The sequence below is a fragment of the Streptomyces echinoruber genome (assembly GCF_014651135.1).
Taxonomy (GTDB): domain Bacteria; phylum Actinomycetota; class Actinomycetes; order Streptomycetales; family Streptomycetaceae; genus Streptomyces; species Streptomyces echinoruber.
Genome location: NZ_BMWH01000021.1, coordinates 1 through 57671, shown reverse-complemented (window position 1 = coordinate 57671; position 57671 = coordinate 1). Strand labels below are relative to the sequence as shown.

Here is a 57671-nt window from a genome sequence, read left to right as displayed (position 1 = left end):
GTCCGGGGCGCCTTCAGCCTCGTCTTCATGGACGAGCACACCCTGTACGCCGCCCGCGACCCGCAGGGCATCCGCCCGCTGGTGCTGGGCCGCCTGGAGCGCGGCTGGGTGGTCGCCTCCGAGACCGCCGCGCTCGACATCATCGGCGCGAGCTTCGTGCGGGAGATCGAGCCGGGCGAGTTCCTCGCCATCGACGAGAACGGCGTACGCACCTCGCGATTCGCGGATGCGAAGCCTCGCGGCTGTGTCTTCGAGTACGTCTACCTCGCCCGCCCCGACACCGACATCGCCGGCCGGAACGTCTACCTCTCCCGCGTGGAGATGGGCCGCCGGCTCGCCAAGGAGGCCCCCGTCGAGGCCGACCTGGTGATAGCGACCCCGGAGTCGGGCACCCCCGCCGCCATCGGCTACGCCGAGGCCTCCGGCATCCCCTACGGCAACGGACTGGTGAAGAACGCCTACGTCGGCCGCACCTTCATCCAGCCCTCCCAGACCATCCGGCAGCTCGGCATCCGCCTGAAGCTGAACCCGCTGAAGGAAGTCATCAAGGGCAAGCGCCTGGTCGTCGTCGACGACTCCATCGTGCGCGGCAACACCCAGCGGGCCCTGGTGCGCATGCTGCGCGAGGCCGGCGCCGCCGAGGTGCACATCCGCATCTCCTCGCCGCCGGTGAAGTGGCCCTGCTTCTTCGGCATCGACTTCGCCACCCGCGCCGAGCTCATCGCCAACGGCATGACGGTCGAGGAGATCGGCCGCTCGCTGGGGGCCGACTCCCTGGCGTACATCTCCCTCGACGGCATGATCGAGGCGACCACCCTCGCCAAGCCGAACCTGTGCCGCGCCTGCTTCGACGGCGAGTACCCGATGGAACTGCCCGACCCCGAACTCCTCGGCAAGCAGCTCCTGGAGACCGAGCTGGCCGCCGGTCCGGCCGCCACGGCCGCCACCGACGCCCTGCGCCGCCCGTAGCGGCCCCGCAAGACCCCTGCCGTACGACACGAAGGCTTCCATCGTCATGTCTGAGACAACCGGGACCACCGGGGCGTCCTACGCAGCCGCGGGCGTCGACATCGAGGCGGGCGACCGCGCCGTCGAGCTGATGAAGGAGTGGGTGAAGAAGACCCGGCGCCCGGAGGTCCTGGGCGGCCTGGGCGGCTTCGCCGGCCTCTTCGACGCCTCCGCCCTCAAGAACTACCGGCGGCCCCTGCTGGCCTCCGCCACCGACGGCGTGGGCACCAAGGTGGACATCGCCCGGCAGCTCGGCGTCTACGACACCATCGGCCACGACCTGGTCGCCATGGTCATGGACGACATCGTGGTGTGCGGCGCCGAGCCGCTGTTCATGACCGACTACATCTGCGTCGGCAAGGTGCACCCCGAGCGGGTCGCCGCCCTCGTCAAGGGCATCGCGGAGGGCTGCGTGCTGGCCGGCTGCGCCCTGGTGGGCGGCGAGACGGCCGAACACCCCGGCCTGCTCGGCGAGGACGACTTCGACGTGGCCGGCGCCGGTACGGGCGTCGTGGAGGCCGACCGGCTGCTGGGCGCCGAGCGCGTCCGCGAGGGCGACGCGGTGATCGCCATGGCGAGCTCCGGACTTCACTCCAACGGGTACTCCCTCGTCCGCCACGTCCTGCTGAACCAGGCGGGCATGTCCCTCGACACGCACGTCGACGAGCTCGGCCGCACCCTCGGCGAGGAGCTGCTGGAGCCGACGAAGATCTACTCGCTGGACTGCCTGGCCCTGGTCCGCACCACCGAGGTGCATGCCTTCAGCCACATCACCGGCGGCGGACTCGCCGCCAACCTGGCCCGGGTGATCCCGGACACGCTGCACGCCGTCGTCGACCGCTCCACCTGGACCCCCGGCGCGGTCTTCGACCTCGTCGGCCGCACCGGGAACGTGGCGCGGCAGGAGCTGGAGAAGACCCTCAACATGGGCGTCGGCATGATCGCGGTCGTGCCGCGGGAATCCGTGGACGTCGCCCTGACCACCCTCGCGGACCGCGGGGTGGACGCCTGGGTGGCCGGCGAGATCACCGGCCGCGGCGAGCACACCACGGGCGCGGCCCTGGTGGGGGACTACGCCGCCTGATTCCGGTGGACCCGGACCTGATCCCGGTGGACCCGGACCGCCGGCTTTCGGTGACGACAAGGCCGGTGACGACAAGGCCGGTGACGACGGGACGCGGCGCGCCGGCCGCGGCTACGGGGAGTGCGGAAGCGGTCGCCCGGCGCCGTGACCGTGCGGATAGCACAGAAGCCGGTCGGTGGCTGGGCCACCGACCGGGTGAGTGCTCGGTGCGAGGTCAAGCGCCGCGACGCCGCGAGGACGGGTCGTCCTCGTCCTCCTCGTCGTCCCCGTAGAGGTCGGCGTACCGTGCGTACAGGTCGTCGTCGTGCTCATCGTCCTCGAACCGGTCGCCGTTCGGCGACCTGCTCGACGTCGATGCGCCCAGCTCCTCGGCCAGGCGTGCGAGGTCTGTCCCACCGCTGTTGTACTTCAGCTGGCGGGCGACCTTCGTCTGCTTGGCCTTGGCCCGGCCGCGCCCCATGGCTCGACCCCCTCAACGACGGGGCTCGACGGCCCCAGAGTCTTGACACGCGTTCATGGTCCGGAACGGACTCTCCGGGGAGAGGCCGGTCCGTAGGGCTTCCACGGTACCTGAGCCCGCGCCCATACGGTACGTCGCCCGCACGGCGCGCGGTGGCGCAGGCCCCTCGAGGCGCCCCGTCCTCGCTGGTCAATCGCGATTTTAACCACTTGTCCGGACCCGACCCGCCGAGGGAAGTGAGAGTTCTCTCCAACCCGCCCCCGGCAGGTACCGGATCACGGCCGCGGTGGACGGGGCGCCCGGTCGCGCACCGTCAGGGAGCCGTCACCATCCGCGTCGGGCGGCGGCCTCCTGCATGCGCTGCTCGGCGATCCGGTCGGCCGCCGCGGCCGGCGGAATCCCGTCGTCCTTCGCACGTGCGAATATGGCGAGCGTGGTGTCGAAGATCTTCGCCGCCTTCTTCTTGCACCGCTCGAAGTCGAAGCCGTGCAGCTCGTCGGCGACCTGGATGACGCCGCCGGCGTTGACCACGTAGTCGGGCGCGTAGAGGATCCCGCGGTCGGCGAGGTCCTTCTCCACGCCCGGGTGGGCGAGCTGGTTGTTGGCGGCGCCGCACACCACCTTGGCGGTCAGCACCGGCACGGTCTCGTCGTTGAGCGCCCCGCCCAGCGCGCACGGCGCGTACACGTCCAGGCCCTCGGTGCGGATCAGCGCGTCGGTGTCCGCGACCGCGGTCACGCCCTTGGGGTGGGCGTCCAGCACCCGCTGCACGGCGTCGGGGCGCACGTCGGTGACGACGACCTCGGCGCCCTCCTCGCGCAGGTGGTCCACGAGCAGCCGGCCGACCTTGCCGACGCCGGCGACACCGACCTTGCGGTCGCGCAGCGACGGGTCGCCCCACTGGTGCTGGGCGCAGGCCCGCATGCCCTGGTAGACGCCGAAGGCGGTGAGGACGGAGGAGTCGCCGGCGCCGCCGTTCTCGGGCGAGCGGCCGGTGGTCCAGCGGCACTCGCGCGCCACGACGTCCATGTCGGCGACGTAGGTGCCGACGTCGCACGCGGTGACGTAGCGCCCGCCGAGCGAGGCGACGAACCGGCCGTAGGCGAGCAGCAGCTTCTCGGTCTTGTCCCGGTCCGGGTCTCCGATGATCACGGCCTTGCCGCCGCCGTGGTCGAGGCCGGCCATGGCGTTCTTGTACGACATCCCGCGCGCCAGGTTGAGGGCGTCGGCGACGGCCTCCTCCTCGGAGGCGTACGGGTAGAAGCGCGTACCGCCGAGAGCCGGGCCCAGGGCGGTGGAGTGGAGGGCGATGACGGCCTTGAGGCCGCTGGCCCGGTCCTGGCAGAGCACGACCTGCTCGTGGCCTCCCTGGTCCGAGCGGAACAGGGTGTGCAGGACGCCGTCGATTACGTCGGTCACGGTGGTGACTCCCCGGTAAGTAAGCGGCGATCGGACGCCGGTCCCCGCGGACCGCCCCGTACCTTTTGGGGGAGGGCGGCGGGGGCCGTGGGATGAGGGTAGAGCCTTGTCGGGCCACCGGAGCGCGGAGTGCGCAGGATCACCCTCCGACGGCCTAGCGATCCACCCGGACGTGGGACGATGGCTGCGTCTTCCCGCCGTCCCGCGTGCCCGCGCCCCGCGGGCCCGACACGTGGCGGACGGGTTTCGGTCCGGATCCGGTGGGGAGGGAGCAGGCGTGCCCAAGGTGACCTCGGTGGTCGTCCCGTACGCGGCCTACCTGCGCGTCTACGAGCCACTGGCGGCCTTCGCCGAGCCGGAGCGCAGCCACTGGGCGCGCTATGCCCGCCGCGCCGACCGCCCCTCCTATCAGGACGAACTGCGCCGCGCCCTGGCCGATTTGGTGCCCACCCCGCCGGTCCTGGTGCCGGTGCACGAGAGCCGGGACGCCTTCGTGCTGGACGTGGACGGGGCCGTCTGCGTCTGCCCGTGGAGCACCCGGCTGCGCGGCTGGCAGGCCCTGCGCGACCTCGGCGACGAGCTGCCGGCCCCGGTCCTGGACGCGGTGCTGCCGCCGGTGCTGCGCCGCCAGGCCGCCCAGGACTACGAGCGCTGGCTGGCCGACCACCCCGACGCCCGCCCCTGGATCCGCACCGCGACCTGGCAGGTCCCGCTGAACTGGTTCGTGCTCGTCTCCGACGAGGAGCGGGAGTACGACAAGGGCGCCGGCGAGCCCGGCGGCGGCGCGCCCGTGCTGCGCTACCGCACGCCCATGGTGCAGGCCCGGCGCCGGGTGGCGCGGGGGCTGCGGGCGCTGCGGGACGCCATGGACGAGGGCCCGCTGATCGACAGCCTGGTGGACGTGGGCCGCTGGCTGGAGGAATTCCACCCGCGTTCCTGGGTGGAGCTGGACTACGGCGGCCTGGTGCACGTGGTGCCGTCGGAGGACCTGGAGGAGGACCACTCCGCCGCGGACGTCGCCGAGGGCATCGACGCGCTGCGCCGCGGGGACGAGGAGGCCGCGGGCGAGGCGTACCTGCGGCTGGTGGAGCGCTGGCGCTCGGTGCGCGAGCTGCGTTCGGCGAACTGACGTGGCCGGTTCGTTACCTCTCGTTCGCGAACGGGTGTTTGACTCGTCGTCCGAGGTGAGGTTTCGTCAACCCTGCCCCGTCCGGGACGGTCTGCGCGGAAGCCGCGTGGCACCGGCGAGGAAGCGGTAGGGCCCGATCCGGGCGTTTGCGTCAAGCCCCTCAAGGGTGACGGACCGCACGTACCCGGCCCTTGCGCCGCTTGCCCCTCCTCGTGCCAAAATAGGACAAGGAGTCCGGGGAGGGCTCCTTCCGTCCGCCTGTGACCCACAGTGGGCGGAATCTCGCGCATTGCACGCTTCGGGGGGTCTCGTACTCCCTGATCGCGCTGTGACTGATCGTCACAGTGGCGTGACTGTCCGCTATGGCATGGTCCATCGGCTTCCGTCGCTGATGAACACCTGGGAGGGCAATTCCATCGGTTTGGCCGACGCGGCTGGACAGATGGTGTAGTTGTAGTGCCGAGGACAAGCCGTTCGTCCTATAACCGACTCGACTCGCGTCCGCCATTTCGGGCAACGCGGGTCAAGGTGCAGAATTTAGAGGAAAGAACCGAGAAGGTTCGGTTCTCCCGAGGAGGCCGCTCATGACCGCTCGCACCCCTGATGCCGAGCCGCTGCTGACCCCGGCTGAGGTCGCCACCATGTTCCGCGTCGACCCGAAGACGGTCACGCGCTGGGCGAAGGCCGGCAAGCTCACGTCGATCCGCACGCTCGGCGGCCACCGCCGCTACCGCGAGGCCGAGGTCCGCGCTCTGCTCGCGGGCATCCCCCAGCAGCGCAGCGAGGGCTGACAACTGCAGAGCGGGCGTACGGCCGGGGCCCCAACCCCACCGGACGCCCGTCGCCTTCCCAGTTCCAGGCGACGCGGGGTCTGCCCCAACAGTCCCCACGCCCAACCGAACTAGAGCTTTCTAGACCTCACACAGGGTGCGTCGTCGATCGCGCCGGACTCCGCCGGGTCCGGCGCGATCTTCTTTTTGTGCCCGGTCTCCTTCTCGCCCGCCGTCGCCGGGGCGGTGTTGTGACGGTGCTGTGGCGGCCCTGTCGGCGGCCTCTGTCCGGCCTCTGTCCGGCCTCTCCGGCCGGTACAATTGCACATATTAAATTGACCGGTTGTGAGAAGTGGGTAAGTACCGCACTCGCCGAAACTCAAGCCGTGACTCCCGTCACATGCCAGAGGACTTGTCGGCGTTACCGCCCGTAAGTTAAAGGAACTCACCCGGTGGACGCGCTCTCGTCCCCCACCGCTTCCCCGGACTCCGCGACGGCGGCCGGCGCCGACGCCGGCGCCGAGTCCAGCGCCAGCCGCAGCAGGCGGTGGCAGATCGGGCAGTGGCGGGTCAGGTGGCGCGGCGTCGAAGCGGCGGCGGCCGCGAGATGCGCCCGAAGCAGCGCCCGCGCCTGATGCCTGGCCGTTGCCGCCATATGCCACCTCCGGGGCCGGGGCCGGACCCGCACGGACGCGGGCCCTGCTTCGTGGGTACTGGGCGAATGTGACGCCGTCAAGACGCCCCGGTGCCGGACCCCCGGCGGGCGGGACGGGGGAGACGCCGGGGAAACGGTGAGGCGGGGGAGCCGGGGACCGGGGGCGGCGGCGGTACGGGACGGCCTCGCGGAGTGTCGGCGGGACGGCCGTCGCCGGGCGCCGGAGCGGCGTGCGCCGGGGTGCGGGGCGCGCGCGAGGTAAGGGGGGCGGCGGAAACGACCGAGGCCCGCCCCGGCGGGATGGGCCTCGCAACCGGCGTGGTTCTGGCGGGACTTGCCGTACCCGGCTGCGGCTGCGCCGCGGGCGCGGCCTCCGCCTCGACAGGGGGGCGGGCCTCGGCAGGAGGCGGGCGCCGGGCGCGACGGTGGCGCGGAACACGACCGAGGCCCGCGTCCGTTGCCGGACTGCGGGCCTCGACTGAAAGCGGTCCTGACGGGATTTGAACCCGCGGCCTCCACCTTGACAGGGTGGCGAGCACTCCAAACTGCTCCACAGGACCAGAACTCGCTGCGCCGACCGGGCGTGCGCTGCGAGAAGAGACTGTACAGGAGGGTGGGCCGCTGGTCGAACTCACCCTCCGTACCCGCCCCGCTACGGCGCCAGCGCGTCGATCGCCTTCAGGATCCGCTTGTCCGACACGGGATACGCCGTCCCCAGCGCGTGCGCGAAGTAGCTGACCCGCAGCTCCTCGATCATCCACCGGACGTCCCGCACCTGCTGCGGCACGGGCCGCCCCCGGGGCATCTGCTCCAGCAGCCAGGCGTACTCGTCCTGCATCTCCCGCACCTTCTCCATGCGCGTGGTGTCCCGCTGCACGTTGGTCGGCATCTGCTGCAGCCGACGGTCCACCGCGACGAGGTAGCGCAGCAGGTCCGGCAGCCGCCGTATCCCCGCCTCCGTCACGAAACCGGGCTTCACGAGCCCGTCGAGCTGCTCCCGCACGTCCGTGAGGTTGGCGAGCAGCGCGGGGCTGCGCACGGCCTTCAGGCGCCGCTCACAGGACTGCCAGGCGGCCAGCACCTGCTGCACCCGCTCCACCGCGCGGACCGTCGTGTCGACGATCTCGGCGCGCACCTTGTCGTACAGCTTCCGGTACGACTCCTCGTCCCACGCCGGCCCGCCGAAGTCCCCGATCAGCTTGTCGGCCGCGGCCATGGCGCAGTCGTCGAACAGCGCCTGGACCGAGCCGTGCGGATTGGCGGACAGGGCGAGCTTCTGCTGGTTCGTCAGCTTTTCGGACGCGAACTTCGCGGGGTTGACCGGAATCGTGCGCAGGATCAACCGCCGCGTGCCCCGCCACATCGCCTCCGCCTGCTCGGCCTCGGTGTCGAAGAGCCGTACGGAGACGGTGTCGCCGTCGTCGACGAGTGCCGGGTAGGCCTTCACCGGCTGGCCGGCCCGCCGCGTCTCGAACACGCGCGGCAGGGTGCCGATCGTCCAGTCCGTCAGCCCCGAGCGCTCCAGCGAGGTGCCGCCCCGCCGCTCCGCGCTGGCCGCCGCGGCCTGCGACAGCGCCTTGCGCGCCTTCGGTTTCAGCCGGAGTTTGAGCGCCTCCAGGTCCTTGTCCTCGGCGAGTTTGCGCCGCCGCTCGTCGACGATCCGGAACGTGATCTTCAGGTGGTCGGGGACCTTCGCCCAGTCGAAGTCCTCCGGGCTCACCGGCGCCCCGCCCATGCGGTGCAGCTCCCGCGCGAGCGTCGCGGTCAGCGGCTCCTGCTGCGGCACCGCCTTCTCCAGGAACGCCTTGGCGAAGTCGGGCGCCGGCACGTAGGTGCGCCGGATCGGCTTCGGCAGCGAGCGGATCAGCTCGGTGACCAGCTCCTGGCGCAGGCCCGGGATCTGCCAGTCGAAGCCCTCCGGCGTCACTTGGTTGAGGACCTGCAGCGGGATGTGCACCGTCACGCCGTCCGCGTCCGCGCCCGGCTCGAACTGGTACGTCACCCGGAACTTCAGCCGCCCCTGCCGCCAGGAGTCCGGGTAGTCGGCTTTGGTGACCGCCTCCGCCGACTCCCGGATCAGCATCTCCCGCTCGAAGTCGAGGAAGTCCGGCTGCTCCTGCCGCTTGCGCTTCCACCAGGAGTCGAAGTGCGCCCCGGAGACGACGTGTTCGGGCACCCGCTGGTCGTAGAAGTCGAACAGCGTCTCGTCGTCGACGAGGATGTCCCGGCGCCGGGCGCGGTGCTCCAGCTCCTCGACCTCGGTCAGCAGCCTGCGGTTGTCGGCGAAGAACTTGTGGTGGGTGCGCCAGTCGCCCTCCACCAGCGCGTGTCGGATGAACAGCTCGCGGCTGAGCTGCGGGTCGATGCGGCCGTAGTTGACCTTGCGGTCGGCGACGATCGGGACGCCGTACAGCGTGACCTTCTCGTACGCCATCACCGCCGCCTGGTCCTTCTCCCAGTGCGGCTCGCTGTAGGTCCGCTTCACCAGGTGCTGGGCGAGCGGCTCCACCCACTCCGGCTCGATCCTCGCGTTGACGCGGGCCCACAGGCGGGAGGTCTCCACCAGCTCCGCCGACATCACGAACCGCGGCGGCTTCCGGAACAGCGCCGAGCCCGGGAAGATCGCGAACTTGGCGTTGCGGGCCCCGAGGTACTCGTTCTTCGCGCCGTCCCGGACGTCCTTCATGCCGATGTGGGACAGCAGTCCGGCGAGCAGCGACACGTGGATGCGGTCGGCCGGGGCGTCCTGGTCGTTGAGGTGGATGCCCATCTGCTTGGCGACCGTGCGCAACTGCGTGTAGATGTCCTGCCATTCGCGGATGCGCAGGAAGTTGAGGTACTCCTGCTTGCACATCCGGCGGAACGACGACGAGCTGCGCTCCTTCTGCTGCTCGCGGATGTACCGCCACAGGTTCAAGTAGGCGAGGAAGTCGCTGTTCTCGTCCTTGAAACGGGCGTGCAGCTGATCCGCCTGCGCCTGCTTGTCCGCCGGCCGCTCCCGCGGGTCCTGGATGGACAGCGCCGCCGCGATCACCATGACTTCGCGGACGCAACCGTTCTTGTCGGCCTCCAGGACCATGCGGGCCAGCCGCGGGTCCACCGGCAGCTGCGCCAGCTTGCGGCCCAGCGGGGTGAGCCGCTTGCGCGGGTCCTTCTGCGCCGGATCCAGCGCGCCCAGCTCCTGCAGCAGCTGGACGCCGTCCCGGATGTTGCGGTGGTCCGGCGGGTCGATGAACGGGAACTTCTCGATGTCACCCAGGCCGGCCGCGGTCATCTGCAGGATGACGGAGGCCAGGTTCGTGCGCAGGATCTCCGGGTCGGTGAACTCCGGTCGCGCGAGGAAGTCCTCCTCGCTGTACAGCCGGATGCAGATGCCGTCCGAGGTACGGCCGCAGCGGCCCTTGCGCTGGTTGGCGCTGGCCTGCGAGATCGGCTCGATCGGCAGCCGCTGCACCTTGGTGCGGTGGCTGTAGCGGGAGATGCGGGCGAAGCCGGGGTCGATGACGTACTTGATGCCCGGGACGGTCAGCGACGTCTCGGCGACGTTGGTGGCCAGGACGATCCGGCGGCCGGTGTGCGGCTGGAAGACGCGGTGCTGCTCGGCGTGCGACAGCCGCGCGTACAGCGGCAGCACCTCCGTGAACCGGTACTGCTTCCGGTTCAGGGCGTCCGCGGTGTCCCGGATCTCCCGCTCGCCGGAGAGGAAGACCAGGATGTCCCCGGGCCCCTCCGCCATCAGCTCCTCGACGGCGTCGGTGATCGCGGTGATCTGGTCCCGGTCGGCGTCGTCCGCGTCCTCGGGGTTCTCCTCCAGCAGAGGCCGGTAGCGCACCTCCACCGGGTACGTCCGCCCGCTCACCTCGATGATCGGCGCGTTTCCGAAGTGCCGCGAGAACCGCTCCGGGTCGATGGTCGCGGAGGTGATCACGACCTTGAGGTCCGGCCGCCGGGGCAGCAGTTGCGCGAGGTACCCGAGCAGGAAGTCGATGTTCAGGGACCGCTCGTGCGCCTCGTCGATGATGATCGTGTCGTAGGCGCGCAGATCGCGGTCGGTCTGGATCTCCGCCAGCAGGATGCCGTCCGTCATCAGCTTGATGAACGTCGCGTCCGGATCCACCTGGTCGGTGAACCGCACCTTCCAGCCGACGGCCTCCCCCAGCGGAGTCCTCAGTTCCTCGGCGACCCGTTCGGCCACCGTCCGGGCGGCGATCCTCCGGGGCTGTGTGTGCCCGATCATGCCCCGCACACCGCGCCCCAGCTCCAGACAGATCTTCGGGATCTGGGTCGTCTTGCCGGACCCGGTCTCACCGGCCACGATCACGACCTGGTGGTCGCGGATCGCCTCCGCGATCTCGTCCTTCTTCTGGCTGACCGGCAGTTGCTCGGGATACGTGATCTCCGGCACCCGGGACCGCCGCTCGCCCATCCGTGCCGCGGCCTTCTCGACCTCGGCCTCGATCTCGGCGAGCACGGCGGCCCGGGCCTCCGGCTTGCGAATCTTCCGTGCACCCTCGAGCCTCCGTCCGAGCCGGTGCGCGTCACGCAGCGACAACTCGGCCAGACGGGAGGCGAGGGAACCGAGGGCGGGGGCAGGGTGCGTAGACATACGCGTCCCAGGATCTCACCTCGGCCGAAGGGCGGGCGAACGATTTGCCCCTGGGACGCCGTGAGCCCCGTCCCAGGGGGGACGGGGCTCACACTGCGGTGGCTGGGGCCGGGGTCGAACCGGCGACCTTCCGCTTTTCAGGCGGACGCTCGTACCAACTGAGCTACCCAGCCGTGAGGTTTCACGTGAAACGTGGCCTCAGCGGTCCTGACGGGATTTGAACCCGCGGCCTCCACCTTGACAGGGTGGCGAGCACTCCAAACTGCTCCACAGGACCAGGTGTGGTGTCTGCGCTTGTCTTCGACTGACGCCTAGGACAGTGTCGCACACACTACTGCGTGCCCCCAACGGGATTCGAACCCGTGCTACCGCCTTGAAAGGGCGGCGTCCTAGGCCGCTAGACGATGAGGGCTATCGGCCCGCCGGGGCGCTTCGCAGCGCGTCGGGGACGTGAGAAGCATATGGGATGGCGAGGGGGATCGCCAAAACGGTTTACGGGCCGGAGGAGGGGGACGGCGAGGACGGGCTGCCCGCGACGGAGGGGGACGAGGAGGGAGAGCCTCCCGAGGCGGAAGGAGACGCGGAGGAAGGACTTCCCGAGGCGGAGGGAGAGCCTCCCGCCGGGGAGGGGGAGGCGCCGGGCTGGTTGTCCTCGGGGAGGTGGCGGCTGACCTCCGCCGTCGTCTGGCCCAGGCCGCCCAGTTTGATCGCGTCCCAGGCCTGGAGGCGGCGGGTGTCCCGGTCGAAGTAGAGGATCGACGCCTCGATCGGGGCGGGGTACTTGTGCTCCACCGCGCGCAGACCGCTGCCGCCCGTCGAGCCCTCCATGCGCAGCCGGGTGCCGTACTTCAGCATCTCCGTGCCCTCGTGGTGCAGGTGGCCGCACAGCACCAGCGGTACCTCGCCGTCCGTCTCGCGGGCCGCCACGGGTTCGTGGGCGAGGGCGACGTCGACCGGCGTGCCCTTGGCCCGCTGGTCGCGCAGGGCCGAGGCCAGGCGGTCGCCGGCCATCCGCTCGGCCGCGTCGCCGCCGGGCGCGACGGAGCGGTCGGGGGTGAACTGGGGGTCGCCGATGCCGGCGAAGCGCAGGCCCGCCACGGTCTCGGCGCGGCCGCCGTCCAGGACGTGCACGTTCTTCATGTGCTCCAGGTAGCGCTGGGTGAGCGTGGAGTCGTGGTTGCCACGCACCCACACGTAGGGCGCGCCGAGGTCCTCGACGGGGTCGAGGAAGCCGTTCTCGGCGGCCGTGCCGTGGTCCATGGTGTCGCCGGTGTCGACGATGACGCTCACCTTGTACTGCCGTACCAGCGAGGCGACGATCTTCCAGCTCGCCGGGTTGAGGTGGATGTCGGAGACGTGCAGGACGCGGATGGTCGTCGGGTCGGGGGAGTAGGCGGGCAGCGTCGAGGTGACGTCGTAGAGCTTGGTCACGTTCGTCACCAGGCGCGCCAGCTCCTTCTGGTAGACGTCGAACTCGGTGACGATGCTGCGGGCGTTGCCGACCAGGGACGGGGCGGAGGAGAGCAGGCCGGAGAACTTCGGCTCCAGGACGGAGTTCGGGTTCCAGGTGGCGTACGCCGTGCCGCCGGACGCGGCGAGCAGGGTGAGGGCGAGGCCACCGGCGGCGAGAGCGCGGCGGGGGCGGCGGTAGACGGCCAGGCCGAGGGCGGTGGCGCCGGTGACGACGGCGACGCAGGAGCGCAGCGCCAGATCGAGGGTGCCGTGCTCGATGTCCCGGATGACCTCGTCCTGGAGGCCGGAGATCCGGTCGGGGTGGTCGACGAGGGCCTGGGAGCGGGCCGGGTCGAGCTGGTCGACGTTGACGTCGAGGCGGACGGGGGCGTGGTGGCTGTCGAGGCGGAGCGCGCCCAGCGGCGAGACGTTGATCTTGGTGCCGCCGGTGAGGGACGGGCGCAGGGCCATGGTGGTGTCCATCGGCCCGACCGGGACCCGTACGTTGCCCACCACGAGCAGGCCCAGCCAGGCGCCGAGCAGGACGACGCCGACCAGGCCCAGGACGCCGGCCCAGGGGCGCGGCCGCGGGGCGAGTTCGAGAGGCGCCGGCCGGTTGCGGCGCAGGCGCCGGGGGCGGGGCGGTGCGGTGCTCTTCTTGCTCATGGTGCGGTACAGGCGTGCGACGGGGACGCGGGCCATTGGTCCCCTCTGCCCAGGTACGGCCCGGGCCATGCGGACCGCTGCGTGCGGCACACGGGACCACGGACCACTCTCGTACGACTGTTCCGTGCCGGACAATGGCCGTGTGCTGGAGATGACGCGCGAGGAGTTCGAGGAATTGGTCGCCGAGGCCCTCGACCGGATCCCGCCGGAGCTGACGCGGCTGATGGACAACGTCGCGGTGTTCGTCGAGGACGAACCGCCCGCCGACGATCCCGAGCTGCTCGGCCTGTACGAGGGCACACCGCTGACCGAGCGCGGCGAGTGGTACGCGGGCGTGCTGCCGGACCGCATCACGATCTACCGGGGGCCGACGCTGCGGATGTGCGAGACGCGGGAGGACGTCGTCACGGAGACGGAGGTGACGGTGGTGCACGAGATCGCGCACCACTTCGGCATCGACGACGCGCGGCTGCACGCCCTGGGGTACGGGTAGGCGCGTCCGGGCCGCGCGCGTGTCCTGTTGCGGGCGGCGGGAGTTGAGCACGTTGACGTCCTCACCCCGGAGGTGGCTCCCGTGCGCCCCTTGTACGTACCCGTCCGTCTCGCCGCCGCGGCCCTGGCGGTCGCCGCTGCCGCCGGCTGCATGAGCGTGGGCGACGACGAGCACGGCGGACCGGTGAGCCCGTCCCACTCGGCGGGACGGCGGGGCGGCGAGGTGCCGGAGGGAGGCGCGGCGGTCTCCGGCGGCGGCCTCGCGTACGGCGGCCGGGAGGGCGACGGCAAGCGCGGGCACGGCAAGAAGAACAGGCCCGGCGAGAAGGAGCCGGCGTCGGCCTCGGCACGGCCCGGGGACAGCGCGCCGCCCTCGGCGCCGGGGAAGAAGGAGAAGGAGAAGCAGGGGCCGGGCGGCGGAACGGACGAGGGGAAGCAGGGCGGGCCGGGGCAGGACGGTCCGGGGCGGCCCTCGCCGACCGGGGAAGGTCCGACGCCGCCGCGCACGCCGGCCCCGGACTCCAGTACCACGGCCCCCGCGCCGCCGCCCCCGTCGCCGGAGCCGACGGACCCGCAGCCGTCGTCCTCGGCGCACGAGTAGGCGAGGCCGCGGCCGGCCCGGCGTGAGCCTGCCCGGCGCGGGCCGGGGCTGCGGGCCGGGGCACGGGCGTAGGGGTTGGGCGCGGGCGCCGGATGCGATGCGCCGGATGTGACGTATTGGGCGTGACGTGCCCGAACACGGTGTGCCCAGGTGCGGCGTGCCGGGCCCCGGGACCCGGGATGTGGCCTGTCCGACCGTGGCGTCATCGGGTGTGACGTACGTCGGTTTGCCCTCCGGGGCATGAGGTGCGTATGGTGGCAGATCGTTTGATCTCATGTGCCCGGCGCCGTAGAGGAGTGCGCCGTGGGGGCGCGTACCTTCCTGTGCCGTGGCGAACCGCATCGAGGCGGTCGAAAGCGTAATTGCGATCACGGAGTTGACGGGCGCGTGCCGATGAGACTCCGGAAGGTATTCGCATTCGCATGTCTGTAACCAGCACCGATCACGTCGTCGTGCCCGAGACGGCCACGGACGCCGTCAAGACTCTCCAGGCCGCTGAGGCCGCTGAGGCCGCTGAGGCCACCGGGGCCGCCGAGGTCACGGAGACCCCCCGGATCACCTTCGCCGACCTGGGGCTGCCCGAGGGCGTCGTGCGCAAGCTCGCGCAGAACGGCGTGACCACCCCCTTCCCGATCCAGGCCGCGACCATCCCGGACGCCCTGGCCGGCAAGGACATCCTGGGCCGCGGCCGCACCGGCTCCGGCAAGACCCTCTCCTTCGGCCTGCCCACGCTGGCCACGCTGGCCGGCGGCCGCACCGAGAGGAAGAAGCCCCGCGCGGTCATCCTCACCCCGACCCGCGAGCTGGCCATGCAGGTCGCCGACGCGCTCCAGCCCTACGGCGACGTGCTCGGCCTGCGCATGAAGGTGGTGTGCGGCGGCACCTCCATGGGCAACCAGATCTACGCCCTGGAGAAGGGCGTCGACATCCTCGTCGCCACCCCGGGCCGCCTGCGCGACATCATCAACCGCGGCGCCTGCTCGCTCGAGGCCGTGCGGATCGCCGTGCTCGACGAGGCCGACCAGATGGCCGACCTGGGCTTCCTGCCCGAGGTCACCGAGCTGCTCGACCAGATCCCGGCGGGCGGCCAGCGGATGCTGTTCTCCGCGACGATGGAGGACGAGATCCAGACCCTCGTCGACCGCTACCTCACCGACCCCGTCGCCCACGAGGTCGACGCGGCGCAGGGCGCGGTGACGACCATGTCCCACCACGTCCTCATCGTGAAGCCCAAGGACAAGGCGCCGGTCACCGCGGCCATCGCCTCCCGCAAGGGCCGCACGATCGTCTTCGTGCGCACCCAGCTGGGCGCCGACCGCGTCGCCGAGCAGCTGCGCGACGCCGGTGTGAAGGCGGAGGCGCTGCACGGCGGCATGACGCAGGGCGCCCGCACCCGCACCCTGGCCGACTTCAAGGAGGGGTACGTCAACGTCCTGGTCGCCACCGACGTCGCCGCCCGCGGTATCCACGTCGACGGCATCGACCTCGTCCTGAACGTGGACCCGGCCGGTGACCACAAGGACTACCTGCACCGCGCCGGCCGCACCGCGCGCGCCGGCCGCACCGGCACCGTCGTCTCCCTCGCCCTCCCGCACCAGCGGCGGCAGATCTTCCGCCTGATGGAGGACGCCGGCGTGGACGCCTCCCGCCACGTCATCCAGACCGGCGCCGTCTTCGACCCGGAGGTCGCCGAGATCACCGGCGCCCGCTCCATGACCGAGGTGCAGGCCGAGTCCGCCGGGAACGCCGCCCAGCAGGCCGAACGCGAGGTCGCCGAGCTCGCCCAGCGCCTGGAGCGCGCCCAGCGGCGCGCCGCCGAGCTGCGCGAGGAGGCCGATCGGCTGCTCGCCCGCGTCGCCCGCGAGCGCGGCGAGGACCCGGCGGCGGCGATCGCTGGGTCCCGCGCGCCGGCCGACGCCGCGCCGGCCGCGATCTCCCTGCCGGAGCAGTCCGTGGCGGAGGCGGTGGACCGCGCCGAGCGGACCGAGCGCGCCGAGCGCACGGACCGCGCCGAGCGCACGGGCCGTGCGGCGGCCGAGTCGTCGTACGAGCGCCGGGAGCGCGGCGATCGCGGCGGATACGACCGGGACCGCGGTGGATACGACCGGGATCGCGGCGGCCGTTCCTACGACCGGCGGGACGGCGACCGGGGCGGTGACCGGGGTGGCTTCCGCCGGGACGACCGGCGTGAGGACCGCCGCGACGACCGCCGCCCGTTCGACCGGGACCGCGGTGGCCGCGGTTACGACCGGCGGGACGGCGACCGGGGCGGCTTCCGCCGGGACGACCGCCGTCCGTTCGACCGGGACCGGGGCGGGCGCTCCTTCGAGCGCCGTGAGGACCGCGGCTTCCGCCGGGACGACCGGGGCGGGCACCGCGGCAGCGACCGCCCGTTCAACCGCGACCGCCAGGGCGACCGCCCCGGCTTCCGGGCCGGCAGCCACGAGCGCCCGTACGGTCGCCGTGACGACCACCACCGCGGCACCGGTTCCTTCGGCCGCCGCGAGGACAAGCCGCGCTGGAAGCGCAACGGCTGAACCGGAAGCGGTGCGCGGGAAGTAGCGCGCTGGAAGCAGTGAGCCGTAAGCAGTGAGCTGAGGACAGCGATCCGGAAGCGGTGACGGCAGTCCGGACACGGCAGCTCCGAGGGCCCGTACGACCTCCCGTCGTACGGGCCCTCGCGCGTGCAACGGGCCACGGACCGCTTTCCGGCCATGATGTGACGCATGTCATGCTCTCGACGAGGGAATCGCTGGGGGCATGACGGATGACGACGCCACACCGCGGGGGCTGTCGGACGAGGAACGGCTGGCGCAGCTCGGGTACACCCAGGTGCTCGCCCGCCGCATGTCCGCGTTCTCCAACTACGCGGTCTCCTTCACGATCATCTCGGTGCTGTCCGGCTGCCTGACCCTCTACCTGTTCGGCATGAACACCGGCGGACCCGCCGTGATCACCTGGGGCTGGGTCGCGGTCGGCCTGATGACCCTGTTCGTCGGCCTGTCCATGGCCGAGATCTGCTCCGCGTACCCGACCTCGGCGGGCCTGTACTTCTGGGCGCACCGGCTGGCGCCGGAGCGGTCGGCGGCGGCCTGGGCGTGGTTCACGGGCTGGTTCAACGTGCTCGGCCAGGTGGCGGTCACCGCGGGCATCGACTTCGGCGCGGCCTCCTTCCTCGGCGCCTATCTGAACCTGCAGTTCGGCTTCCGGGTGACGCCCGGCCGCACGATCCTGCTGTTCGCCGGGATCCTGCTGCTGCACGGCCTGCTGAACACCTTCGGCGTGCGCATCGTCGCCGCCCTGAACAGCGTGAGCGTGTGGTGGCACGTGCTGGGCGTGGCGGTGATCGTCGGCGCGTTGGCGTTCGTCCCCGACCACCACCAGCCGGCGTCGTTCGTGTTCGGGGAGTTCGTCAACAACACCGGCTGGGGCAGCGGGCCGTACGTCGTCCTGCTCGGCCTGCTGATGGCGCAGTACACCTTCACCGGCTACGACGCCTCCGCCCACATGACCGAGGAGACCCACGACGCCGCCACGGCCGGCCCGCGGGGCATCGTCCGCTCGATCTGGACGTCGTGGATCGCCGGCTTCGTGCTGCTGCTCGGCTTCACCTTCGCGATCCAGTCGTACGACGGGGAGCTCGGCTCCGCCACCGGTGCGCCGCCCGCCCAGATCCTCCTGGACGCGCTCGGCGCCACCGCCGGCAAGCTGCTGCTGCTCGTCGTGATCGGCGCCCAGCTCTTCTGCGGCATGGCCTCCGTCACCGCCAACAGCCGCATGATCTACGCCTTCTCGCGCGACGGCGCGCTGCCCTTCTCGCACGTCTGGCACACCGTCAGCCCGCGCACCCGCACGCCGGTGGCCGCGGTGTGGCTGGCCGCGGCGGGCGCGCTGGCGCTGGGGCTGCCGTACCTGATCAACGTCACGGCGTACGCGGCGGTGACGTCGATCGCGGTGATCGGCCTGTACCTCGCCTACGTCGTGCCGACCCTGCTGCGGCTGCGCCGGGGCGCCGCGTTCGCGCGCGGGCCGTGGCACCTGGGGCGCTGGTCGCGGGCGGTCGGCGTGGTGGCGGTGGCCTGGGTCGGCGTGATCACCGTCCTGTTCATGCTGCCGCAGGTCTCCCCGGTCACCTGGGAGACCTTCAACTACGCCCCCGTCGCCGTCCTTGTCGTCCTCGGCTTCGCCGCCGTGTGGTGGCTGGCCTCCGCCCGGCACTGGTTCCTCAACCCCGCCCACGCCCGCACCCGCGCCCGCGAGGCCGCCCGCGCGGGCGCGCCGGAACCGGCGGATCCGTGACACATCCCCGATACCCGATCGGAGACCCGGCTCACTCCGGCTATGCTCGGGGAGGCGGCACCGACGTACTCGTCGTGTCGTCCCGGGCCCTTAGCTCAATTGGCAGAGCAGTGGACTTTTAATCCATTGGTTGTGGGTTCGAGTCCCACAGGGCCTACGGTTGCGGGGGAGGAGGTACCCCTCTGACCTGCTATGCAGCGCCCGGGTCGGCAGCGGTCGGCTCGGGCGCCGCTTCTTTTCGGGCCCGTGCGTGAGCGATGCGTGAGCGGATGTGCCCGTGGCCGGCGGACCCGCCGGGCTCGGGGCGGACGGTTCGGCAGTTGCCGGACGAGACCGAGGGATCGGCTTCGCTGCCTTCTCGGCGATCTCACGGTCCGGCTCAGGGAGCAGACTCGTGTACGGGTCCGAGGTCGGCGTGATGCACGATCTCCTTGGCTGGAGTGATGAGGCCGGCGCCGAGGTCGATCTCGTGCCAGTCCTGGCCGACCGCCTCGCCGCGACGGAGGCCGCAGGTTCCCATCGGGTGGAAGATCGCGTACAACCGGTCATCCTCGGCGGCGTCGAGGAAGGTGCCGGACTGCTGCGGAGTCCAGACCATGACCGGGCCTGGGACCTCTCCCGTCTCGCGCCAACGCCGTACCCGTTCATCGGTCCGGAGGAGCGGCTTGGGGCGCTTGCCGGACTCCCTGACCGCCGCCCCCGCCCATGCGGGTGGAACAACACGACCGCCGACAAGCGGATCAACCTCGTGCGGAGCACGGAGCACGGAGCACGAAGCACGGTGCACGGGGGCGGCGCACCGTGTCCCCGACGCGAAGGGCGGTATGGACGAAGCCTCGCGGCAAGGACGACGTTTCCCCGTCTCCATGGCGCCCTCCGTGTCTCCGTGCCTCCGTGCCCTCGTGGAGCGCTTGTGCGGCCGGCGGCGGGGCCGGCTCAGGGTCCGGTGGTTCCGAGCCTCCGGTACACCGTCACCCGTCGGCCGCGGACCTGCTCGTCCGCCACTGCCCTGAAGTGTTCGTCCAGCACGGAGAGCTTCGCCTTGTCCCGGGCGGACGTCACGGGCGTCGCGGCCCTCGGGGCATCCGTGACCAGCAGGATCTCCGTCTGTGCAAGCATCGCGGCGCGGATCCGCGCAGGGGCGGCCTCCACGCCCTTGAGCGTTCCGGACGCTTCCGGACTCTCCGTCAGCGCGATGTCCCTGAGGTCGGTGAAGGCGTCGGGGGAGACCGACTTGGTGTCGCGCCGCGCGGCCGGCACGAAGAGCACGCCGTCGCCGGGCCGCTTGAGCCGCCGCACCTTCGACGCGATCGCCAGGACGTCGTCCACCCGGCTCGATGGGGACCGCTTGGCCAGCGACTGCGGCAGCAGTGCCACCGTCGCCACGATCAGCACCACAGGGAGCACGCACACCGAGGCTCTGGGAAACCTCGGCGTCGCCGCTCGCACCACGGTGCCCAGCGCGGTACCGATCAGCAGGGCCAGGCCCAGGTAGCTGAAGAGAACGTAGCGCTCCAGAAACATGGGCCGGATCAGCGAGATGCCGATCAGGGCGATCTGCGGCACCGCCAGAAGGGGGAACCCGACGGCCGCGGCGGACGGGCCGCTTCCCTGCCGCCGGTCCGTCAGCGCTCCGAGACCGCCGATCGCCCACAGAACCGCCGGGCCGATCAGCATGTGCCACGACAACGGCGGTATCCAGGACACCTGGCGCGACTGGCTCCGGGTGAAGAGGATCAGTGGCAGTACACACGCCGTGCCGACCGCGGAGGCCACCGCCCAGCGTGTCCACAGTCCGCGCCCGGACCGCCTCCACACCAGGGTCGCCAGGTGAGCGGGCAGGAGCAGGAGCGACAACCAGTTCAGCAGTCCGCAGACCAGTACGGTGCCCCCGTACGCCGCCCAGAGCGCCAGTCCGTGACGCCGGCCGGTGAGCGCGGTCACCAGCAGGAGTGTCGAAATCCCTGCCCCGGCCGTGACGAGCGCGTACGGGCGGCCTTCCTGCAACTGGAACTGCACGGCCGGCAGCAGCCCGAACGCCAGGCCGCCTCCCAGGCCGGCCCGGCCACCAGCCAGTCGACGGCCGATGACGGCCACGCACCCTGCCGCTACCGCCATGGCGAGGACCGACGGCAGCCTCAGCGTCGTCGTACTGGGGCCGAAGCATGCGAAAAGGCCGTGCATGAGCAGGTAGTAGAGCCCGTGAACGGCGTCGACCTGCCCGAGCAGGTGCCATATCTGGGCAGTTGACCGCTCGGCCACCTGCCAGGTCGCCGCCTCGTCCCGCCAGACGCTGTGCCGGCGGGACAAACCCCACAAGCCGAGGGCAATGGTCCACAGGACGGGTATCAGCCAGATGGGCAGGCGGTGCCGCAGAGCGGATATGGGGGGATTCATGGAGTTTTTCAGGACCCGACGTGAGAAGCGCGGACCGTGGTCAGCGACGGATGGGCGTCAGCGGGAATGTCGTCGGGCCGGCGACCGTGGGGGCCGAAGACGAGTTGACGAACGATCACACCGACGTGATGGCCGGGCCAGTCTGCGCGGTCCGTGAACGGGCGACAACCCTTGCCCAGGGAGGCAAGACCACTTCTGCATCCCGCACTTGGGGCGAACCGGAACGCGCGTGACCCGGACAGATGGACGGACAGGCGAAACCATGGCGGACGTCCGTCTTCATTTTGGCTGAAGATCGTATCTGTGGTGCGCGTCACATGATGCGCGGCTATCGAAGATCATTTCGCGCGGTCAGACTCTTGATCCGTTGGGGGTGCGCGCCGTGCGCCCTCCCCTAAGGACTGGGAGTCCAGTTTTGAGACCGAAGAACGTGCTCAAGGTCGTGTTCGCGAGTGTCGCCCTCAGCGTGGCGGCCGCTGCTCCGGCGGTGGCCTCCGTCGACGTGGGCGGCGGTCAGTGGTCGTACGGCACCGGCTGCTGCAGCGTCTGGTCGAACTACAAGCACGCCACCGTGAACCACTCGTCCTCGGCCGACGGTGACTACTGGTCCTACAGCGGCTGCACCGCGCCCGGCCCGTGGGCCCTGGCGTCGGCGGAACTCAACGGCGGTACGGGCAAAGCCTACTGGGACAAGGGCTGCACGCGCTGATCCCGCATACTCCTGCGAGCCCCGGTGCCGATGTCACCGGGGCTCACGGGGGTTCTTTCCCCGCCGTCCGCCGTCTCTCTCCCCTCACACCTCGCCGATCCCGGGCAGTCTCGCAGGCCCGATCCAGTGGTCCGACATAGGAAGCCGATGCTGCACCGGGGTATCAAGTTCGTCCACATCGCCGTGCTGTCCTTCGCCGCGGTACTGGCGTTCCTGTTCGTCCGGGAACTGGACGAGGACGGAGTGCTGGGCAACTCGGCCGTGATCTTCGTCTTCGACTCCGAGGATTCGGCGAGTGGTGCCCAGGTCGCCCGGTCGATCGCGTCGTTCGCCGAGGAGCACGGCGTCACGGTGGCTCGTGAGGTGCCCGACCTGAGGGAACCCGATGGCCGCCGCCATCTGTACATGGCCGCGGGCGGAGACCCGTCCGGTGCCGGCGCCTGGCTGAACGAGGGCTACCCGGCCTTCAGTTCGAACATCACCACGGACGTGCACCCGATCGCCGACATCGGACAGCGTGATCCGCGCGGCCACTACTACGTGTTCGGGCCGCCGGAGGCCGCGGACTCGCTGGTTGCGGAGTTCTCCGACCTCGGTCTGCGGGCAGACGTGTCCCACCCGCTCTCGTACGGCGAACTGGCGACCGCCTACTCCAACAGCGTCATGTACTGGTCCTTCTGGGTGATCGCTCTCGCCGCGGTGACCCTGACCGGCGCGAGTGTGCTGCTGTCCGCGAGGACCTACGGGATCCTGCGGTTGCAGGGCTTCTCCCTGGTGGATCTCCTCGTCCGTGACCTGAGGCAATTGCTGGCGCCCTGGGCGGTGGCGCTCGGTGCCGTGACCGCGGTGGCACTCACCTTCCTCGGCTTCTACAACGGCTTCGCCTGGCTCTCCCTCTTCGCCGCCCTGGCCGCCGTCCTGGCCGGAGTGCTCCTCCTCCTCGTGCTGGCCGCTCATGCGGCTGTGATCGCCCTGACGTTCAAGGTCGACGTACTGCGAGCGGTGAAGGGTGCCCTGCCCGCCCGGGCGGCATCCGTCGGCGTGTACCTGGTGCGCATTCCCGCTCTGCTGCTCGCACTCAGTGCCGCCACCGACGTCGCGGCGGTGGGCAGGGACATGGAGACGCGCCAGGAGAACCGGGCGGCCTACGCCGAGGCGGGCGATGCCGTCACCATCCGCCTCAACGGAGGCCTCTCCGGAGAGAAGGAGAGGGTGATCGAGGAGATCGGCCCTTGGCTGCGCCGGGCCGACAGCAACGGGGAGGTCATTCTCGCCGGGCGCCGAGACCTTCAGAGTCTGGCACCGGGTTCACACCTCCCGCCGGGGGAAGTCCTCGTCGTGAACGAAACCTTCCTCGCTGAACAGCCCGTCCTCGACCCGACGGGACAGCGCTACACCCCCGTGGATCGCAACGGCAAGGCCGCAAAGGCCGACCGGGTACGGCTCATCGTTCCCGAGTCCCTCCGCACACATGAGGCGGCCCTCACCACGGCGGTCACCGGAGTGCTGGCATCGGATTTCGACCCCCGCACCCAACTGGAAACGCTCCCTGCCAAGAGCGGCCAGAGCATCTTCACCTACAACCCCGGAAACCAGGTCTACAACGCGGCGCACAGCCAGAAGGAGGACCGCTCCCTTGTACGGGACCCGGTCCTTGTAGTGGTGCCCAACGGCTCACACTTCGTGTCCGACGACGGCTACACCACGTTCGCCGCGCAGGAGGGAATCGTCTTCCCCGACCCCGACGACGTCGTGAGGGCCATTCAGGGGAACAGGCTGGGTGTCTACGTCGTGGCGCTACGCCCCGTCGCTCAGAACTCCGCGCTGAAGACGAGGGAGGTGGTCACCGAGTTCCGGGTGCAGCTCTTCAATCTCGCGCTGACGGTGACCGTCCTCCTCATCGCCGGCGTCGGCATCTGCGTCATCTACGCGCGCAAGAACTCCCAGGCCATCTTCGCGCAGCACATCAATGGGTGGCGGTACGTGACCACCCACCGGTTCATCCTCGGCGTGGAGGCGGCCATCGCGTTCCTCCTGGCCACCCGGGTTCCCTTCGAAACGTGGCTGCGGAACAAGGACCTGGAACGGATCGCCGCGTCCGGTGCCCCCCTTTCCCGGCCGCTTGTCGAGCTCACCGGACTGGATCTGGGCATCATCGCTGGGCTCGTGGCCGTCGAATTCGGCGCTGTGCTCCTTGCCCTCGCCATTTTCCACGGTCGTATCGTCAGGGAAGGGGCGACCGAGGCGTAAGGCCCGTACCTGCGATCCCCTTCCCCTCAGCAGGAGCACTGTCGTGATCGATATCGAGAATCTCTCGAAGTCCTACGGTTCCCGGACCCTGTGGTCCGATGTCACCTTCACCATCAGCCGTGGCGAGATGCTGGCCCTCGTCGGGCCCAGCGGTTCGGGCAAGTCCACCCTTCTCAACTGCCTCGGTCTGCTGGACAAGCCGAGCACAGGGACGGTGCGCCACGAGGGCAAGGACATCACCCGATTCAGCCGGCGTGAAATCCGTGGCTTCCGCCGTGACGTACTCGGCTACCTGTTCCAAAACTACGCGCTGATCGAGAACGCGACCGTTTCCGAGAACCTCAAGGTGGCCGTGAAACCGCGCCGGTCCACGCGGGACCAGCCGGGCACGACCATCGCCGAGGCTTTGGACCGGGTGGGCCTGAGCGGCAGGGAGAAGGAGACCATCCACCATCTCAGTGGCGGGGAACAGCAGCGTGTGGCCCTCGCCCGGCTCATGGTCAAGCGGCCCGCTCTGGTGCTCGCGGACGAGCCGACCGGTGCCCTCGACGAAGCCAACGCGAACATGGTCGTCGATGTTCTCCGCGCAATGAGCGAGGCCGGATGCGCTGTCGTCATCGCCACCCACAGCACCTCCGTTCGCGAGCAATGCGACAGGGTGTTCGCCCTGGGTGAGAACGATCGTGAGCCGCAGCGACCGACCGCCGCCCTCCGCACCACCTGACCGTCAGCCCGCCGTCGTCCGGAGCACGGGCTTCGGCGGGCATCGCCTTCCGCCGCGGTGCAGCGCTCGGGTCGGCTTCGGCCGGCTCGGGCGCTGCTCGCTTTCGGGGGTCTGCTTCGGGGGGTCTGCGCGAGCGATGCCTGGGTGATGCCCGAGCGGACGTTCGGGCCGGCGAGCCAGGTGATGTCCTGGGCCGTTCCTTCCGGATCACCTCGCGGACCGGGCGGAGACGCTCGTGAGGCGAAGGGCGGCCCGGCAGATGGTGGCGTGTCGGCGGCGGGCGTCACGGACCGACGGCGACGGTTGCGGAATCGGCACCCTCGTGAAGAAAATCGCCGGAGTTCTTCGCGGCTCGGTCACGGATTGTGCGAACATCGCCGGGCGAGAACCGTGACGGCGTGCCCGAACCACCCATTCCGGCCGGTCCAAAAATGCTCTGGCGTGCGGACATTTGGGTAAATGGCTGAATAGGAAGCCTTATGTGGGGCATCGCGGCGGCGGCGTAACGCTGCGGCGCACGCACGACGCAGAAGCAGGGAGAAGAGAGGCGGCGGCCGCGGCTGGATTTCTGAGCCCTGGCGCGCCTGCGCCGACATGGCACTGCGTCAGATCGGATTTCCTGTGAGCAACCTCGACCTGGTTCCCGAATTCCGGGCATGGCAGGCACGCCAGAAGCCATCGGGCCGGGCCGTTCCGTGCGCTGCCGGGCCGCCCCGCGGCGCACCGCCCCCGCCGTCCGTACGGTTGCCGGCATCGCGGCAGGTTTGCCGGGTCCGCGGAACCTGCTGTTCCCGCTCGACGCGAACCATGTGCATGCGTGCGTCGGATTCGTGCGGGGAACGGCGGACTGGCCGGACCGGTGGGTGCAGGACATATCCACGACGGACACGGAGGGGCCACACGTTGTCCTCGATCACGGTCTCCCGGCCGCCATGAACCCATGCCGTCCGACCCATGCCGTCCGACCCATGCCGTCCGACCCATGCCGTCCGACCCATGCCGTCCGACCCACGCCGTACGAGTCATCCTCGCCGCTCCTCCCGCAGGGAAGTGACGCGGCAGCCGAAGGGCCGACTGTGACACAGATCTCCACTGAAAACGACCACTCGCCGATCCGTGACGATCACCCGCCGATCTATGAGGACCTGCTACGCGAACGCGGTGACGTGGTTGTCGAAGCGCAACTGGCGGCCGAACGCACGCGGCACCGGGCGGCAGAACTGCTGACCGGATGGAATGCGACCGGACAAGGCCATGGCCGGGACGGCGGCACCGGAGCCTTTGCGGCAGGCCGACCGGAATGGCACGGGGCGCCGTCGTAGGCCACGGGTGGACTCGGCACGGATATGCCGCCCGTCCCCTTCTCGCCCAAGGAATCCACGCAGGAGCATCACTCGGGCTGCACACGGCCTTTCGAAGGCCTCGTTAGCCTGACTGGCTGCTCACACCCCCGTGCGAACGTGGACCAGGCCGTGGCCCGGGCGGGCCGACGGCGCGTTGAACCAGGAAGACCGGAAAACCGCAGATGGATTACTGCTCCTCATGCCGTCGGTATCTCAACGGCGCCCTGGTGTGCCCCGGGTGCGGCGCCTACGCCCCGGACATCGCCCCGCCCATGGTCGGCGGCCGCAGCGGGTCGGCCTCGGCAGAGACGAGCGCCGCACCGGCCACCACGGCTCACCGGGACATCACGGCTCAGCGGGACATCACGGCTCAGCGGGACACCACGGCCACCGGCACGTCAGGGCACGGCACGCTCCAGGACGACGAGGCGGAGGACGGCGCCACCACGGACGTGGCCCCGCATGCCGCCACCGACGCCGAGTCCCTGCCGCCCGCGGGGCCGGGGCGGGCGGCACGTCGGCGCCAGCTGGCCCGCTGGAAGAAGAACAAGCGCCGGGCGGCGGTCGCGAGCGCCGTCGCGCTCGTCGGAGGCGGCCTGACCGTTTCCCTGATGGACCGGCACTCCACCGAACGGGCGGAGGCGGCGGTGGCGACGGACGACCGGAGCATGGGCGCCGTGGAGGAGCAGGCGCCTGAGCAGGACCGTCCGGCATCGGCACGGGCGACCGCGCAGCCCACCCACCGGGCGTCTCACACCCCGTCCCACACCCCGTCTCAGTCGCAGCCTCAGTCGCCGCCGCAGCCGACGGCGACGACGCCGGCGGCCAACGCTCCGCGACAGCAGTCCCTCGCGGCCCCGCCCCGCACGACGGCGCCGGCCGCCCGACCGGACGCCGCGGCTCCTGCCCGCCCGGCCGCGGCACCGGCCCCGCAGCAGCAGAGCATTGGGTCGGCCGCCGGCGACACGGCCCCCGAACGCTCCGACGCGCCGGCGGAACAGCCGCCGGCGTCCGCGCCCGGCGGCGGCACGGACTCGGGCACGTCCCGGACCGCTCCCGCGCTGGTGTCGACGTCGCCGACGGAGGTCTGCCTGCTCGGGCTGTGCCTCAGCTGACGACGCCTGCGCCCGGCCGCCCGGCCGTTCCCGGCCGCCCCGGCCCCGGATCGGGAGCGGGGTTCGCGAGCCCCGGGTCGGCCCGTGCGCAACGGCCTCCACCCCCACGCCCGGAACTACACCCGGAACCGCACTCTGGAAGGCGCGGAGGAGACGGCGCGCGGGTCAGGGTGTGGAGGCGGGCCCGGGCGGCAGGTGGACCGTCAGGACCAGGTGGCAGGGCTCGGTGCCCGCGCCGCGGTAGGCGTGCGGGGTGTCGCCGTCGAACGTGGCGGTCTGGCCGGCTTCGACGGGGTGCTCGGCGCCGTCGACGACCAGGGTCATCCGGCCGGAGGTGACGCTGACGGTCTCCACGACTCCGGCCTGGTGGGGATGGCTGCGGTATTCCTCGTCCGGTTCCAGCCGCCAGCGCCAGACCTCGACGGGGGCGGGGCCCGAGGTCGTCAGCATGAGCCGGGCCTCGCTGCCCCGCTCTCCGGTCCACAGGGGGGCCACGGCGTCGGCGGCCACGACGCGGACGCGGCCCTCGGGCGGTCCCTGCATCAGGGCGGACACCGAGATGCCGAGGGTGTCGGCCAGCCGGACCAGGGTGGCCAGGTTGGGATTGCCCTGGGCCTTCTCCAGGGCCACCAGAGCACCCTTGCTGACCTGGGCGCGCCTGCTGAGTTCGTCCAGGGACAGGCCCGCCCGGGCGCGGGCCGCCCGCACGTTGTGCGCGACCGTCCGCAAAGCCGCGGCTGTCTCGGTCACCGATCACCATCCTTACCCCGCATCTGGAGCACCGGAATGTATCGCCCGGGCGTTCGGTTGACACCGGGCGGTCGTTCTGTTGTACGGTGCGGTCGTTTCGTTGAATGGTAAGGGATGTGCCGTGATCGCTCTGCTGCTGGCGCTGGGCAGCTCGCTCGCCTACGGGTGCGCCGACTTCCTCGGCGGCCTCGGCGCCCGCAAGGCCCATGTGCTGCGGACGGTGACGGTCGCGGCCCCGGCCAGTCTCGCGGTCGCGCTGCTGCCGTGGCCGGTGCTCGGCGCCTCGTTCGATCCCGCGGTCCTCGGCTGGGGGGCCGCGTCGGGTGTCGCCTCGGCCGCCGCGTTCGCCCTGCTCTACCGCACCCTGGCGATCGGTCCGATGAACGTGCTGTCGCCGGTGACCGCGCTGGTGTCCGCCGTGCTGCCCGTCGGCGTCGGGCTGCTCCAGGGCGAGCGCCTGACCGCCGCCGGGCTGGTGGGACTGCCGCTCGCGCTGGTGGCGGTGGTGCTGGTCAGCGCCGGACACGGCGCGGGCTCGGCCCGCCCCTCCCGTACGGCGCTGCTGCTGGCCTTCGGCGCGGGCGCCGCCATCGCCCTGCAACTGGTCTTCCTGCACCAGGCGCCGTCCGGCAGCGGGGTGGCTCCGCTGATCGTCGGCCGGGCCGTCTCCTCGGTCGTCACCCTGGCCGCGGCCGGGCTGGTGCGCCGCCGGCTGGGCCCCGAGCGGCCCGCGTACGCGATGTCGGCGGCCGCGGGCGTGCTGGACTCGGCGGCGAACCTGCTGTTCCTGCTGGCCGCCCGCAGCGGGGACCTCGCCGTCGTCGCCGTGATCACCGCTCTGTACCCGGCCGGCACGGTCCTGCTGGCCCGCGGCGTGCTCGCCGAACGCATCCACCGCGGCCAGCTCGTCGGCCTGGGCGCCGCCGCCGTCGCGGTCAGTCTCCTCGCCCTGACCTGAGCGGCCGCGCGGCCGGCACCGCAACCGCAGCCACAGCCGCAACCGCAGCCACAGCCACGTAGGGGACGGCCATGCAGGGAGACGCCCACCGCACCCGCGTCACCGAGGACTCCGTCCGTGTCGCCTTCGTCCTCGAAACCCTCCACGCCACGCGCGACGGCGACCTGCTGAAGGCCGCCGCCGACGAGCTCCTCGGCCTCCTCGCCCCGCACGCCGAACAGATCGCCGTGCACCACCTCGGCCCCGCACAGCCCCGGGCCACCGTCTGAGTCGGGCCACCGTCTGAGTCCGCAGTCCGGCGCCGGACTTGTCGGCTGCGTGCGGGAGCGGTGCAGGAACGGTGGGCGTGGGCGGACCGGCACGGCGCAGGCCGTACGGGGCGCCCACGGCGCGCCCCCCGTCCCGGAGGAGTCCGGAGGAGTCCGGAAGAGTCCGCAGGGGTCCGGAGTCCGGGACGGGGGCGGTGGTGGGTCCGGGCGGGTCAGGACTGGCGCCACCCCAGTTTGATCAGGAGGTTCTTCGCGTCCTCGGCCACCTTCGCGTCGGCGACCACGTCGTAGCGCGCGGCGACGATCTGGCTGCGGGAGGCGAAGTCGTGGCGGCCGCCGGTGAGGGCGTGGCCGGTGAAGCCGAAGACGGCTCCGAAGACGGCGCCGTAGAGCAGGCCGCTGAGCAGCAGGGCGAGCGTGTTGTGGGAGCCGGGTACGAAGAGGGAGAGCAGCAGGCCGACCAGGAGGCCGAACCAGGCGCCGGAGCCCGCGCCGGCCAGGGCGGCCCGGCCGCGGGTCAGGCGGCCCAGGACGGTCTCCACCATGCGCAGGTCGGAGCCGATGATCGCGGTGTGCTCCACCGGGAAGCCGCTGTCGGAGAGGAAGTCGACCGCGCGCTGGGCGCCTTCGTACGTCGGGTACGAACCGACCACGGGGCGGTCGACCGGGGGCGGGATCAGTTGCTCGGGCATGGGCTTTCTCCTCGGCCGTGGTGGGTGGTGCGGTCGGTCTCCCGTTCCGGGTTCCCCGCCGGGGCACGGCCGCGCACAGCCGGGCGGCCCCCGCGTCAACCGTGGGGCCGCCCCCGGCAGCCGGAATCCGCAGCGCCGGCACGCCCGCGTCGCGTCGTCGAGCGGTGTCCCGGGAGCTCGGCGCCGGGTGCCGGGTGTTCGGTCCTCCCGTCCTGTTCCCTGTTCCGCACCCGGCACAAGCCGCCCTGGCGCGCACACGCTCAACTCTGTCGAGTCGCCGTGCCGTCCGGCTCCCCGCCCAGCAGGTGCGCGTTCGGTTCCTTCGCCGCCACCTCGTACTCCGGTACGACCACCACGGTCGCGCCCCCGGCCGCCAGCAGCCCGCTGCCGTCGGCGCCCGCCACGAACGTGTCCGGCTCCCGCCACGCCGTCACCACCCGCCGCACCCCCGCCCGCAGAATGAGCCGGGCGCACGGCACCGGGCGGGAGGAGCGGTGGGCGCAGGGCTCCAGGCTGCTGTAGACCGTGGCGCCGGGCAGCCGCGGGTCGTCCGGGGCGAGCTTGGCCAGGGCGGCCTCCTCGGCGTGGACCGCCGGGTCGCCGCCCTCCCGTGAGTGGCCGTGCGCGAGTTCGGTGCCGTCGGCCGCGACCACCACCGCGCCGACGCTGAACGCCGTGCGGGACGGCGGGCACTGCGCGGCCAGTTCGCAGGCGCGGCGCAGCCAGTGGCGGTCGGCGGCACAGGGCAGCGGGCCGGTGCCGGGGGCGGTGGGCTCGTAGCGCATGAGGACGACGTCGCCGAGCTGCCGGGTCTCGCGCAGCCGCAGCCGGCCGGGCGGGTAGGGGCCGGGGCCGAAGAGGCGCGGCGCGTCCGGGTCGCCGACGAAGAGCGGGGCGAGGACGAGCTGCAGCTCGTCGGCCAGGCCCTGCCGCAGCAGTTGGGTGTGGATCGTGCCGCCGCCCTCCACCATCAGGCGGCGCACTCCCCGCACGTCGTGCAGGTGCTCCAGCAGCAGGCGCCAGTCCAGGTCGGTGCCGAGTGGGACGACGTCGGCGGCCGGGCCCAGGCGCCGGGCGCGTTCGGCGCCGCGGTCGGTGGTGTACAGGACCTTCTCGCCGCCGGTGTGCCAGAACTGCGCCTGCGGATCGAGGTCGCCGGAGCCGCTCACGGTCACCTTCAGCGGGTACTCCGGCTTCCCGGCGGCCACGCGGGCGGCGCGTCGTTCGGGCGAGTAGACCAGCAGCCGCGGGTTGTCGGCGCGGAGGGTGCCGGCGCCGATCAGGATGGCGTCGACCGAGGCCCGTACCTCGTCGACGCGGTCGAAGTCCTCCGGGCTCGACAGCAGCAGCCGCTCGGGGCCGGTGTCGTCGAGGTGACCGTCGAGGGAGACGGCGGCGGACAGCAGGACGTACGGGTACGGCATCGACGCGCTCCCTTGCGGCACCGGGCTGACGGCACCCGGCTCGGCGGATTCGGCTCGGCGGACTCGGGTCAAGTTTCGAGCAGACCTGCGCCGGAGGGCGGCCTCGACCTGCGGCCGAGACGGCCTCGACCTGCGGTTGAGGCGGGGGCCGGCGCGTTCTGCCCGCGCTGCTCCATCTTCGCCGCCCGCACCGGCGGGGCCGTCCGCGGGCCGCCCGGGCCGCCGGGACCCCACCCGTGCACGGGCTGTCCTGCGCATGGCGTACACTGGAGTCACACCGACGCGGGGTGGAGCAGCTCGGTAGCTCGCTGGGCTCATAACCCAGAGGTCGCAGGTTCAAATCCTGTCCCCGCTACTGACGGCTCAGGGCCGGAATCCGGACTTACGGATTCCGGCCCTGGGTGTTTCCGGGGTCGGTTGCCGCGGGCGCCTGTGGCCACCCGGCGACCGCCCCGTGACCGCACGTGACCGAATAAGCGCCCTCCGCACAAGAGCTGACGCACCGTCACATGTGCCCGCAGGAGCCCCGGATGGTCAACTCGCCCGTTTTCGGCCGCTGATGACCAGGTAAGTCCCGGCGAAGAAGTGAGAACGATCAAGCCGAACCGCTTGGAATCCTGGCGGGATGTCTATTAACGTTCGATAACGCAGCGCGGTCGTCACAGCCGTCACAGAAGGCGGCTCCGTGCGCACGCGTCGAATCCCGCAAGGGAACCGGGGACCCACACCCTGGGGTGAATCGGGCGGACACCGCTGAGCCGGCACCTTGCCGGAACGGCTGGTTTACGCGCGTAGGAGACCTTCCCGCTCCGAACCCGTCAGCTAACCCGGTAGGCGAGACGGAAGGAAAGGAGTACGCCTGCGTGGCGTCCAACCGGCCTGCACCCAGCGCCCCCTTCGTGCCCAGCCTGCCCACGCAGAAGACCGGTGAAACGGTCGCCTACGGCGGCACCCGCACCGACGAGGGCCCGTGGGAGGAGTGGAACCCCACCGAGGAGTCCGTCCGTCCCGTCCGCGGCCGGCACCGCGTCGCCAAGCAGCGCGGCGGCGGGCTCGCCCGCAGCTCCACCGTCCTCGGCGTCGGCGTCATCGCCGCCGTCGGCGCGGGCGGCATGGCCAGCGCCCAGACCGGCAAGCCCCCGGTGTCCATCTCGCTGCCCGACGTCGACGCCGTCACCTCCCTGTTCGACGGCTCCCACGACGCCCCGCAGGGCTCCGCGACCGCCCTCAGCGGCGTCGGCGTGACCGAGGCCGACAGCGACCAGGGCGCCACCGACGCCGGGGAGGCGCTGCGCGCCCGCATCATGGCGCAGGCCGAGAAGCAGCAGGACCAGGCCGAGGCCAAGGCCGTCGCGGCCGCCGCCGCCCAGGCCGAGAAGGACGCCGCCGCCGCGGCCGCCAAGGCGGCGAAGGAGGCCGAGGCCAAGGCCGCCGCCGCCAAGAAGAAGGCGGAGGCGGAGGCCGAGAAGAAGGCCGAGGAGGCGCGGCTGGCCGAGCTGGCCAAGCAGTACACGCTGCCGACCTCCTCGTACACCATCACCTCCACCTTCGGCCAGGCCGGCTCCATGTGGTCCTCCGGCTACCACACCGGTCTCGACTTCGCCGCGCCCACCGGCACCCTCATCAAGGCCATCCACAGCGGCACCATCACCGAGGCCGGCTGGGCCGGCTCCTACGGCTACCGCACGATCCTCACCCTCGACGACGGCACCGAGCTGTGGTTCTGCCACCAGTCGTCGATCAGCGTCAGCGTCGGCCAGAAGGTCAACACCGGTGACGTGATCGGCCGGGTCGGCGCCACCGGCAACGTCACCGGCCCGCACCTGCACCTGGAGGTCCACCCGAACGGGCAGGCCGAGGGCATCGACCCGATGGCGTGGCTGCGCGGCAAGGGGCTCAACCCCTGACGGGCCGGCCTCCGAGGGCCGGCCTCCGACTGATCAACCCCAACTGATCAACCCCAACTGATCAACACCGACTGATCAACACCGACTGATCAACCTCGACTGATCAACCCCCGACGGCTCAATCCCCGGTCGACCGCGCCCGGGGCGCCGCCCGGGGGTTGACCCGTTCTTTGCGGTCGCCCGTGGAATGCGCTCTTCCGGGCGGTCGTTGACGCAGTGCATGACCACCCTGCGCAAGATCGGTTCCACGGACCTCGAGGTCTTCCCGCTCGCCCTCGGCGGCAACGTCTTCGGCTGGACCGCCGACGAGGAGCAGTCCTTCGCCGTCCTGGACGCCTACCGCGAGGCCGGCGGCAACTTCATCGACACCGCCGACTCCTACTCCGCCTGGGTCGAGGGCAACCAGGGCGGCGAGTCGGAGACGATCATCGGCAAGTGGGTCAGGGCCCGCGGCAACCGCTCCGACGTCGTCATCGCCACCAAGGTCAGCCAGCACCCGCGGTACCAGGGCCTGTCCGCCGCCACCATCAGGGCCGCCGCGGACGCCTCCCTGAAGCGCCTGGGCACCGACTACATCGACCTGTACTACACGCACTTCGACAAGCCCGAGACCCCCGTCGAGGAGATCGTCGGCGCGCTCGACGAACTGGTGCGGGCCGGCAAGGTCCGCCACATCGCCGCCTCCAACATCTCCGCCGAGCGCCTCCGGGCCTCCCTGGAGGTCTCCGACCGCGAGGGCCTCGCCCGGTACGTCGCCCTCCAGCCGCACTACAACCTCGTCTCCCGCGACACCTACGAGGGCGAACTGCGCGACCTCGCCGAGCACGAGGGCCTGGCCGCCTTCCCGTACTTCGCGCTCGCCGCCGGCTTCCTCACCGGCAAGTACCGGCCCGGCACGGCGGTGGACAGCGCCCGCGCGGGCCGCGCCGCCCGGTACCTGGAGACCGAGCGGGGCCGCCGCGTCCTCACCGCCCTCGACGAGATCGCCCAGGCGCACGACGTCCCGGTCGCCACCGTCGCCCTCGCCTGGCTCGCCGCGCAGCCCACGGTCGTCGCGCCGATCGCCTCCGCGCGGACCGTGGAGCAGCTTCCGGCGCTGCTGAAGGCCGCCGGCCTGCGGCTGACCGAGAACGAGGTCGCGCGGCTGACGGAGGCGTCGGCGTAACCGGCGGTCCCGGGGCGGGCGTCCGGGGGCGCGAGACGGGCCGCGCGGTGGGCGCGCTGCGAGTCCGGCGGTGTCCGGCGGGCGTCCAGTGGCGTCCGGTGGTGTCCGGCGGTGTCCGGCGGTGTCCGGTGGTGTCCGGTGGTGTCTGCCCCGCCGTCGCGGCCGGCCTGCCGGCTACGGCTGCGACCGGTACGGGTGGTGCCCGGGATGCGGCACCGCGAAGGAGCCGTACCCCGGGGTACGCGGCGCCACCACGGGCGGGGCGGTCGGATGCCGGAGCACGGGCCGGGGGGCGTAAGGCGTCTGGGGGAGCGGCGCGGGGCCCTGGTGCGCGGAACCGTACGGCATCGCACCGTAGGGCACGGGACCGTACGGCACGGGACCGTACGGTGCGGTGCCGTACGGCAGCCGGGCCGCCGGGAGGAGGATCCGCGCCGCGTGGTCCAGGGCCGGGTGGGCGATGTCCCGGCGCCGCCACAGCTCGGCCAGCAGTTCCTGCTCGCGCGGCACGAAGTCGGCGTCGGCGCGGCCGAGGCGGCCGCGGTGCCGCAGGAAGGCGAGCGAGGTGGCGCAGGCCTCGTACTGGGCGACGGTCCGGGCGGCGGGCCGGCCGGCGTGGTGGCGGGCGTGGTCGCGGGCCAGCCGGCGGGCCCGCATCGACCCGAGGAGGTACGGCTCGGCGGGACCGAGCCACCCGGCGGCGACGTACGCGGGCAGCTCCTCGCGCACGATGCGCAGCTCACGCTGTCGGGTCCACACGGCGAGCCAGGTCAGCAGGGCGAAGGCGGGCACCATGAAGGCGCCGTAGACGGCGAAGAAGCCCCACGGGCCGAAGCTGGAGGAGCCGTTCCACAGGGCGTGCATGCTCATGGCGAGCAGCAGCCCGGACAGCGGCACCAGCACGCGCCGCACGCGCCGGTGCCGCGCCGACAGCGCGGCCACGCCGAAGCCGATGCCGGTGAGCACGGTGAACAGCGGGTGTGCGAACGGCGACATCACGATGCGCACGAAGAACGTCGCGGCGGTGACGGAGGCGATGCCGCCGTCGCCGCTGAGCTGGTCGGTGCCGAAGGCGGTGCCGAGGTAGAGGATGTTCTCGGTGAAGGCGAAGCCGGTCGCGGTGATCCCGGCTATCACCACGCCGTCGACGATCCCGGTGAAGTCGCGGCGGCGGAAGAGGAAGACCAGCAGCACGGCGGCCGCCTTCGCGGACTCCTCCACCACGGGCGCTATCAGCGTCGCGCCCAGGGTGTCCGCGCCGTCGGGATCGGCGGTCGCCGTCGCTATCCAGTGCGTGGCGAAACTGTTGGCGACGATGGCTATCAGCGCCGCCGCGCAGGCGCCCCACGCGAACGCGAACACCAGGTTGCGCCAGGGCCCGGGCTCCACCCGGTCCAGCCAGCGGAAGGCCGATATCAGCAGCGGCACGGGCAGGACCGCGAGACCGAGCCCGACCAGGAACCCTTCTGTGCCGGTCTGCTCGCGCACCAGGGCGAGGATGACCAGACCGGACAGCGCCAGCAGCGTGACCAGCGCCGCGTACCGCAGTCTCAGCCAGGCCACCGACCGCGCTCCGGCGGGAAGTCGTTCCCGTCGTCGCCACCGGCCGGCGGGCCGGCGGGTGCCGCCGGCGGGAGGGCCGGGACGGGGTGTGGGGTACGGAGGACAGGTGGCCACGGCATCGACCCTAACGAGGCGGGGCGCCGGCCGCGACGGTGCCTCCGGGGCGTCAGCCGCCGGCCGGTCGCTCGGTGCGGGGTTGTTCCTGTTGGTGTTCCAGCTGTTGTTCCAGCTGTTGTTCCTGCTGCTGGTCCCCGTGCTGTACGCGGCGGAAGAGCAGGTCGTTCACGACGTGTCCCTTCTCCAGTCCCTGGCCCTCGAAACGGGTCAGCGGCCGGAACGCGGGACGGGGCGCGAAACCGCCGCCGGGCTGCGTGTTCTCGTACGCCGGGTGCGCGGTGAGCACCTCGAGCATGTGCTCGGCGTACGGCTCCCAGTCGGTCGCCAAGTGCACGAGCGCGCCGGGCCTGAGCCGGGAGGCCGCCAGCGTGAGGAAGTCCGGCTGGATCAGCCGCCGCTTGTGGTGCCGCTTCTTCGGCCACGGGTCGGGGAAGTAGACGCGCAGCCCGTCCAGGGAGTTGGGGGCGAGCATCTCGCGCAGCAGGATGACGGCGTCGCCGTTGCCGACGCGGATGTTGTCCAGGCCGTTCTTGTCGGCGAGGTTGAGCAGGTTGCCCTGGCCGGGGGTGTGGACGTCGACGGCGAGGATGTTGGTGTCCGGGTCGGCGGCGGCCATCCGCGCGGTCGCCTCGCCCATCCCGAAGCCGATCTCCAGCACGACGGGGTTGTTGTTGCCGAACAGCTCCGGCAGGTCCAGCACCCGGCTGCCGTCGATGTCGAAGCCCCAGCGCGGCCACAGCCGCGCCAGCGCGTTGGCCTGCCCGGCCGTCACCCGGCTGCGGCGCGGTGTGAAACTCCTGATCCGCCGCTCGAACCGGCCTCCGGCCGGGTTCGCCGCGGGCCCCTGCGGGAACTTCGGCGCCTTCCGCGGCCGGGTGCGGCGGGGGGTCTCGTCCTCGGCCGATCCGGGGGCCGAGGACCGGTCCGGGTCTGGGTGGTCCGGGTCCGGGTGGTCCGGGTCCGGGTGGTCCGGGTCCGGGTGGTCCGAGTCCGGGTGGTCCGAGTCCGGGTGGTCAGGGCGGTCCGGATGGTCCGGGGCCGACCGATCGGAGTCCGGCCGGTCCGGCTCGGGGGTGCTCCGGGTGTCCGGGGCGTCCGGGGTGCCCGAAGTGCCCGGGGCGCCTTCCGAGGTGCGGCGGGCGGTGTCGTCGGCGTGGTCGGCGTCGTCGTACTTGGTCACAGTGCGCCCGATTCTACGGAGCCGGGGAACGGGCGGTGTGCGGATGGGCCGCGGTGCGCATCCCTCCCCGGTCGCCTGGGCCGCCGCCCGACGCCGCCCGACGCCGACCGCCGCCGACCGACGTCGACGGGCCCGGTCAGGCGGGCTTCGGTCTCCCGGGCCCGCACCCGCTCGTCACGCGAACCCGTCACGAGTACCCGTCCCGCGGACCCTCGTCGCACGGGCCTGCGCACGGCCTTCCGTCACGCCGCCACGCCCACCCCGCGCAGTGCGTCCAGGGCCCGGCGGGCGACCTCGCGGCCGATGGGCAGACTGGCCGTGGCGGCGGGGGAGGGGGCGTTGAGGACGTGCACGGTGCGGGGGGCCTCGCGTATGAGGAAGTCGTCGACGAGGGTGCCGTCCCGGGCGACGGCCTGGGCGCGGACCCCGGACGGGGCCCGGACCAGGTCGGCCTCGGTGACGGCGGGCAGCAGGCGGCGGACGGCGGCGGTGAAGGCGGGCTTGGACAGGGAGCGGCGCAGTTCGCCGGCGCCGTAGCGCCAGTGGCGGCGGGCCAGGGCCCAGGAGCCGGGCCAGGCGAGCGTGCCGGCCAGGTCGCGGGGGCGCAGCACGCCCCAGCCGTAGCCCTCGCGGGCCAGGGCCGGGACCGCGTTGGGCCCCACGTGGACGCCGCCGTCGATGCCGCGGGTGAGGTGCACCCCGAGGAAGGGGAAGGCCGGGTCCGGCACCGGATACACCAGGCCCCGCACGAGCTGCGGCCGCGTCAGCGCGTAGTACTCGCCGCGGAACGGCACGATCCGCACCCCGGGTTCGTCCCCGGCCAGCCGGGCCACCTCGTCGCAGTGCAGGCCGGCGCAGTTGACCAGCACGCGCGCGCGGACGACGTCGCCGGCCGCCGTGCGCACCGCCACTCCGCGCTCCGGGCGCCGGTCGATGCCGACCACCTGTGCGCCGTAGCGGATCTCGGCGCCGGACGCCTCGGCGAGCTGCCGGGCGACGGCGGTGAAGTCGCACACGCCGGTCGTGGCGACGTGCAGCGCGGCCAGCCCCCGCACCTCCGGTTCGAACTCGGCGATCTGCGGGGCGCCCAGTTCGCGCACCGGTATGCCGTTCTCCCGGCCGCGCACCGCGAGCGCGTGCAGCCGGGGCAGCTCGGCCCGCTCGGTGGCGACGATCAGTTTGCCGGTGACGGCGTGCGCGATGCCGTACTCCGCGCAGAACTTGATCATCTCGGCGGCGCCCCGCACCGCGTACCGCGCCTTGAGCGAGCCCGGCCGGTAGTAGATCCCGCTGTGGACGACGCCGCTGTTGCGCCCCGTCTGGTGCCGGGCCGGACCCGGTTCCTTCTCCAGCACGACCACCCGCGTGCCCGGCGCGGACCGCGTGATCGCGTACGCCGTCGACAGGCCGACGATCCCGCCGCCGATCACCGCTACGTCACCGTCGTACCCCGGCACCCGCCGCACCGTGCACCACCTCCCGCTTCGATAGTGCACTGCGCCACTGACAACGTCCCGAAACCTCGCGGGGTCCGGCCGGCGCGGCGGGGTCAGGCCGGGGCCATCAGCAGCGGCCGCGCACGCTCCCGCAGCTCCGCCACGCGCGGCTCGTCACCGTACGGCTCGAGCCGGTGCAGCAGGTCCTTGACGTACTCGGTGGTGCGCGCCGAGGAGATCCGCCCGGCGACCTCCACCGCCCGCACGCCCTGCTCGCAGGCCGCGTCCAGGTTGCCGGACTCCAGCTCGGCGACGGCCGACACCACGAGCCTGAGGCCGTGCGAGCGGACGAACTCCTCCGTCGGCTTCGACAGCGCCTGCTCGGTGAAGCGGCGGACCTGGCGCGGCGCCTTCAGGTCGCGGTAGCACTCGGCGGCGTCGGCGGCGAACCGGTCGTAGGTGTAGAAGCCGAGCCAGGACGGGTCGGCGTCGCCCGGGCGGGCGCGCTCCAGCCAGCTCTCGGCGGCCTTCAGGGCCGCGCCGGCCGCCTGCGCGTCCCCGGCGCGTGCGTGCGCGCGTGCCTCGACGAGGCGGAAGAAGCTCATGGTGCGGGCGGTGGCCAGGCCCCGGTTGCGCTCCAGGGCGGCCTGCGCCAGGTCGACGCCCTCGTCGCCGAAGCCGCGGTAGGTCGCCTGCAGCGACATGGACGCCAGGACGTACCCGCCCAGGGGGACGTCGGCCGCCGCGCGCGCGAGGCGCAGCGCCTGGATGTAGTACCGCTGGGCGGCCTCCTGCTGGCCGGTGTCGAAGGCCATCCAGCCCGCCAGCCGGGTCAGTTCGGCGGTCGCGCCGAACAGGGCGCGGCCCACCTCGTCGGAGTACGAGCCGAGCAGCAGCGGCGCCGCCTCCACCCGCAGGCACTCGGGCACCATCGACGAACGCCAGTCGCCGCCGCCGTACTTGGAGTCCCAGCGCCGGGCGTCCTCGGCCGCCTCCCGCAGCTTCTGCACGTCGCTGTGGCCGACTTTGATCGGTGCGCCGGAGCCCTCCGCCTGGCCCGGCTCCCGCGCCACCGAGCTGTCGGCCGGGGTGATCAGCCACCGGGACGCGGGCGTCGCGTACGCGCTCACCGCGAACGACCCGGCGAGCGACTGCCAGATGCCGCCGGAGCCGGCGCGGCGCCCGGCGAGGTCGAGACGGTACAGCTCCGTCGCGGACTTGACGGCCTGCCCGACGTCCCGGGGGAAGGCCAGGCCCACTTCGGGGGCGGGGTCGGCGTCCGCCAGCCCTATCTCGTGGAGCGGCACCGGGCGGCCCAGCTTCTGCGCGATGGCCGCGGCTATCAGGTGCGGTGCCGCGCCCTGCGGCACCATGCCCTTCGACACCCAGCGCGCCACGGAGGTCTTGTCGTAGCGAAGCGTCAGACCGCGCTGGGCGCCGAGGTCGTTGACGCGGCGGGCGAGGCCCGCGTTGCTGATTCCCGCGAGGGCGAGAACGGCGCCGAGCTTCTCGTTCGGCCCCCGCTGCTCCCTGGACATGAGCCACCCCTCGACACAGACGGCTGCCGTGCTGGCATAACCACGCGGCATTCGTAAACCCAGCGTAGTTCGCCGCATCCCAAGCGTTAAGGGGCATTGTTCCGGATGGCGGGATTGTGGCCCGTGCGGCGATGCGGGGTGAGCACGGAGGGTGGCGGGCCCGCCGCGGCACGCCCCCGCCGTGTGGCCGTGCGCCCGTCCGTGCGACCTTCTCCGGCCACGGCGGGAGCGGTTCCATGGACCGTGCGTGGGTCGGCCCGCTGTACTGGATCCAGTGGGCTGGGGGACACCGCCGCCTTCATCCCCGCGGGCGGTGGTTCGGTCCGGGAGGCGGGCTCCGCCTCCCGGACCGTGCGGCGCCCGGGTGGGGCGCGCGGGCATGTACGGAGCGTGCCCGAGCCTGCCTCCGCGGCTCCGATTTGGCCGAAAATCGACCACGCTTCCCGCCGTGGATTTCCGCTCCGACCAAGGCTGTTGAGGGCGCGAACGGCGTGGCCGGGGAGCGCGCGAGGGGCGCATTCGCGCCGCGCGCGTCGTGTGCGTCGCCGCCCCGACTCGGGTGCCCCGACTCGGCTGTCCCGACTCGGCTGCCCCGCCGCGGCACCCGGCCCGGACCTGCCCCGCGTCACGTCCGGGCCTGCCCCGCGTCACGCCCGGCCCGGACGCGGCCCGCCGCGCGGCGCGCTCCCAACGGAACCGATTCCGGAGGCAGTTGGTCGCGTCCGTCGTATGCCCACGTCAAGTGCGTGTCGTACGCCTTTGAAGCTTACGGGTGTTCAACGCTGTCCGGGGACGTGCGCGGGGGCGCGCCCGGGGGAGCGAACGCGGCTCCGTCGCCCTTCCGGCGGGCCTCCTTCGTGGCAGCATGGTGACCCTGTTCGTGCGGTGTTCGTGCGGGGCTTCGTGCGGGGCTTCGTGCGGTGCACTGGTTGTCCACAGCCTGTGGAGGCGTCGATGCGGTGGTTGGTGGGATGGAGCAGCACCGCCGCGGGGCCGGCCCGGATCGGCTCGGCGGGCGCCACCGGACACGACGGCGAGACCGTGCACCCGGTCGGTGCGCACCTGCTGTGGGGCGACCCCGACCCGCTGTGGGCCGTCGGCGACTGGCGCCCCGACGAGATCCGCCTGGTGAAGGCCGACGCCGACACCCGCATCGCCGTCCTCGGCGTCTGCGGCGCCTCCGACGAGGAACTGCGCGTCGGCCTGCTCGCCGCCCGCGGCGGCGCCCTGCGCCACCTGACCGTGTGGCCCGGCAGCTACACCGCCGTCGTCCAGGTGGGCCGCCGCGTCACCGTCTGCGGCGACCTCGCCGGCGCCCGGCCCGTCTTCTACACCCCCTGGGCCGGCGGCACCGCCTACGCCACGGCCGCGCTGCCGCTCGCCGACCTCATCGAGGCCAACCTCGACTTCGGCCACCTCGCCGCCCTGCTCGCCGCCCCCGACGTCCCCGCCGCCCTGCACGACTCCACGCCCTACGCCGGCGTGCGCCGCGTACCGCCGGGGCATGCCCTCATCCTGCGCGCCGGGGCGCGCGAGGTCGCCGGCTACGAGCCGGTCGCCTCCCTGGCCGTCGCCGCGCCCCCGGCCGACCCCGACCACGCCGTCGACGCCGTCCGCGACGCCCTCGTGGAGGCCGTCCGCGTCCGCCTCGCCGCCCCCCGGCACATCCCCGACCTCGACCCCGGCCCGGTGCCCGGCATGGGCCCCGCCGAACGCCGCGCGGCCCGCGGCATGCCCGCCCCCGGCATCGGCGCCGACCTGTCCGGCGGCCCCGCCTCCGCGACCCTCGCCCTGCTCGCCGCCGGCCTGCCCGGCATGCCCGGCACCCTCCTGGGCCACGGCACCGGCGCCGGCGAGCGCCTGCTCGCGGTCACCTTCAACGACCTCGCCGTCGGCGGCCGCGAGGCCGAGCTGGAACGGGCCGGCGCCCTGGCCGCCAACCCCCGCCTGCACCACGTCGTGGTGACCGGCACGGAGGAGACCCTGCCCTTCGCCGACCTCGGGGTGCCCCTGACGGACGAACCGGGCCCCTCCCTGGTGTCGGCCGCCCGCCACCGCGCCCGCCTGGCCTCCGGCAGCGCCGACCACTTCACCGGCCACGGCGCCCGCCAGGTCCTCGACGCCCACCCCGCGCGCCTGGCCGACCTGCTGATGGACCGCCGCCGACGCCACCTGGTCCGCCCGGTCGCGGCGCTGGCCAAGGCGGACGGCTCGGTGCTGGTCCCCGCGCGCGTCTACGGCGCGGCCCGGCGGCTGGCCCGCACCTCCTACCGGGCGGGCCTGGAACTGCTCGCCGAGCGGCTGCTGCACCGCCGCTTCGACGAACCCGGCGGCGCCGTGGGCGCCTCCCTCGCCGCCCTCACCTGGGGCAGACCCGGGCCCGCGGCCCGCTGGCTGACCGGCGAGGCACTCGCTGAAGTATCGGTTCGTCTGCAGCACGCGACACAGCGCTCCGGCGTCGGCCCCGGCCAGCGTCCCGGCGACTACCGCGCGCGGGCCGCCCTGGCCCGCCACGCCGCCGACCTGCGCGTCCTGGAGCAGGCCGCCGAGATCCGCTCCCAGCGCCTGCACGCCCCGTTCCTCGACAACCAGGTCGTCCGCGCCTGCCGCGCCCTGCCCGAGGCCCTGCGCGTCCAGCCCGGCGCCCGCGCCGCCATCCTCCGCACCGTCCTGGAGGGCGCCGGCGTCACCGGCCTGCCCCCCGGCTGGGGCGCCCCCTCCCACGCCTCCACCGCCGCCGCCCACCGCACCGGCCTGCGCGTCGCCGCCGACTCCCTCGTCGACCTCTTCGGCAGCCCCCTCCTCGCCGACGCCGGCCTGGTGGAGGCCCGGGTGGTCCGCAAGGCGGTACGCGCGGCGGCGTCGGGAGAACCCCTGCCCCTGGACGGCCTGGCCGACCTGGTCTCCCTGGAGGTGTGGCTCCAGCGCCTGCTGGCCCGCCGGGGCTCCTGCTGGACGGGCACACCGGCACGCGCGCGTGCCGTGCCGGCGGCGATCGCACCGCAGCGGAGCGCGCTGCGGGCGGGCGTCGCGGGGCCGCGCGGGTAGGCCGCGGCGCCGGCCGGGACACCGGCGTCCGCGCGGGCCACGGTGGCCGGTCCGTCGCTCTGCGGTTGGGGGAGCCGGGTTCCTCGGTGTCTGCCGTCGTTGAGGCGGTGGCCGGTCCGTCGCCTTGCGGTTGGGGGAGCCGGGCTCTTCGGTGTCTGCCGTCGTTGAGGCGGTGGCCGGTCCGTCGCCTTGCGGTTGGGGGAGCCGGGCTCTTCGGTGTCTGCCGTCGTTGAGGCGGTGGCCGGTCCGTCGTCCTGCGGTCCGAGAAACCGGGCCCCTCGACGTCCACCGCCGTCGAGACGGCGACCGCCGCCGGCGCCGGCCGGCTCAGGACCGCAGTCGCCGCCCACCACGCCGGTACCCGGCCCCGGAAGTACGCCGCCACGGGCACCACGGGCGCGGCGACGACCTGCGATGACGGCGTGACCCCGAAGCAACCGGGCGCCTCGACAGGACCCCGTCCCGTGTCCGCGCCCGGTCGTACGGCGACAATGTGCCGGTGCGGTACAGAATCCTGGGCGTCACCCGGGCGGAGGACGGCCGGGGCACCGCCGTACCCGTCGGCGGGCCCCGCCTGCGCGCGCTCCTGACGGCCCTCGCCCTGCGTCCCGGCGCCACCGTCACCCCCCGCACCCTGATCGACGAGGTCTGGCCCGACGACCCGCCCCGGGACGCCCCCGCCGCGCTCCAGGCCCTGGTCGGCCGCTTGCGCCGGGCCCTCGGCAGGGACGCCGTCGCCTCCGAACCCGGCGGCTACCGCCTCACGGCCACGGAGGACGACGTCGACCTGTTCGTCTTCGAGCGCCGCCTCCGCGACGGCACCGCGGCCCTCGCCCGCGGCGACGCGGCCACCGCGGCCGAGCAGCTCACCGCCGCCCTGTCCCTGTGGCGCGGGCCCGCCCTGGCCGAACTGCCCGACCGCACCGCCGCCGCCCGCCCGGAGGCCCTGCGCCTGGAGGCGGCCCGCGCCCGCGCCGAGGCCCTCCTGCGCCTCGGCCGCGCCCAGGAGGCCGTACCGGAGCTGACGGAACTGACCGCCGCCCACCCCTACGACGAACCCCTGCACGCCCTCCTCGTCCGCGCCCTGCGCGACACCGGCCGCGGCGCCGACGCGCTCGCCGCGTACGAGACCGCCCGCCGCCGCCTCGCCGAGGGTCTCGGCACCGACCCGGGCCCGGAGCTCCGCGCCCTGCACACCGAGCTCCTCACCCGCCCGGCCGACCCGCACCCCGCACCGCCGCGACCGGGCCAGCCGTCGCCACCGTCACCCTCCCCGTCCTCGTCCTCGTCCCCTTCCTTGTCTCCGATCCCGGAGTCGTCCCCGGCCGCGCCCCCATCCCCACCCCCGCCTCCGCCCCCGTCCCGCACCGGCAACCTCCGTCCGCGCCTGACGTCCTTCGTCGGCCGGGAACCCGAGATCGCCGCCCTCCGTTCCGAACTGCGCCGGGCCCGCCTGGTCACCCTCACCGGACCGGGCGGCTCCGGAAAGACCCGCCTCGCGGAGGAGGCGGCCGCCGGTCTCCCCCAGGCGTGGCTGGTCGAACTGGCGCCGCTCGACCGGCCGGAGGCGGTGCCGGGAGCGGTGGTCGGCGCGCTCGGCCTGCGCGAGACCGCGCTGCTGACCAACGACCTGACAGGCCGGCAGAACGACCCCGTCGCCCTGCTGGTCGAGCACTGTGCCCCGCGCAGGCTGCTGCTGATCCTCGACAACTGCGAACACGTCGTCGACGCGGCCGCCACCCTCGCCGAGACGCTGCTGACCCGCTGCCCGGAGCTCACGATTCTCGCCACCAGCCGCGAACCCCTGGGTGTCCCCGGCGAGTCGGTGCGCCCGGTCGAGCCACTGCCGCCCGAGCAGGCGCGCCGCCTGTTCGCGGAGCGCGCCGCCGCCGTACGCCCGGACGCACAGGCCGTGCTGCGCGACACGGAGGCCGTCGCGGAGATCTGCCGCCGCCTGGACGGGCTGCCGCTCGCCATCGAGCTGGCCGCCGCCCGCCTGCGGCTGCTGACCCCGCGGCAGATCGCCGACCGGCTCGACGACCGCTTCCGCCTGCTCACCTCCGGCAGCCGCACGGTCCTGCCCCGCCAGCAGACCCTGCGGGCGGTCGTCGACTGGTCGTGGGAGCTGCTGGACGAGCGGGAGCGGACGGCGCTGCGCGAGCTGTCGGTGTTCGCGGGCGGCTGGGACCTCGCGGCGGCGGAGGCCGTGTGCACCGGCCCCGCGGCCGACCTGCTCGGCGCGCTCGTCGACAAGTCCCTGGTCGTGGCCACGCCCGACGACCGCGGCGCCCCCGACGACCGCGACGACCGCGGCGGCCCCGACGACCGCGGCGCCCCCGACGACCGCGGTGGCTGCGACGGCATGCGGTACCGCATGCTGGAGACCGTCCACGAGTACGCCGTCGAGCGCGCCGCCGAGACCCCGCGGCTGCGCGCGGCGGCCGAGCGCCGGCACCGCGCGTGGGTGCGCGCCCTCGCCGAGGAGACCGACCGGCGCCTGCGCGGTCCCGACCAGCTCGTGTGGATCGCCCGCATGGAGAAAGAGCTGGACAACGTCCGCGCGGCCCTGCACCGCGCCGTCACCGCCGGCGAGGAGGCGGAGGCCGCCGCCCTCACGCTGGCCATGAGCTGGTTCTGGTGGCTGCGCAACCACCGCCGGGAGGGCGCCGCCTGGGCCGACCGCGTCCTGCGCCTGGGCGTCGCCCTGGACACCGCCGGCGACCTGCCCGGCCCCGGCACGGACCGGCCCCACCCGGTGGAGGCGTTCCTGTCCGCGCCGGACGGCGAACGCACCCACCCCCTCCACGAGCAGCGGATGGACCTGCGGCTGTCCCGCCTGTTCCTGCTGTCGGAGTCCACGCAGCCCAAGGACATCGTGGAGCACCCCCGCCACCGGGAGTACATCGACCGGATCCGCCTCCACTATGCCGAGGGCGGCCCCCGCGCCGCCCGGCTGCCGGGCATGCTCTGGCCGCTGACCGCCTACTTCCTGCGGGACACGTGGGACGTCCGGCCGTTCCTGGACGCGGCGGTGGCCAACTGCCGCCGGTACGGCGACGACTGGGCGCAGGCGGTGACGCTCATGTTCCGCACCCACATGGCCGTCGACTCGCCCGGCGGCGTGCACGGCATCGACGGCGACCTGGCGGAGCTGCGGCGGCTCGGCGCGCGGGTCGGCGACCGCTGGCTGCGGGCCCAGGTGTGCAGCGCGGTCGGCGAGGCGGCCATGGCGCGCAGCCTGTTCGCGCAGGCCCGCACGGAGTACGAGGAGGCGCTGCGGCTCGCCCACGAGGTCGGCGCCCATACCGAGACCCCGTATCTCCTCGCCCGGCTCGCCGAGATCGACTACCGCTCCGGCGACCTCGACGCCGCCCGCGCCGGACTGTGCCGGGCGGGCGCGGCGGCCGACCGGTACAGCGTGGTGGACTCCCGGGCGTATGTGCGGCTGATGGGCGCCCTGATCGCGCTGGAGGAGCAACGCACCGCACAGGCACGGGAGTTGTACGACGCGGCCCAGGCGACGACCCGGGACGCCACGCCCCCGCCCCAGTTCCTGGCGATGCTCACCCTGGCCGACGGGCTGATCACCGCCGCCGAGGCGGGCCCGCGCGAGGCGCTGCCGAAGCTGGCCGCCGCCCTGCGCGAGGCGGTGGACGCCCGGTGCGTGGAGACGGTCACGGCGGGGTTCGTGGACGCGGCGGCCCGGCAGCTCGCCGGCCTCGGCGACGCCGCGCGCGCCCTGCGGCTGCTGGCCGCGAGCGACCACTGGCGCGGTGGCCTGCCCCGCCCCCTGCCGGACCGCACCGAGGCCGAACGCACCCGGACCGCCGTCCGCGCCGCCCTGCCCGAGGAGCAGTACGACCGGGAGTACGCCCGGGGAGCGGCCCTGGCCGCGCAGGACGTGCTGGCCGAACTCGCCGAGGCCCTGCGCACCCGGACCGGACGGCCGGCGGTGTGAACCCCGCCCCGCGCGGCCACTGGTATGCGTGGTCACCGGCGCGCGTGGCTATCGGCATGCGCGGCTATCGGCATGCGCGGCTACCGGCAGGTGGAGTGCGACTCCGCCCGGTCCGCCGCCGCGACCGCGCCGAAGGGGGCGTACGACTCGACGACCAGGTGCACCGTCCGGTGCCCGGACAGGTCCCCGTGGACGCCGACGGCCGCCTCGCCGCCGGAGACCACCCGGGAGGCCCGCGGCCGGGCGCCGTCGGCGTCCACGGAGAAGCGGACCCGGCCGCGCCCGGCCGCCGGGGCCTCCACGCCGGCCGGCGCGTCGCGGGCGGTGCAGTCGCGGTGCGGCGGGTCGACGGTGACGGCGGAGGAGCCGCGCACGGTCACCCCGTGCGCGTACCACATACCGTCCACCGGCAGCCCGTGGCGCCGCCCCACCCGGCCGCCGTCCCCGTCCCTGTCTCTGCCCCTGTCCCCGAGCCGCAGCTCCAGCCGGCCGCCGTCACCGGCGACGTCGTACGGCACCTCGCTCCACCGGTGGACGACCGGAGTCGGCGAAGGCGTCGGCGAGGGCGTCGGCGCCGCTGCGGGCCGCGGGGCGGACGTGGCATGTGGGGCGGACGTGGCACGCGGGGCGGGCATGAGCCGCAGGGAAGTCGGGGCCGGTGCGAGGCGCGGGGGCGCCGGGGGCCGGCCCGGCGCGGAGGCCGGGCGCGAGACCGATCCGTGGCGCGAACGCCCGTGGCGCGAAAGGACGGGTACCGGCGTGGGGGCGGCGCGCGGGGTGGGCCGGGCCGCGGCGGCCGGCACCGGCGTGGCGGAGGAGCCGGGGCGCGGTCTCCCGGGAGGCGCGGGGTGCGGCTTTCCCGGGGGCGCGGGAGCCGGCGGCTCCGGCCGCACGATCGGCGACGACGCGGGCGGCTTGGCCTCCGGCCGCTCCGGGCCCGGGTGGTCGTGGCCGGCCAGGGCGAGCACGAGCGCCGCCGTGGCCGCCACGGCGACGACGCCGGCCGCGACACCGGCCTTGACCGCCGCACCCAGCGCCTCGGAGGCAGCAGCACCCCTGACCCCGCCGGAGGCGCCCGGCGAACCGCCGCTCGCGGCGACGGTCCCCGGGGTACCGGCCGCGCCTTCGCCGACGGTCCCCGCAGCACCGGCCGCGCCCGCGCCGGCCCCGCCGGCGAGGACGCCGAGGGCCTTGGCGTACCCGGCGGCGCCCGGCCAGCCGAGGACCGCGACCGGCACGACGGCGGGGATGCCCGCGGCGATCTCCTGGATCTGGCCGGCCGCCAGCCGGCACCGGGCGCACTTCTCCAGGTGCTTGCGCAGGCCCCGCTCGGCGCGGGCGCGCAGCCGGCCGCGGGTGTAGGCGCCGAGCCGGCCGGCGTGGCGGGCGCACTCCTCGTCACCGGTGAGCGCGGCGCCGACGTGGGCCTGCAGGTATGCCTGCCGCAGGCCCTCGCGGGCCCGGCCGGCGAGCGCGCGCGTGCCGTTGGCGTCCAGCCCGAAGAGGACGGCCACCTCGCCGGGCGACTCGTCCTCGACCTCGGTGTGCCACAGCACCGCCTGCCAGCGTTCCGGCAGCGAGCGAAAGGCCCGCATCGCCAGGGACTGCTCGGCCTCGTGCATCGCCCGCACGTCGGCGCCCGGCTCCGGGGCGTTCCCGTCCGGGCGGTCGGACAGCCGGGCCGCCTGGGCGGCGAACACCGCGAAGTCGTCGACGAGTTGCTCCCGCCGAGCGGTCCGCGTCCAGTGCGCGGCGGCGCGCCGCACGGAGACGAGCAGGTAGGGGCGTACGGTGTGCTCCGGTCCGGAACCGCCGCGCACCGCCTGCAGCATGCGGGCGAACACCTCGGCGGTGAGGTCGTCGGTGGTGTGCGCGTCCCGGCAGCAGGCGCGCGCGTACCGGCGCACGGCCTCGACGTGGCGCCGGTACAGCTCCCCGTACGCCGTGTCGTCCCCCGCCCGCACCCGCTCGATCAACTCCCCGTCAGACGGCGGCAGTTCACCCTCGCCTTCCGGGTGCGGCAGCACACCCCGGTGCGCACGGGGACGCGGCGGCACATCACCGCGCTCCCGGGGCGGGGGCAGAAGACCCGCGTCCTCCCGGGGCGGGAGCGACACGCCCGCGTCCTCCCGGGGCGACGGCGGGAAACCCGGTGGCTCCAGGGACGAGGGCAGGGCACCCCACCCGTCCTCCCGGGGCGACGGCACGAGCCCGCCCTCGGCACCGGGCGCCTGCGCCCCTCCGTCGTCGGCACCGGGCGCCTGCGCCCCTCCGTCGTCGGCACCGGGCGTCCGCGGAACTCCGTCGCCCGCACCACCGGCCGTCCGCGAAGCCTCACCCTTCTCGGCACCGCGCGTCCGCGAAGCCTCATCCTCCTCGGCACCGCGCGTCCGCGAAGCCTCATCCTCCTCGGCGCCGGGCGCCCGCGCGGCTCCGCTCTCGCCACCGGCCGTCCGCGAAGCCCCGTCCCCCGCGCTCCCCGGCACCGGTCCTCCGCCGTCCTCCCAGGGTTCGGCCACCGCATCCCCGTCCCCCCTGCCGCAGGAGGCGCTGTCGTCCCGGTGCGGTGGGGCCGTGTCCTCCTCGTCCCGCGGGGACGGCAGCACGCCCTCGTCCGGGTGGGGAACGCGGAACACGTCGCCGTCGCGTCGCTCCCGCTGGGCCGGCACGGCGTGTTCGCCCGGGCCGCCGCCGCGCGGCACCTGCGCGGGCCCGCCCTGGCTCGGCACCTGCGCGGGAGGCGAACCCTCCGGCGTCTCGCCGTCACCGGGTGACTCGCCCCGTCCGCCCACGCTCATCGCGGAAAGCCCTCGCCGCCTGCCCTACCGGTACCGAACACCAGGTCAGACTGCCACAGCGGCCGAGGGGCGGGAGTGCACAGAACGCCTCATCCACTCGTCCGAGGGGACTTGGCGGAACGCGGTACCGGCCGTCACCCGTTCGGGGAGGAAACACCGTCACCCGTTCGGAAAGGAGCATCCTCACCCGTCCGGGGAAGGGACACCGGCCGCGCGCCGAACGAACGGACTTACCCGCGCCCGGCCCGGAACACCCCGGCTCCGGAACACCCGGCGCGGGCCCGCCGTCACCGGTGCGCGGGCGCCGCGACACCCCGCGTCACGGCGCCCCCATCCCGCGGCGCCCCACGGCGCCAACTCCGCTCGGCCGGGACCACAGTCCCTGCCGACTCCCCTCGGCAGGGACCGCAGCCCCCGCCTGCTCAGCCCGACCGGGACCGCAGCCCCTCCAGCAGGATGTCCAGCAACCGTGCCGACGCGGCCGCCTGCTGCGCCGGGTCCGGCAGGGAGGGCGCCGCCGTGGCGATCACCAGCAGCACGTCCGACACCGACACGTCCGGCCGCAGCTCCCCGGCCGCGCGCGCCCGCTCCACGAGCCGACCCACGACCTCCAGCAGCTCCGCCGCCCCGGCGTCGTCCCGCACCGCACCCGCCGGCACCGCGCCCGCCGGCACCGCGCCCGCCGGCACCGCGCCCGCGCCGCCCTCGTCGGGCACCAGCCGCAGCTCTCCGGGCCCCGGCTGGGTCCGCTGCTGCGGCACCCGCGCCTCGACCGCCCCCGGCCCGGCGCCCGCCGCACCCGGAGCCGCCCCGGCGACGCCGGCCGCGGCCGCCGTACCCGCACCGGCCGCCGTACCCGCCCCGGTGACCCCGCCCGCCGTACCGCCCGGCCCGGCGGCGTTCTCCGGCACCCCGACCCGCAGCACCTGCGGCGGCAGCAGCCGCCCGGCGCCCGAGGCCACCGAGGTGCGCAGGAAGCGCGACAGCGCCGACCACGGCTCGTCCTCCTGCCCCAGAGCGGCCCGCGCCTGCTCGGTCAGCCGGGACGTCTCCTCCTCGGCTATCCGCCGCACCAGCACGTCCTTGCTCGGGAAGCGCCGGTAGACCGTGCCGACGCCGACCCGCGCGCGCCGCGCCACGTCCTCCATCGGCGCGCCGTAGCCCAGCTCGCCGAAGACCTCGCGCGCCGCCCGCAGCACGTGCTCCAGGTTGCGCTGCGCATCCACCCGCAGCGGAGTCGACCGCCCTGCCTCCCGGCGTCCGTTCCCCGCCGCCGCGGCCGGCGCCGCACCCTTGGGCGCGACGGCGGACGCGGCAGGCGCGGCAGGCGCGGCCGACCATCGTGAGTCCTGAATATGCATGAATGATCCCCCGGTTGACGACGTCTCCCCCCGGAGACTCTCCCCGCCAGAAAAAACCCGGAGTGCGGAACAGGTCCGGCCCACGAGCAGAGCCGCCCCCACGACTCCGGAAGCACCGGCGCCCAGGATCCGCAGGCGCCGGGACTGCGCGGAACCCGTCGAGTACGTCCCCCCACACCCCGTCGGGACAGAACATAGTTGAGAGGCAGTCAATTCAGAAGGGGAAGGTTCCGCACGGAGCGCCCCCCGATCGGAGCACGAGTCGCATATGCCCCGATTCGACCCCCTTGAAGATTCCCGCACACCCCCTCCGACCTGCGGAGACGCCGTGCACCCCCGCTTTTCGGCCACGTCTTGGCCGCTTCGGCCACCGGTCATACGAACCGTCGGGCCTGTGGACAAACACCCGTGCCGGGTGCGTCATGGGAGGGTGAAGGAACGTGCGCGCATTCTCGTTGTCGGCGGCGGCTACGTCGGGATGTACACGGCCCTGCGTCTGCAGCAGCGGATGAGACAGGAACTCCGGCGCGGCGAGCTGGAGATCACGGTCGTCACACCCGACCCGTACATGACGTACCAGCCGTTCCTGCCCGAGGCCGCCGCGGGCAACATCTCCCCGCGCCACGTCGTCGTCCCCCTGCGCCGCGTCCTGCGCCAGTGCCGCATCCTCATCGGCGAGGTGCGGACGATCGACCACGCCGCGCGCACCGCCACCGTCACCACCCTCGCCACCCGGGAGAAGGGCGCGCCGGACGAACGGATCACCTACGACGAACTCGTCCTCGCCCCCGGCTCCGTCTCGCGCACCCTGCCCATCCCCGGCCTGGCCGACCACGGCATCGGCTTCAAGACCGTCGAGGAGGCCATCGGCCTGCGCAACCACGTCCTGGAGCAGCTCGACATCGCCTCCTCCACCCGCGACCCCGCCGTCCGCGACGCCGCCCTCACCTTCGTCTTCGTCGGCGGCGGCTACGCCGGCGTCGAGGCGCTCGCCGAGCTGGAGGACATGGCCAGTTACGCCGTGCGCCACTACCACAACGTCACGCGCGAGGACATGAAGTGGGTCCTCGTCGAGGCCACCGACCGCATCCTGCCGGAGGTCGGCCCCGAGCTGGGCCGCTACACCGTCACCCAGCTGCGCCGCCGCAACATCCAGGTCCTCCTCGAAACCCGCCTGGAGTCCTGCGCGGACCGCGTCGCCGTCCTCAGCGACGGCCAGCGCTTCCCCACCCGTACGGTCGTGTGGACCGCCGGCGTCAAACCCCACCCGCTCGTCGCCGCCACCGGCCTGCCGCTCACCGGGCGCGGCCGCCTCCGGTGCACCGCCGAACTCACCGTCGACGGCGTCGAGCACGTGTGGGCCGCCGGCGACGCCGCCGCCGTCCCCGACCTCACCGCCGGCCGGCCCGGCGCCGAGTGCGTCCCCAACGCCCAGCACGCCGTCCGCCAGGCCCGCGTCCTCGCCGACAACCTCGTCCACTCCCTGCGCGGCGAGCCCCTGGAGACGTACGCGCACAAGTACGCCGGCTCCGTCGCCTCCCTGGGACTGCACAAGGGTGTCGCACAGGTCTACGGGCGCAGGCTGAAGGGCTACCCTGCGTGGTTCATGCACCGCGTCTACCACCTCAGCAGGGTGCCCACCGTCAACCGCAAGGCCCGTGTACTGGCCGAATGGACCCTCGCGGGGCTCTTCAAGCGCGAGATCGTCTCGCTCGGCTCACTCGAACACCCGCGGGCCGAATTCGAACTGGCGGCCGGAGGGAAACATCCCGACGACCCGAAGGGGTCGTCCTGACCGGAGCGAGGAACTCCGTCGCCGGCCCGGGCGTCTGACGGGTGCCGACCCGGACGACCGCCCTGCCAGACTGGTCCACCACCGCACTGGTCCACCACCGCACTGGTCCACCACCGCGAGCGGGCACCCGCCCGCTCCAGCACCCACGAGGCTGTCCCACAGTGCCGCACCCCTTGGGCAACACTCCCCAGACCAGGCCCCGTCACCTCCGCCGACCACGCCGCCACCGCGGCCCCCGCCCCACGTGCCGCCACCGCGGCCCCCGCCCCATTCGCCGCCACCGCGGCCCCCGCCCCATTCGCCGCCACCGCGGCCCGGGCACCGCACCGTCCCGCACCCCCCTCGCACACCACCGGATACGCGGGACGCACGGGACGACCGCGACCCCGCCGGCCACCCCCGCCCGGAGCCGGCCGAAGGCGACGACATGAGGCAAGGATTCGTGAACTTCACGCGCTGGAGCGCCCGGCTCCCCGGAACGCAGCGCCGCACCGCGGCCCGCATCGCGGCCCGTACCGCGCAGACCACCGCCCCCGACCGGCGCCAGGACGGCGCCGTCCCCGCGGTCCGCGCCGAGCACCTCGTCGACGGCAGGCCCGCCCTGCCCGCCGTCGACGAGTTGCCCGCGCGCGAGGTCCTCGACCGCGTCCCCGCCCTCGTCGCCCTGGTCCACGGCCCCGACCACCGCGTCGCCTACGTCAACGACGCCTACACCCAGGCGTTCGGCCCGCGCGCCCTGGGCGAACCCGCCCGCGAGGCCCTGCCCGAACTCGCCGAACTGGGCCTCCTACAGCTCCTGGACCAGGTCCTGCGCAGCGCCCGGCCCCGCACCCTGAAGTCCCGCAAGGCCCCCGACGGCCGCTCCTACACCTTCACCTGCACCCCCGTGGCCGAGGGCACCCGGGGCGACGGCGGCGTGCTGGTGTTCGCCACCGACGTCACCGACCACGCCGAGGCCGCCGAACGCCTCCGCGCCAGCGAACGCCGCCAGCGCGAAACCGCCGTCACCCTCCAGCGCTCCCTCCTCCCCCAGCAGTTGGAGCAGCCCGACGACCTGCGCATCGCCGCCACCTACCACCCCGGCGGCACGGAGACCGCCGTCGGCGGCGACTGGTACGACGTCATCACCCTCGGCGGCGGCCGCACCGCCCTCGTCATCGGCGACGTGATGGGCCGGGGCGTACGGGCCGCCGCGGTCATGGGCCAGCTCCGTACGGCCGTACGCGCCTACGCCCGCCTCGACCTTCCCCCGCACGAGGTGCTCCAGCTCCTCGACGGCCTCGCCGGCGAGATCGACCCCCACCAGATCGCCACCTGCGTCTACGCCGTCCACGACCCCAACGAGGGCCGGCTCGTCTACGCCTCCGCCGGCCACCTGCCGATCCTCGTCCGCGACGCGGACGGCACCGTCCAGCGCGCCGACGAACCCACCGGCCCCCCGCTCGGCACCTGCGGCTGGATGCACGCCTCCGGCTCCGTCCCGCTCGGCCCCGGCGCCACCGCCGTCCTCTACACCGACGGCCTCGTCGAACGCCGCGACGCCGACCTCGACGAGGGCATCGCCGCCCTGGCGGACGCCCTGGCCGGCGCCACCGGCACCCCGCAGGTCATCTGCGACCGCCTGGTCCGCTCGGCGGGCGTCACCGCCGACCACGACGACGACGTCGCCGTCCTCGTCCTGCAGCAGCCCGCCCGCACCGGCGCCGACGGCGAACTGTTCCGCAACGCCGCCCTGGAACTCCTCGGCGGCATGGAGGCCGCCCCCCGCGCCCGCGCCTTCGCCTCCGGCGTCCTCACCAGCTGGCGCTTCCCCCCGGACCTGCACGACCTCGGCGTGCTGGCCGCGAGCGAACTGGTCGCCAACTCCCTCCAGCACGGCACACCCCCCATGCGGCTGCGCCTGCGCCGCACCGACCGCCGCCTCATCATCGAGGTCACCGACGGCGACGACCATCTCCCGCGGCGCCGCCGCGCCGAACCCGGCGACGAGTCCGGCCGCGGCATCTCCATCGTCGCGACCATCGCCTCCCACTGGGGGTCCCGCAGGACACCGGGCGGCGGGAAGGCGGTGTGGTGCGAGTTCGTGCTGCCGCGCCCGTAGCGGCGCCGGACGGGCGCGGCAGCACCGGCCAGGGCAGCTCTTACGCCTGCCTCGACAGCGGCTCCGCCGGCGCCCCGCCCCGGGCCACCACCCGGTTCCTCGCCGCCCACGGCCGGTCCTGCGCGTCCGTCAGTTCCCGCCCCAGCCGCACCGCGAGCACGGAGATCCCCAGCGAGAACCCGAGGAACGTCGCCACGTACGGCGCGTGCCAGGCCGCCGCCATGGGCCCGCCCACCGCCGGGCCCACCGCCAGCGCCAACTGCTTGACCAGGGCGAACGCGGAGTTGTACTGCCCCGCCATCCCCTCCGGCGCCAGATCGGCCACCAGCGGGGCGAGCGTCGGCGACAGCATCACCTCACCCAGCCCGAACAGCGCGTACGTCGACACGAACGCCGCCGTGGCCATCGTCTGCCCGGCGTGCCCCAGCCCGGCGTACCCGGCCGCCAGCCACGCCACGGCCCAGACCAGCCCCACACCGGCGATCACCCGGGACCGCCGCCGGCGCTCGACGAACCGCAGCACCAGGAACTGCGCGACCACGATCATCCCGGTGTTGGCGGCCAGCGCCGTCCCGAGCGCAGATGGGGAGATGCCGGCCGCCTCCACCCCGTACGCGCTCAGCCCCGACTCGAACTGCCCGTAGCAGGCGAAGAACAGCACGAACCCCAGTACGCACAGCCGCACCATGGCCCGGTCCGCCAGCAGCCGCCGCCGGCTTGCCCGCCCGGCGGCTCGGCCCGCCTGCGACGGCGCGTCCTGAACCCGCGGCGCGTACGGCATCCGCACGGTCGCCATCACCACGACCAGCGCCATGAAGACGGCCGCCTCGATCGCGAACAGCAGCGTGAACGACGCCGCACTGCCGGCGTCGACGAGGTGCCCGCCGATGAGCCCCCCGATCCCGAGCCCGAGGTTCTGCAGGAAGAACTGCACCGCGAACGCCCGCGACCGCGTCTCCGCCGACGAGCACTCCACGATCATCGTCGCCAGCGCCGGCTGCATCACGGCCTGCCCCGCCCCGAGCACCGCGGCGGACCCCAGCACGGTCGCCGCGTGCGCCGAGACGCCCAGGCACAGCGCGCCCAGCGCGGCGGCGACCAGCGCGGCGAGCAGGACCGGCAGCGGACCCCGCCGGACGATGGCCCGTCCGGCGAACGGCAGCACCACCAGCGCGGCCACGGCGAAGACGGCGAGCACCGAGCCCGCCGTCACGGCACCCAGACCCCGCACCTGCGCGACGTAGACATACAGATACGGGACGGTGAAACCGAGCCCGAACGCGCTGAGTGCGTTGCCCATGTGGATCCGGCGCATCGCTGCGCCCATCGCCATGGTCACGTTCACCTGCCTTTACTGCCTCTGCTGCTTGCTACGGGTTGCTAGGGGTTGCTACGGGAAGACGTCGGACGTCAGTCGGTAGTCGGTAGTCGGTAGTCGGTAGACGTGGGACGTCAGACGTTAGACATGAAGACTTCGAAGCTAAACTTCGAAGCTAAAGAGTACAGATCGAAGGACTTCAATGCCAATCCACCCCGTGCGATACTGCGCACATGGCCGACACACCCGGCGTCAGCGAGCCGACCCTCGAAGAACAGATCGCCGCTTACCAGCGCGAGTTCCAGGACCTCGACCCGCAGGTCGAGAAGATCGTGTCGGCCCTGTCCCGCCTGAACCGCCGGATGAACGTCGCCTACAGCCGCCAGACCGCCGCCCTCGGCATCAGCAACGCCGAATGGGAGGTCCTCAAGGCCCTCGTCCTCTCCGGCGCCCCCTACCGCATGGGCCCCGGCGACCTCGCCAAGCGCCTCGGCCTCACCCCGGCCGCCATGACCCACCGCATCGACCGCATGGTCGCCGAGGGTCTCGTCACCCGGGAGCGCGACGAGACCAACCGCGTCCGCGTCATCGTCGAACTGACCCCCGAGGGCCGCGAGAAGTGGCTCGAGGCCATGCGCCTCGCCACCGTCTTCGAGGAGGACCTCCTCCAGGACCTCTCCCCCGAGGAGCGCACCGCCCTCGGCGAGGTCCTGACCCGCCTCCTCCGCCGCGTCGAACACGCCCAGCCGGACGCCGGCGGCCGCCTCAACGACCTCGACTGACCTCCCGGAAAAGATCTTGACACCGATCGCTTGACATGCCCCGCCCTGATCCGTAGGGTTCTTCGGGTTGTCGGGAGCCGGAGGCTTCCGCGGCACACCTTCCGCCGCTCGTGCGGCATCCCAACCTCAGCAAGATCTCCTCTCCCAGGGGGTCGAATTCGGCGTGCCCGAATTCAATTCCCGCACAGCGATTCGGAGCGATTTTGGAATCGCGGGGGGAGTCCGCTAAGGTGGAACACGTCGGAACGGCCCAACGGCCGGGAAGGCAAACCCCGCTGACTGGGGATCAGGTCGAGAAAAGATCTGATAGAGTCGGAAACACCGAAGGGAAA

General features: G+C 73.3%; 38 protein-coding genes, 6 tRNA genes, 1 pseudogene and 1 riboswitch (1 of these 46 running past the window's edge). Of the genes and pseudogenes, 24 read left to right on the top strand and 21 right to left on the bottom strand.

Features of this window, described 5'->3' with window-relative positions; all coding sequences use genetic code 11:
- Both purF and purM read left to right on the top strand, forming a co-directional pair.
- A protein-coding gene (gene purF / locus IE225_RS22660; RefSeq protein WP_190059443.1) for an amidophosphoribosyltransferase crosses the window boundary here: on the top strand, positions 1 to 969 show its 3' portion. Its footprint begins 558 nt before the window's first position; 969 of the gene's 1527 nt are visible here — the last part of the coding sequence; its start codon lies beyond the left edge, outside the window; the stop codon is at positions 967 to 969.
- Between the two features lie 46 nt (positions 970 to 1015).
- Entirely contained in the window at positions 1016 to 2092 is a 1077-nt protein-coding gene (gene purM, locus IE225_RS22655) for a phosphoribosylformylglycinamidine cyclo-ligase (protein ID WP_190059442.1), read from the top strand.
- A 214-nt stretch (positions 2093 to 2306) separates the two neighbouring features.
- On the opposite strand, the gene IE225_RS22650 is transcribed toward purM, so the two are convergent.
- Together IE225_RS22650 and IE225_RS22645 are read right to left on the bottom strand one after the other, a co-directional pair.
- Positions 2307 to 2552: a DUF3073 domain-containing protein gene (locus IE225_RS22650; RefSeq protein ID WP_190059441.1), complete on the bottom strand. Its 246-nt coding sequence runs from the start codon at positions 2550 to 2552 to the stop codon at positions 2307 to 2309.
- A 324-nt stretch (positions 2553 to 2876) separates the two neighbouring features.
- The gene (locus IE225_RS22645) at positions 2877 to 3971 is read right to left on the bottom strand and encodes a Leu/Phe/Val dehydrogenase (protein WP_190059440.1); all 1095 of its coding nucleotides are present in this window, start codon (positions 3969 to 3971) and stop codon (positions 2877 to 2879) included.
- Between the two features lie 277 nt (positions 3972 to 4248).
- On the opposite strand from IE225_RS22645, the gene IE225_RS22640 reads away from it, so the two are divergent.
- On the top strand, positions 4249 to 5100 hold the full coding sequence (locus tag IE225_RS22640; RefSeq protein ID WP_190059439.1) for a DUF8083 family protein: 852 nt from the start codon (positions 4249 to 4251) through the stop codon (positions 5098 to 5100).
- Between the two features lie 584 nt (positions 5101 to 5684).
- The gene (bldC, locus tag IE225_RS22635; protein ID WP_020869672.1) at positions 5685 to 5891 is read left to right on the top strand and encodes a developmental transcriptional regulator BldC; all 207 of its coding nucleotides are present in this window, start codon (positions 5685 to 5687) and stop codon (positions 5889 to 5891) included.
- 424 nt (positions 5892 to 6315) lie between these two features.
- On the opposite strand, the gene IE225_RS22630 is transcribed toward bldC, so the two are convergent.
- From IE225_RS22630 to IE225_RS22600, 7 genes are all read right to left on the bottom strand, one after another.
- A complete protein-coding gene (locus IE225_RS22630) occupies positions 6316 to 6525 on the bottom strand; it encodes a DUF6274 family protein (RefSeq protein ID WP_190059438.1) in 210 nt (69 codons plus the stop codon).
- 485 nt (positions 6526 to 7010) lie between these two features.
- Positions 7011 to 7085, bottom strand: a tRNA-Asp gene (locus tag IE225_RS22625).
- A 92-nt stretch (positions 7086 to 7177) separates the two neighbouring features.
- Entirely contained in the window at positions 7178 to 11131 is a 3954-nt protein-coding gene (gene hrpA, locus IE225_RS22620) for an ATP-dependent RNA helicase HrpA (RefSeq protein ID WP_190059437.1), read from the bottom strand.
- Between the two features lie 99 nt (positions 11132 to 11230).
- Positions 11231 to 11304, bottom strand: a tRNA-Phe gene (locus IE225_RS22615).
- Positions 11305 to 11333: 29 nt separating this feature from the next.
- Positions 11334 to 11408 (bottom strand) — tRNA-Asp (locus tag IE225_RS22610).
- A gap of 62 nt (positions 11409 to 11470) precedes the next feature.
- Positions 11471 to 11543: transfer RNA gene (locus IE225_RS22605), tRNA-Glu, on the bottom strand.
- An 80-nt stretch (positions 11544 to 11623) separates the two neighbouring features.
- A complete protein-coding gene (locus IE225_RS22600) occupies positions 11624 to 13285 on the bottom strand; it encodes a metallophosphoesterase family protein (RefSeq protein ID WP_190059436.1) in 1662 nt (553 codons plus the stop codon).
- A 106-nt stretch (positions 13286 to 13391) separates the two neighbouring features.
- Between IE225_RS22600 and IE225_RS22595 the strand changes: the two genes are divergently transcribed.
- From IE225_RS22595 to IE225_RS22575, 5 genes are all read left to right on the top strand, one after another.
- Positions 13392 to 13742 (top strand): metallopeptidase family protein, encoded by a 351-nt coding sequence (locus tag IE225_RS22595; RefSeq protein WP_190059435.1) that lies wholly within the window; start codon positions 13392 to 13394, stop codon positions 13740 to 13742.
- Between the two features lie 81 nt (positions 13743 to 13823).
- Positions 13824 to 14342, top strand: a complete 519-nt coding sequence (locus IE225_RS22590; protein ID WP_190059434.1) for a hypothetical protein — start codon at positions 13824 to 13826, stop codon at positions 14340 to 14342.
- Between the two features lie 422 nt (positions 14343 to 14764).
- Complete coding sequence (locus IE225_RS22585) at positions 14765 to 16879, top strand: DEAD/DEAH box helicase (RefSeq protein ID WP_190059433.1); 2115 nt, start codon at positions 14765 to 14767, stop codon at positions 16877 to 16879.
- Between the two features lie 223 nt (positions 16880 to 17102).
- Positions 17103 to 18641 (top strand): amino acid permease, encoded by a 1539-nt coding sequence (locus IE225_RS22580; protein ID WP_190059432.1) that lies wholly within the window; start codon positions 17103 to 17105, stop codon positions 18639 to 18641.
- Positions 18642 to 18725: 84 nt separating this feature from the next.
- Positions 18726 to 18798 (top strand) — tRNA-Lys (locus IE225_RS22575).
- 222 nt (positions 18799 to 19020) lie between these two features.
- On the opposite strand, the gene IE225_RS33370 is transcribed toward IE225_RS22575, so the two are convergent.
- Entirely contained in the window at positions 19021 to 19239 is a 219-nt protein-coding gene (locus tag IE225_RS33370; RefSeq protein WP_373303257.1) for a hypothetical protein, read from the bottom strand.
- A gap of 338 nt (positions 19240 to 19577) precedes the next feature.
- On the bottom strand, positions 19578 to 21038 hold the full coding sequence (locus tag IE225_RS22565; RefSeq protein WP_190059431.1) for a glycosyltransferase family 39 protein: 1461 nt from the start codon (positions 21036 to 21038) through the stop codon (positions 19578 to 19580).
- Positions 21039 to 21453: 415 nt separating this feature from the next.
- Here IE225_RS22565 and IE225_RS22560 point away from each other — a divergent pair, with 415 nt between their 5' ends.
- The 5 genes from IE225_RS22560 (at position 21454) to IE225_RS22540 (ending at position 27179) form a co-directional block, all read left to right on the top strand.
- Positions 21454 to 21747: a lactococcin 972 family bacteriocin gene (locus IE225_RS22560; protein ID WP_190059430.1), complete on the top strand. Its 294-nt coding sequence runs from the start codon at positions 21454 to 21456 to the stop codon at positions 21745 to 21747.
- A 147-nt stretch (positions 21748 to 21894) separates the two neighbouring features.
- Positions 21895 to 23997, top strand: coding sequence for a bacteriocin-associated integral membrane family protein (locus tag IE225_RS22555; RefSeq protein ID WP_190059429.1), 2103 nt, complete (start codon positions 21895 to 21897; stop codon positions 23995 to 23997).
- Positions 23998 to 24040: 43 nt separating this feature from the next.
- A complete protein-coding gene (locus IE225_RS22550) occupies positions 24041 to 24721 on the top strand; it encodes an ATP-binding cassette domain-containing protein (protein WP_190059428.1) in 681 nt (226 codons plus the stop codon).
- A 1076-nt stretch (positions 24722 to 25797) separates the two neighbouring features.
- On the top strand, positions 25798 to 26043 hold the full coding sequence (locus IE225_RS22545) for a hypothetical protein (RefSeq protein ID WP_190059427.1): 246 nt from the start codon (positions 25798 to 25800) through the stop codon (positions 26041 to 26043).
- A 203-nt stretch (positions 26044 to 26246) separates the two neighbouring features.
- Positions 26247 to 27179 carry an SCO2400 family protein gene (locus tag IE225_RS22540; RefSeq protein ID WP_190059426.1) on the top strand — a complete coding sequence of 311 codons (933 nt, stop codon included), beginning with the start codon at positions 26247 to 26249 and terminating at the stop codon, positions 27177 to 27179.
- A gap of 165 nt (positions 27180 to 27344) precedes the next feature.
- Here IE225_RS22540 and IE225_RS22535 read toward each other — a convergent pair whose 3' ends face one another.
- The gene (locus tag IE225_RS22535) at positions 27345 to 27929 is read right to left on the bottom strand and encodes a helix-turn-helix domain-containing protein (RefSeq protein ID WP_190059425.1); all 585 of its coding nucleotides are present in this window, start codon (positions 27927 to 27929) and stop codon (positions 27345 to 27347) included.
- A gap of 121 nt (positions 27930 to 28050) precedes the next feature.
- Between IE225_RS22535 and IE225_RS22530 the strand changes: the two genes are divergently transcribed.
- Together IE225_RS22530 and IE225_RS22525 are read left to right on the top strand one after the other, a co-directional pair.
- Positions 28051 to 28887: an EamA family transporter gene (locus IE225_RS22530; protein ID WP_190059424.1), complete on the top strand. Its 837-nt coding sequence runs from the start codon at positions 28051 to 28053 to the stop codon at positions 28885 to 28887.
- Positions 28888 to 28967: 80 nt separating this feature from the next.
- Positions 28968 to 29156: pseudogene (locus IE225_RS22525) on the top strand (hypothetical protein); the annotation flags it as partial.
- Between the two features lie 212 nt (positions 29157 to 29368).
- On the opposite strand, the gene IE225_RS22520 reads toward IE225_RS22525, so the two are convergent.
- On the bottom strand, positions 29369 to 29848 hold the full coding sequence (locus IE225_RS22520) for a YflT domain-containing protein (protein ID WP_190059423.1): 480 nt from the start codon (positions 29846 to 29848) through the stop codon (positions 29369 to 29371).
- A 260-nt stretch (positions 29849 to 30108) separates the two neighbouring features.
- Positions 30109 to 31272 (bottom strand): dihydrofolate reductase family protein, encoded by a 1164-nt coding sequence (locus IE225_RS22515; RefSeq protein WP_190059422.1) that lies wholly within the window; start codon positions 31270 to 31272, stop codon positions 30109 to 30111.
- Positions 31273 to 31553: 281 nt separating this feature from the next.
- Between IE225_RS22515 and IE225_RS22510 the strand changes: the two genes are divergently transcribed.
- The 3 genes from IE225_RS22510 (at position 31554) to IE225_RS22500 (ending at position 34344) form a co-directional block, all read left to right on the top strand.
- Positions 31554 to 31627, top strand: a tRNA-Met gene (locus tag IE225_RS22510).
- Positions 31628 to 31956: 329 nt separating this feature from the next.
- A riboswitch (cyclic di-AMP (ydaO/yuaA leader) is annotated at positions 31957 to 32124 on the top strand.
- An 11-nt stretch (positions 32125 to 32135) separates the two neighbouring features.
- Positions 32136 to 33179 (top strand): M23 family metallopeptidase, encoded by a 1044-nt coding sequence (locus IE225_RS22505; protein WP_190059421.1) that lies wholly within the window; start codon positions 32136 to 32138, stop codon positions 33177 to 33179.
- Between the two features lie 220 nt (positions 33180 to 33399).
- Positions 33400 to 34344 (top strand): aldo/keto reductase, encoded by a 945-nt coding sequence (locus IE225_RS22500; protein WP_190059420.1) that lies wholly within the window; start codon positions 33400 to 33402, stop codon positions 34342 to 34344.
- Positions 34345 to 34518: 174 nt separating this feature from the next.
- On the opposite strand, the gene IE225_RS22495 is transcribed toward IE225_RS22500, so the two are convergent.
- The 4 genes from IE225_RS22495 to IE225_RS22480 all read right to left on the bottom strand — a co-directional run bounded on the left by IE225_RS22495 (position 34519) and on the right by IE225_RS22480 (position 40178).
- Entirely contained in the window at positions 34519 to 36021 is a 1503-nt protein-coding gene (locus IE225_RS22495) for a PrsW family intramembrane metalloprotease (protein WP_190059419.1), read from the bottom strand.
- Between the two features lie 52 nt (positions 36022 to 36073).
- Positions 36074 to 37204, bottom strand: coding sequence for a tRNA (guanosine(46)-N7)-methyltransferase TrmB (gene trmB, locus IE225_RS22490; protein ID WP_190059418.1), 1131 nt, complete (start codon positions 37202 to 37204; stop codon positions 36074 to 36076).
- 242 nt (positions 37205 to 37446) lie between these two features.
- Positions 37447 to 38670 carry an L-2-hydroxyglutarate dehydrogenase gene (lhgD, locus tag IE225_RS22485; protein ID WP_190059417.1) on the bottom strand — a complete coding sequence of 408 codons (1224 nt, stop codon included), beginning with the start codon at positions 38668 to 38670 and terminating at the stop codon, positions 37447 to 37449.
- Between the two features lie 83 nt (positions 38671 to 38753).
- Positions 38754 to 40178: an NsdA family TPR-like regulatory protein gene (locus tag IE225_RS22480; protein WP_190059416.1), complete on the bottom strand. Its 1425-nt coding sequence runs from the start codon at positions 40176 to 40178 to the stop codon at positions 38754 to 38756.
- Between the two features lie 954 nt (positions 40179 to 41132).
- Here IE225_RS22480 and IE225_RS22475 point away from each other — a divergent pair.
- Positions 41133 to 43226: an asparagine synthase-related protein gene (locus IE225_RS22475; RefSeq protein ID WP_190059415.1), complete on the top strand. Its 2094-nt coding sequence runs from the start codon at positions 41133 to 41135 to the stop codon at positions 43224 to 43226.
- A 499-nt stretch (positions 43227 to 43725) separates the two neighbouring features.
- Positions 43726 to 47184, top strand: coding sequence for an AfsR/SARP family transcriptional regulator (locus IE225_RS22470; RefSeq protein ID WP_190059414.1), 3459 nt, complete (start codon positions 43726 to 43728; stop codon positions 47182 to 47184).
- Positions 47185 to 47264: 80 nt separating this feature from the next.
- On the opposite strand, the gene IE225_RS22465 is transcribed toward IE225_RS22470, so the two are convergent.
- A complete protein-coding gene (locus IE225_RS22465; RefSeq protein WP_190059413.1) occupies positions 47265 to 49391 on the bottom strand; it encodes a sigma-70 family RNA polymerase sigma factor in 2127 nt (708 codons plus the stop codon).
- A gap of 1013 nt (positions 49392 to 50404) precedes the next feature.
- Positions 50405 to 51343, bottom strand: coding sequence for a TetR/AcrR family transcriptional regulator (locus IE225_RS22460; RefSeq protein ID WP_190059412.1), 939 nt, complete (start codon positions 51341 to 51343; stop codon positions 50405 to 50407).
- Positions 51344 to 51773: 430 nt separating this feature from the next.
- Between IE225_RS22460 and IE225_RS22455 the strand changes: the two genes are divergently transcribed.
- Both IE225_RS22455 and IE225_RS22450 read left to right on the top strand, forming a co-directional pair.
- Positions 51774 to 53138 (top strand): NAD(P)/FAD-dependent oxidoreductase, encoded by a 1365-nt coding sequence (locus IE225_RS22455; RefSeq protein ID WP_268250014.1) that lies wholly within the window; start codon positions 51774 to 51776, stop codon positions 53136 to 53138.
- A gap of 442 nt (positions 53139 to 53580) precedes the next feature.
- Entirely contained in the window at positions 53581 to 55239 is a 1659-nt protein-coding gene (locus IE225_RS22450) for an ATP-binding SpoIIE family protein phosphatase (RefSeq protein ID WP_190059491.1), read from the top strand.
- 40 nt (positions 55240 to 55279) lie between these two features.
- Here the strand turns inward: IE225_RS22450 and IE225_RS22445 are convergent, their stop codons facing one another.
- Positions 55280 to 56566 (bottom strand): MFS transporter, encoded by a 1287-nt coding sequence (locus IE225_RS22445; RefSeq protein WP_190059490.1) that lies wholly within the window; start codon positions 56564 to 56566, stop codon positions 55280 to 55282.
- A gap of 224 nt (positions 56567 to 56790) precedes the next feature.
- Between IE225_RS22445 and IE225_RS22440 the strand changes: the two genes are divergently transcribed.
- Positions 56791 to 57339, top strand: a complete 549-nt coding sequence (locus IE225_RS22440) for a MarR family winged helix-turn-helix transcriptional regulator (RefSeq protein ID WP_190059410.1) — start codon at positions 56791 to 56793, stop codon at positions 57337 to 57339.
- Positions 57340 to 57671 lie beyond the last annotated feature (332 nt).

Coding starts and splice junctions, on each gene's coding strand:
- purM (WP_190059442.1), top strand. CDS start 1,016: ATGTCTGAGACAACCGGGACCACCGGGGCGTCCTACGCAGCCGCGGGC.
- IE225_RS22650 (WP_190059441.1), bottom strand. CDS start 2,552: ATGGGGCGCGGCCGGGCCAAGGCCAAGCAGACGAAGGTCGCCCGCCAG.
- bldC (WP_020869672.1), top strand. CDS start 5,685: ATGACCGCTCGCACCCCTGATGCCGAGCCGCTGCTGACCCCGGCTGAG.
- IE225_RS22630 (WP_190059438.1), bottom strand. CDS start 6,525: ATGGCGGCAACGGCCAGGCATCAGGCGCGGGCGCTGCTTCGGGCGCAT.
- hrpA (WP_190059437.1), bottom strand. CDS start 11,131: ATGTCTACGCACCCTGCCCCCGCCCTCGGTTCCCTCGCCTCCCGTCTG.
- IE225_RS22600 (WP_190059436.1), bottom strand. CDS start 13,285: ATGGCCCGCGTCCCCGTCGCACGCCTGTACCGCACCATGAGCAAGAAG.
- IE225_RS22585 (WP_190059433.1), top strand. CDS start 14,765: ATGTCTGTAACCAGCACCGATCACGTCGTCGTGCCCGAGACGGCCACG.
- IE225_RS22580 (WP_190059432.1), top strand. CDS start 17,103: ATGACGGATGACGACGCCACACCGCGGGGGCTGTCGGACGAGGAACGG.
- IE225_RS33370 (WP_373303257.1), bottom strand. CDS start 19,239: ATGGTCTGGACTCCGCAGCAGTCCGGCACCTTCCTCGACGCCGCCGAG.
- IE225_RS22565 (WP_190059431.1), bottom strand. CDS start 21,038: ATGAATCCCCCCATATCCGCTCTGCGGCACCGCCTGCCCATCTGGCTG.
- IE225_RS22555 (WP_190059429.1), top strand. CDS start 21,895: ATGCTGCACCGGGGTATCAAGTTCGTCCACATCGCCGTGCTGTCCTTC.
- IE225_RS22540 (WP_190059426.1), top strand. CDS start 26,247: ATGGATTACTGCTCCTCATGCCGTCGGTATCTCAACGGCGCCCTGGTG.
- IE225_RS22520 (WP_190059423.1), bottom strand. CDS start 29,848: ATGCCCGAGCAACTGATCCCGCCCCCGGTCGACCGCCCCGTGGTCGGT.
- IE225_RS22515 (WP_190059422.1), bottom strand. CDS start 31,272: ATGCCGTACCCGTACGTCCTGCTGTCCGCCGCCGTCTCCCTCGACGGT.
- IE225_RS22500 (WP_190059420.1), top strand. CDS start 33,400: ATGACCACCCTGCGCAAGATCGGTTCCACGGACCTCGAGGTCTTCCCG.
- IE225_RS22480 (WP_190059416.1), bottom strand. CDS start 40,178: ATGTCCAGGGAGCAGCGGGGGCCGAACGAGAAGCTCGGCGCCGTTCTC.
- IE225_RS22475 (WP_190059415.1), top strand. CDS start 41,133: ATGCGGTGGTTGGTGGGATGGAGCAGCACCGCCGCGGGGCCGGCCCGG.
- IE225_RS22460 (WP_190059412.1), bottom strand. CDS start 51,343: ATGCATATTCAGGACTCACGATGGTCGGCCGCGCCTGCCGCGCCTGCC.
- IE225_RS22445 (WP_190059490.1), bottom strand. CDS start 56,566: ATGGGCGCAGCGATGCGCCGGATCCACATGGGCAACGCACTCAGCGCG.
- IE225_RS22440 (WP_190059410.1), top strand. CDS start 56,791: ATGGCCGACACACCCGGCGTCAGCGAGCCGACCCTCGAAGAACAGATC.